Genomic DNA, 47,648 nt, shown 5'->3' on the forward strand with positions numbered 1-47,648 from the left:
ACCCCGCCAACGCCGCCAAACCAAACAATCAAAACCTAAATCTTAATCGCTTAACTCAACTCCAAGGACGAAGCATTCTGTCGCTTGCGACGATCGCCGCCCTCGGTGAGCGCCATATAGACCCCACTCAACAAATCTGTCAACGTTCATTCATAAAAAAATACAAAGTTTCTTTCCACAGACAAAACCAGGCAACTTTACCAAACATTAAGCAGCCACGCCATTCGATTCTGGCCGAGGGCTCTTCCGACCGCGTCGATACCGTTTTCATTCATTCTATCATCCGCCGTCACCGCGATCACGACATTGGATGCCGTGAGCCCGGTGACGGCTCTAGTTGGCCCTCTACCGACATCTCGCCCATTAGGGTTGTACGGGTTTTGGGCGGCAGAGAAGGCGTACTAGGGCCGCACTGGGTTCGGCACAGCGTTCCCGGCAAAAAATGCTGCAATATTCGACATTACCATGTGTTCCTGTGCAACCCTTGCTTCAACTGTAGCGCAAGCGATGTGCGGGGAAACAATAAGATTGGGCGCGCTCAATAGCCTTTCGTGCAAATAAGGTTCATTTTCGAAGACGTCGAGTGCGGCACCTGCAATGACATTCCTTTCAAGAGCATCACAAAGCGCATCCTGATCGATCAACGAGCCTCTTGCGATATTGATGACATGCCCTTGCGAACCAAGACGCGCGAGAATGTGGCTGGCGACGATGTGGCGATTGCCAGCATCAGCACGCGCGGCGACAACAAGAATATCTGCCCAATCCGCCAAACTCTGAAGGTCGTCGAAATAACTATACGTATTCCCAGGCTTTTGAGTACGACTGCAATAGCCTATTTCTGCGCCGAAAGCGACAGCACGCGCAGCAACCAAACTGCCGATGGCACCTAACCCGAATATTCCGATGCGAGAACTTCCCATGCCTGCAACAGCCGGCATGCTTACAACACTGTTCCCTGCCCAATTTCCTTTGCGCACCCAGCTATCGGCCGCGAGTATCTGCCGCCTGGACGCCAGAATTAACCCCATAGCGAAATCAGCGACACTTGCCGCATTGGCTCCGGGACTATGCGTGACAGTAATTTTCCGTTCGGATGCGCGGGCCAGATCGATCCCTTCAAAGCCCGTTCCAAAGAACGCTACCAGGCCTATTGTGGGTGAAGCATCGATGATGCTTTGATTGCCCTTTGCCCCTGCCTTGGTGACCAGTGCCTGAACCGGGTCCAACCTAGATTCTTCTAAAAGGCCCGCCTCCGCTGGAGGCACAACCACGTACTCCCTGGAAAGCATTTCCTTGAAGCGATCCGAAAAGTCGCAACCTAGTTGAATGATCGGTCGTTCCATTTTGAACCCTTCTCGTTTCTTTCTTCAATAGAGCATGCGAGATTGTCGGCATAAGGTGAGGACAATCCAGGATCATGCGATCAGTCATTTCCATCTTGACCCAGAAGCGCAGATTGTTGTGTTGAACATCGTGGTACGCGCATTAGTATTATAGAGTGCCTGCGCCGTCGAATGGGATTTTCTTATCCCATCCATTAGTGTTACTAATAGCAATGCGCCAGAGACATATTCCTCCCCTTCCTTCCCTCCGAGCTTTTGAAGCCACAGCGCGACTTGGCAGCTTTACGGCTGCTGCTGCGGAATTACACGTCACTCAATCTGCGATAAGTCAGGCCGTTCGGCAGCTCGAACAACAAGTTGGCCGAAGGCTTTTTGATCGCGTTGGCGGGATGGTCCAACTGACGCCGGAGGCTAGACGGTTCGGAAGCAGACTAGGATCATTGCTTGATGAGCTTCTTGAGGCCACAAACGCGGTGGCAACAGAAGAAACGCCGCTCATGGTCGCCTGTGCTCGATCCCATTTAAATTACTGGCTGCTACCGCGACTTTCAGATTTCCGGAAATTGCATCCAAATATCAGTCTGGAGGTCGTTGGAACGGACCGGGGGGAAGGCTACGCGACCGCAGATATCGCGATTGTAACTGCGCCGGTCGCAGCTCCCCCTTTCGATGCCGAGCTGTTGTGGAGAGATCGCCAGGTGATGGTTGCGTCTCCTCGAATTGCTCAAGAGGCAATCAACGCCGGTGCCTCTTTCGGCAATATCCCGAAAATCGGAACTTTTGGTACCGACTGGAGCAGATGGTTTGCTGACGAGCCAACCTTTGCCTCTTCCGACACCGCTGTGAGTCTGCGCCTTCGAGAGACATCGGCGATACTTCGTGCTGCGACCGAGGGTCTTGGTATCGCCCTGGTGAGCGAATTCCTGGCTTCGGGTGAACTTAAAGCAGGTCGTTTAATATTGCTGAGCGAAAAGCGACTACTACGCGATCACGGTGTTTGGTTGCAGATCCGATTGAAGACACTGAGTATGAACGCAACTGCTTTTGCGCAGTGGTTGAGAGAAGAAGCACGGCTGCATTCAAGCGCATTGCCTCAACTCTGACGCAGGTTGGTTCTCTGAGGCTGGTCACATTATACAAAAACACCTTGAGATTGACGATGCTTTTCAGTGATTGGCCATCACGAACTCACGCAGGATGGCGAATTGTTAATACATGTGCTAACCGCCCTCCATACAACATCAGGAGTAAAGCCGTGAGCGGGACTAACGTGGAAGACGCAATCAACAACGTCTACGAATCTCTTCAGAACGACAATGCTGACATCGATCTGCATATCGCCACTCTAAAATCGGCTTTGGCGCAGGCTGGCCTAAAAGAAGTCGAGCTGGACCCGGAGAAGCTCGCTCATAACAATCGCTCGGGGCGGAAGCTGCTGCAGGCTTACTTTCGTCAGCGCGGTGTAACTGTCAAACTTCGTACGGCTTAATTGCGGGCAAATTGTTTGGCAGTCCTTTGACAGGTCCACGGTCGTTGCAATATTTGTGCTATCGGCTAGAAGGGGATTTCTCACGGTGCTTTTTGGCGAGAGATCCCTTTGATCCTTCTTTAAATCAACGGATATTTGAATCATTGCCTCCAGATGAGCGAACCTGAAACAATGTTGCTCTCAATTCAATATGAAACCCTCCTTTATTGACCGATCGGCCAGTTGCTAAGGCATGTTTTTCATCATGTCGTGCGTGACCGGCATCATGTTCTCGTTGAGATGGTGCATAACCCACAGCGATCCGGCAAGCGCGATTCCTACAATGATCAGGGTGAAGATCAATGCCATCATTGTCCAACCACCTTCAGATCGTGGGCTCATATGCAGAAAATAGACCATATGGACAACAATCTGGACAGCACCAATCCCCATCACCAATATTACAGTGAGTTGTTTGCTGGTGAATACATCACCAATAACGAGCCAGAATGGGATGGCAGTCAAAATGACTGAAAGCACAAACCCGGTCATGTAGCCGCTGAAGGTTGAATGCACTTCATGCAAACCTGACGAGTCGTGGTCTCCTGACGGTGTATTGTGCGGCTGACTTCGAACGCTCATCCTACTACTCCTACGAGATAAACAAAGGAGAACACTCCAATCCAAATGACGTCGAGGAAGTGCCAGAACATGGAAAGGCACATAAGACGTCTGCGATTTTCTACTATGAGCCCGCGGCGCTGCACCTGTGCCATCAGGGTAATCAGCCAGATAATGCCGAAAGTCACATGGAGCCCATGTGTTCCGACCAACGTGAAAAACGATGAAAGAAATGCCGAACGACCAGGTCCGGCACCTTCACTGATGAGGTGGCTAAATTCATAGATTTCAATAGCAAGGAATAAAGCGCCGAAAACCCCGGTGATCGCCAACCAGAAGAGCGTTCCTGCTTTTTCATCGCGCTGCATCTTAAGCATGGCAAAGCCGTAGGTAATTGACGAAAGAAGCAGCATTGCCGTGTTTAGCGCAACGAGATTAAGATCGAAAAGATCCGCGGGCGAAGGTCCGGCTGCATAATTTCGCCCGAGCACACCGTAAGTGGCAAAGAGGACTGCAAAAATCAGGCAATCGCTCATTAAATAGAGCCAGAAACCCAGCAATGTGCTGTTTTCCGGATGATGATCTTCGGTCAGATAGAATTGCGGCTTCTCGTCTTCGGGCAGATAAGTGTCTGTCATTGTTATAGCCTTACCCTGCGAGAAGGTTTGAACGGGCGGCTTCCGTTTCAGCTACTGTTTCGGCAGCAATATAGAAGTCGCGATGATAATTGAAAGTATGGCCGATTGCAGCGACCACCAAAGCAACTAACGAAACCGCGGCCAACCACCAGATGTACCAAATCAGCGCAAAGGCGAGCACCACGCTTATGGCGGCGAGCACCACGCCTGCTCCGGTGTTTCGGGGCATGTGTATTGAACGAAATCCGGTAAGGGGACGTTCATAGCCGCGATTTTTCATGTCGTACCAACTGTCATGATCGTGAACGACTGGGGTAAAGGCGAAGTTATAGTCGGGTGGAGGCGACGATGTGGACCATTCTAGTGTTCGCCCTCCCCATGGGTCGCCGGTAAAGTCGCGGAGTTGATCACGTTTGAGGTAACTGACAACGAGTTGAATCAGAAAAGATGCGATTCCAAGTGCGATCAACCCGACACCGAGTGCCGCGATAACAAACCAAATTTGCAGTGACCCATCTTCGAACTGACTGACACGGCGGGTCACGCCTTTCAGGCCTAGAACGTAGAGCGGCATAAAGGCGACGAAGAAACCGATTTGCCAGAACCAGAAGCTCATTTTTCCCCAGAACGGGTCTAGTTTGTAGCCAAAAGCCTTTGGCCACCAATACACCAGACCTGCCATCAGACCAAAAACGACGCCGCCAATAATTACATTGTGAAAATGGGCTATAAGAAAGAGCGAGTTGTGAAGCACGAAATCCGCCGGCGGGATGGCTAGCATGACACCCGTCATGCCACCGATAACGAAGGTGAACATGAAGCCGATTGTCCATAACATCGGAACCTCAAAGCGAATTCGACCGCGGTACATTGTAAATAGCCAGTTGAACATTTTCGCCCCTGTCGGGATGGAAATGATCATCGTTGTGATACCGAAAAACGCGTTAACGGATGCGCCCGAGCCCATCGTGAAGAAGTGATGGAGCCAAACGAGATAAGAGAGGATCATGATAACGCATGTCGCATAGACCATTGAAGCGTAGCCAAACAAGCGCTTGCCGCAGAAGGTCGCAACGACTTCGGAGAAAATGCCAAAAGCGGGCAGTACCAGGATGTAGACTTCCGGATGGCCCCAGATCCAGATGAGATTGATATACATCATCGGATTGCCACCAAGGTCATTTGTGAAGAAATTCGTTCCCACATAACGATCCAGGGATAGCAATGCCAGCGTAGCGGTCAAAATGGGGAACGTCGCAACAATCAAGATGTTGGTGCATAGCGATGTCCAGGTAAATATCGGCATTTTCATAAAGGACATGCCAGGTGCACGCATCTTCACTATTGTGGCGATTAGATTGATCCCGGACAGCGTTGTTCCCACGCCAGCCACTTGTAGTCCCCATATATAGTAGTCGACCCCGACATCCGGACTGTAATCAATGCCTGAGAGAGGCGGATAGGCGAGCCATCCTGTGCGTGCGAATTCGCCGACAAAAAGCGACATCATGATGATAACGGCTCCACCCGTCGTCATCCAGAATGAGAAATTGTTGAGGAAAGGAAAGGAGACGTCACGGGCACCGATCTGAAGCGGAACAACGTAATTCATGAGTCCGGTCACAAATGGCATGGCCATGAAAAAAATCATAATCACGCCGTGGGCCGTGAAGATTTGATCATAATGATGAGGGGGGAGATAGCCTTCGTATCCGTTAAAGGCGATTGCTTGCTGTATTCGCATCATGACGGCATCAGCAAACCCACGCAGCAACATGACCAGCGCCAGAATAACGTACATTATGCCAATTTTTTTGTGGTCCACACTTGTAAGCCACTCGTTCCACAAATAGCTCCACAGCCTGAAATATGTAATCAGGCTCACGATTGCTAACCCGCCAATTGCGACCACAACAAAGGTCAGTAGGAGAATAGGCTCATGATAAGGGATAGCCTCAAGTGAAAGGCGCCCGAATATCGTACTCGTAGGACTGTTACCGCCGATCATGATAGAACATTCCCGAAGTTACCGTTATCAGATCCCGGCTCCCCAAATTTGAGAACCTAATTGTTTTAACGAGCCTGAACTTCCCAGCAATTAACCTTAACCGCAAGGCTTCTAAGGCGTGGTATGCATGTCATGACCCTGATCCTGCATAGAACCGGGTGATGTCTGAACATCCGTTGCGTCAACCGGCGTCACGTCTGTGGTATGACGATTGTCGTGTTCGAGCCGAGCCTTGTTCTGGCGACTCTCAAGACCACCCCCGCCCATTTTGTCGATATGCATCATTTCGCTCATGCACATCTGTCCGGGGCGCACACACATGTTGAGAACGGCTTCAAACAGGCCATTTTCTACGGCCCCGAAGTAACGGACAGGTTCACGACTGCTCGGCTTTTCCAGCTTAAGATACGTGTCCCGATTTAGCGGCGTACCATGTTGCTTCACGCGATTTATCCAGCTTTCGAAACCCTCAGCATCAACGCCATGGAAGACGAAACGCATATGGGAAAAACCTTCTCCGCTGAAATTTGAGGAAATACCCTCGTACTCACCGGGCCGATTGATGACAGCGTTTAACCGCGTCTGCATTCCAGGCATCGCGTAAATCATGCCAGCAAGTGCGGGAATATAAAACGAATTCATTACCGATGAAGCGGTAATCTTGAACTCGATGGGCATGTCGACCGGAGCTGCCAGCTCGTTGACAGTAGCAATGCCGTAATCGGGATAGAAGAATAGCCATTTCCAGTCGAGTGCCACAACCTCGATGGTTAGAGGTTTGGTTCCCGCCGCCACAGCGCGTCCGCTATCTATTCTGTCAAGAGACCGATAGGGATCAAGTTTGTGTGTGTTCACCCACGTGATCGCGCCTAGCGCTATAATAATCAGCAGTGGCGCGGTCCAAATCACGACTTCAAGAGCTGTTGAATGGTGCCATTCGGGATCATAATGGGCGGACCGATTGGACTCACGATAGCGCCAAGCAAAGAAAAAGGTGAGGAATATGACCGGTACGATAATGATCAACATCAATATCGTCGATATAACGATGAGATCACGCTGTTGAGCTGCAATGTCGCCCGAAGGTGACATGACGACCATATTGCACCCTGCGAGCGCTGAAAGAATGATCAGGCTCACGATCGACTTCTTCAATAAACTCGAGAATGCGTGCATGTCGTACCTGACCTACATTCCGTTGCCTCATCAATGATAAGGCACAATTGCAAATCGGAAAGCCCTAAAATTCGCCATTTTTTCAAATTCGTCGGCAAACCAGCTTTCATTGTGCTCAAAGCACTTTTTTTCGGACCTGCTTCTTGATATCGTTGGGTTGTGCGACATCCTAAAGCACATGATCCATTTCCATCGGAGAGTTTCATGAGTTCGTCCGCTACGCCTTCCTCTTCCGGTCTCGAAAGAGACGCGCGCCGTATCCATCGGGACGGCAAGCCCCTGTCACCAGGAAACGTCGCCATTGGCGTCGTCATAGGACGTACGTCGGAATTTTTCGATTTCTTCGTTTACGGACTTGGCTCAGTCCTCGTTTTTCCCAAACTGATTTTTCCCTTCGCGCCTGACGCGGTGACAGCGACCTTGATGTCTTTTGCCATCTTTTCACTGGCATTTATCGCCCGGCCAATCGGGTCTTTCGTCTTTATGTGGATCGATCGAGAATACGGACGAGGGACAAAGCTCACCCTTGCTCTACTCATCTTGGGCGGTTCAACGGCTTCGATTGCTTTTCTTCCAGGCTTCGAAACGATCGGATACTGGGCGGTCGCATTACTTGCCCTCTTTAGACTCGGTCAAGGTTTTGCGCTTGGGGGGGCGTGGGACGGCCTCGCTTCACTGCTAAGCCTGAGTTCTCCGCCCAATCGACGCGGTTGGTATGCGATGATACCTCAGCTTGGAGCACCTATCGGGTTTGCTCTTGCGAGTATTCTCTTTGCCTACTTCGTGCACAATCTCAGTGAAGCTGATTTTCTGGCGTGGGGATGGCGTTATCCGTTCTTTGTAGCATTTGCAATCAACGTGGTTGCGCTATTTGCGCGACTTCGCATTGTTGCTAGTAATGAGTTCGGTGCGGCGATGGAATCGCAAGAGCTACAGGCACGCCCTGTCTTCGAGATGCTTAGCAAGCATAGTATTGATGTGGTGCTCGGCGCTTTTGTGCCGCTGGCCAGTTTTGCAATGTTCCATCTCGTCACAATCTTTCCGCTGAGTTGGGTTCTTCTTTCTGGCGCCCAGCCAGTTGAACGTTTCTTGTGGGTGCAAGTCATCGGTGCACTAATCGGTATCATCGGTATCGTTTTGTCTGGATTCATTGCTGACCGGATTGGGCGCCGTAAAGAGCTGATGTTTGGTGCAATTCTCATAGCAATATTCAGCTTTTCAGCGCCGTTTTTGCTTGACGCCGGGAGTCGCGGGCAAGATGCTTACATTCTGATTGGTTTTGGCGTGCTGGGTTTGACATTTGGCCAGTCGTCCGGTGCAGTCTCTTCGCGTTTCACTCAGTATTATCGATACACAGGTGCCGCCTTAACATCAGATCTTGCATGGCTCGTTGGAGCGGCATTTGCGCCTTTGGTCGCGCTTGGTCTCGCAAGCAGTCTCGGTATCATTTTCATTGGTGGATACCTGATATCGGGCGCCATCTGTACTCTTACAGCGCTTAGCTTGTCGCGTGTTCTCGATCAGAATTGAACTGCGTCAGCCACTTAAACGCAACATCTGAAGGGATTTGGCATTAGGCTTTTGGGAAATTTTATACCCGATCATGAGAATGTTTCGAGCTAGAAACTTCTCATGACTTGGCCAAAAGCTTGCCTTTACCTGGGGGTGGATCGTTCAATATCGGCGGTGGGGCAATAATTCATATTCTGCTGTCGTTTGATTTCTTCATTTAGTGTTTCTAGGCATTTCCTGACACCAATGTTTGTTTGAACCGGCGGACGGTTTACAATTGGATTATTCCACGCCCTAAGCGAAACGAATTTGGCTCTCCTTTAGAAGCTACGATACGGTCTGCGGCCCTGTTTCCGAGAATCTAGCATCCCCGTGAAGGTAGAAGACTGCGACACTGTTGAGGGTTGAGCCACGACGTTTGTTCCAGCGGCGTAAGAACGCGTAAAAATGGGTGGTAAAAACATTTTCGAAAGCTACAGTCAGAACAAAACTAAAAGGAGACTGTTATGGCGGATGGCAACTTTTCTAGCGCTAAGCGCAGTATTGTGGTTGATGGTTTCACCAATAGTGTTCTGGACCCGCACGAGCCCATGCTTGGTCCTTTGCAAAGCGGCGGCACAATCATAGCCAACACCGCCCCGGGTTGCTGGGGACCAATGATAACTCCCCGGTTGCGTGGTGGTCATGAGGTGACAAAGCCTGTTTTCATTGATGGCGCCGAGGTCGGTGATGGCGTCATTATTCGTATTCGGGACATTTCTGTCACGTCGTTAGCGACAGCTTCCGGCCATGACACAGTGTCTAACCAGTTTTGCTTGGGCGACCCCTTCGTGGCCGCACGATGCCCCACCTGTGACGAAGTTTGGCCTGAAACACACATTGAAGGCGTTGGACAAGATTCTGTCCGCTGTAATAAATGTGGTGAAGCCATAAAGCCATTTACGATGGAGCATGGCTACACTGTTGTTTTTGATGACACCCAGTCGGTAGGCGTAACGCTGCCGCAAGATGCGGCCCGAAAAATCGCCGAAAATGCAGATCATTATGCATCGTTGCCGGACAACTCGGTACAGCATTCCATACTGAATTACGCTCCTTCTGACCTTATTGGCGCCATCGTTCGAATGCGGCCATTTTTGGGTCAGCTCGGCACGACCCCGTCGATCGCGATGCCCGATTCCCACAATGCAGGTGATTTCGGTTCATTCCTCGTCGGAGCTCCTCACAATTACGCGCTCACCCCAGCACAGCTTCTAGAACATAAAACAGACGGCCACATGGATATCGATGCTGTTCGTGCGGGTGCGGTGCTAGTCTGCCCGGTCAAAGTTAACGGCGCTGGCGTTTATATGGGTGACATGCACGCGTCGCAGGGCGATGGAGAAATTGCTGGTCACACGATGGACGTCGCAGGGAGTGTGACGCTTCAGGTCGAAGTCTTAAAAAAATATAATAATGATGGTCCCGTACTGTTTCCGCTGCTGGAAGACCTGCCCCCTTTGGCCCGTCCATTCACCGATGAAGAAAAGCTGAAGGCTTCCAAGCTGGCGAAACATTGGGGCGTGGAGCGAACTGAAGAGGTGGCGCCGATATCTGTCATTGGAACAGCGCAGAACATGAATGCCGCTATCGTCAATGGCTTGGAGCGAGCGTCCAACCTTCTTGACATGACGGTTGCCGAGGTGCGTAATCGCGCAACGGTAAATGGAGCGATCGAGATTGGACGTGACCCGGGTGTCATTCAGGTTACTTTTCTTGCACCCTTGAAGAAGCTGGATGCGGCTGGTCTCGGAGATATTGCTCGCAAGCAATATAGCCTCTGATGATCCGAACCTGATTAGAAAAGCGGCCGGAGGGCCGCTTTTTTTTACCTACTCTCGTACAAGATAACTTTGTTGAACCTGTTGGTTTGGCTTCTAATTAACAAAGTTGCTGCTGCATCTGCCGATTTTTACGATTTCCCATGGGGAATAGCGCAACACTTGAGCAAAGGCGGGCGGACTGGGGCCGCATGCGACTTCCACGTACTCGTGAAGTAAAGGCATCGGCCAAGTTCCACCCTCTCTCCCAACTGCCCGCAGATGGGGCGTGATCGAGATTGAGCTTCAAATGTAACAGCAAGACGGCACTCTCTGGTGTCTTAGTTCAACAGCGACTGTGTAGCCAGAACCCGATGCGCCGACCACTTTTGGCCAGACCTTGCAGTGCAAACAGATCGCCGAAACTTCCCTATTCAGATCCGCTTGCGATCAAATAGGCGATCAGATCATCAACTTCAGATGCCCAAAGCCCCCAAAACCTCATCTTGGTATTGGGAACCACGTCCCTTGGACTGCTCACAAATGCTCGCAAAGTCTGCTCGTCCCAGATTAAACCATTCGCTCCGGCCTCACGCATAGCGGAAGAATAGATAAAGTCCGGTACAATACCTGCTTTTCTGTTCAGAACAGACTTCAGATGGGGACCGATTAAATTTCTTTCGCCATCAAGAACATGGCATGATCGACATCGCGCCTGGAAAACCATTCTGCCATGATCAATGTCCTGCGCATTGGGCAGTGACGGCCATCCAACAGTGAAGGCAAACAGACCAGTTGTGAGGACGAACGTTTTCATGGGCACAATTTGTTCTGATTGAATGGTTAGCGTTTCTGACGCGCATCGCGCACCAATAGTTAACCGAGTGAAAGTTTCAGCATTTTGCTTAGCGTGAATCAACCTTACCATTGTGCTGAACGTTCGAAAGGCAACGGTCGGCGACAGAACGGCGACATCTCTGTAGCGAAAGTCTGAAGAAAAAGCTCCACGCGCCATTGCAGGCCAATCGGGATGGTTTGATCACTGGTGCGATGCGGACGGCTGCAAGGTGTGGAAAAGCTACGGTGATAACACAAAGTATGGTCCGCTCTGATTCAGTTATCAACACCCACAGCTTGGCGAAGACGCGTTAACTGGAGGTCGACAGATCTCAGCTATTCTAAGGCACGCCAAGAGGAGCGCATGTGCGATCTCTATAATATAACGACGGCTCATGAGGCCTTTCGCCATCGCTTTCCCCAGTTTGGTGACATGACAAACCGTGTTGATCCGCAGTTAGACGTCTATCCAGACTATCCAGCCCCGGCTTTGCGAAATCTATCAGGTAGTGAGCACGAGCTTGCACATCTTCGATGGGGAATGCAGACGCCGCCTATCTACGTCAAAGGTGAAGCTGCCAAGCCGCTGCATTGGTTTGCTCTCAACGAAGAAAGGCCGCTCTTTGCATTTGCCGGCATCTGGACAACTTGGGACGGTGCGAGGAGGAAAAAAGAAGGCCCGGTTGAGGACTATATCTTTGCCTTTTTGACCACAGAGCCTAACGCGGTGGTAATGCCGGTCCATCCCAAAGCAATGCCTGTAAGCCTGTGCACGGTCGAGGAAATCGATACATGGTCGCGAGCACCGTGGAATGAAGCCAAGCAAATGCAAAAGCCGTTGCCCGATGCTGACTTGATCGACCTGACGCCGAGTAATGACAATAAAGAAGTGCAAGCAAGCCTGTTATGATGGCTGGGCGCCACTCTATGGCGCACTACATCCTTAAGAAAAAAGGAGGAGGAGATGCGAAGTCCGAAACGCGAAGGTTTTTATCCAGATCGTGATGTCGATTGCCAAGATGCCGTATCGCAGAGCATCGCCGATCTGATCGAGCAAGCCACTCTGTCAAGTACATCGGAAGCCGATGCGGCCGCTGCTATTTCCGACACAGCTATTCCAGGTATTCGAGATTTGATTGACCACGCTGTTGCTGCGGGCTGGTCCGCTGAAGAGACCGCGAACGCGATCAAAGTTGTCTCTGACGGCATGTATGTCGGCCACACAAGCAAAGAGCCAGACGAATAGCATCGACACTTTCGGTGCGATCGACCTGCAACCTTACGATAATCTGGCTGTCGTGGAGAAAAAACTCCGAGCCGCCCTATCACGCGCGAACTAAGTCATTTACTCAGGCTCTCTATAGCTAATTGACTTCCAACCCAAATGAGAACATTATAAGAACATTAGCAGTGAAGGCGAATTAGAAAACACATGGCAATTAAGTTTACGAATACACCCGTCCGTCCAGTGGAACCTAAAATGGGCAAAGCCAAAGGTTCAAAAAAAACGGGCGGGGCTTCGACACCCGATAATTCCGACCTCGATAAAAACGCCAACGGAAAGTGATTTAAATGGCCAATGCGCGTCTCATCGTGGTTGCCGCCTTTGATAAGAATGATGATGGCGAACTCGTTCCCGCATTTGATCCAATGTCGTTTGAGACCGAAGGCCGCGCAATGAAAGCTGCGACAGGCCTTGAAGGAAAGCATTCTGGGATTGTCGCCTGGAGCCGGGAAGCGGATCCAGATATTGGTGAATATGGACCTCCAACCATAATTTTCCAGTTTGGTGATATTCCGGATATGGAATAACAATCACCTGAAATGAAAGACCAGCTTGGTGGCCGGCCATACAGTTATGAGTGGCTTCAACAAAAACTAGCGTTCAATGGGTTTTAAAACCGCCAAAAATTTCTTTCTTCTACTTAATCTAATAGCTATGCGATGTGTGTGCGGAAGTCTGATTGACGCGATCGGAGACCACGCATAACCTTGGTGTTCCGGGAAGAGCACCAGGGGTTTTTCATCAGCAGGTGAACAGTAACTCGCCCGAATATCCCGGATTGTCGCCTTTGCTTCACGAGATCGCTCGCCCTGCAAACACAGCTGACCGTTAACAGTGACACAGCAGTATTTCGGCCGTTGACAGGACGACTTACTCGCCAAAATAAGGCTTAATCGGTCTGCCAGACTTCGCCCACTTCATGGGCCGAACCTAACTGTGTCGAAGCCTGGGCAACTGATGGCTGGGCAGTCTTTCGCTTATTTAACCACTTGGCAGCCATATCTGTGCGATATCTAACCGACCTTATTCGAGGGCAAGAGCAATAAGTGCCTGCCAGTCGGCGCGTCAGGGGGAAGGAGCCACCCTGACCTTGGCATAGGCTTTGCCCTCGAAATGGAGTGACACGAATGGGTTTTATACCTGTGAGTGTCACACTTACGATAAAGAAAACCCGCACAGGCTGGCAAGCACATGTGCAGGTAACATACTTCAGCTAAGTGAACCGGCTGGCAGAGTTCGAGCTCTATCAGCCACGCCATGAACATAACGCTTTCAGCGCTGTAATTGAAGATGATGCAGATATCCTCGTTTATCGAAGTTGGCACACGCGAAATATACAAACCGTGATTATAGCCCGTTGCATCATAATATCAAAACCCCGCAAACTCCCACCCCTATGCAAGGAAACGCCTGCAGCGCCGATGTTTCGGCGCTCGGAGAGCATGATCTCCAAGGTCTGTCCATTTCCCTTCCTACCGAGAACACCCAAGGCTTCTCGCAATAGAGTCTTCGCTTAACTGAGAAAAATCGACCAACGCCTCTGCATTTTGGAGATCGCGCCAGCAGCGAATCCTGTTGGAAGCACAGGATAGAAGCCTGTGAGACAATACACGGCACAAGCGTGGATATACCGTCCCAACGATAAGAAATCAGCGATTCAGAAATCCTACTGTCTTCCGAGATATCCGAGAGCGGTTAGCCGCTAAAAGTTTCAGACAATTATCGCTCACGCAGAGTTGAACGAAGCCGCATACATCCTATCTGAAATCAATTGGATTTCAAAAAAGGGCTTAACGATGCAGTTTCTAGCCGAACATCTTGCATTCTTGTCGACGCCTGGAGGGTGGGCTGCACTTATTACCCTTGTCACCATGGAAGTTGTTCTGGGAATCGATAACCTCATTTTCATCTCTATTCTTACGAACAAGTTGCCGGCGCATCTTCAATCAAAAGCTCGACGGATAGGTATTGGGGCGGCACTAGTCTTGCGGCTCGCATTATTGTTTACAATTTCCGTCATTGTTCAGCTCACCCAGCCCGTTTTTGAGGCATTTGGGCACGGTTTTTCCTGGCGAGACATTATTCTGATCGCAGGTGGTTTGTTTTTGGTCTGGAAAGCGACCAAGGAAATCCACCACACGGTAGATCCGCACGACGGGAAGGAAGGCATCGGCGGGAAGGTCGTGCAGCTTACAATGGGTGCAGCGATCGTACAGATACTGATCTTGGATCTGGTATTCTCGGTCGACTCTATCATCACTGCTGTTGGCATGACCGACGAAATAGCGATCATGGTAATTGCTGTCCTCGCCGCAGTCACCGTAATGCTTCTTGCGGCCGACCCGCTATCGCGGTTCATAGCAGCTAATCCCACGATCGTGATGCTGGCGCTTGGTTTCTTGTTATTGATCGGCACGACCTTGATCGCAGATGGCTTTGGCTTCCATGTCCCGAAAGGCTACATCTATGCGGCTATGGGCTTCTCAGCTCTGGTGGAAGCACTGAACATGTTGGCGCGACGCAGAAAGAAGGTTCATTAACCTGTTCTAACCCTTATTCGTCTTGTCCGTTGCTGAAGGCTCTTGAGGAAGGGCCACAGCTGCATGGAGGCGAGATGGACCATGAGGAAGTTAGTGACGAACTTGTCGTAACGGGTAGCTCTCCGGCAGTATTTTGGGCGTTACGCATTGGTCGTTGACCAACTCACAAGCGCGGTTTGCTCTGCAGGCTCTATCGGACAGCACGATTGCGCGCGGGTCGAGATAGTATAGAGTATTTCCTGTTTTGATTGAGTCATTGGAAATGCTCTTTCTATTTTTTTGCGCGCATCTTTTTCCGAAGGCCGCTTCGCACTTTTCGGGATGCGCTCTACCAGCGTGTTAACGATCGGTCTGTCGTCCTTATGGCGTGTTGTCTCATGCCGAGCCGGATGCCATGGCGTCACGCGATATGGTTGTCCGCTGTCGTAGGACTGAGGACAGCGGACAACCAAGATGATCGCACCGACATCGTCGTTCTTTTGAGGCTGGTTAGTTTTCAAGATCAGGAAGACGAAGTTAGTGAAGTCCTTGCACGTCAGGCCGCAGATCGCGAAAAGCGATATGCGCGGGCGGATCGAATGTCAGCAAGCGTCGTGAGAGTGGTTTTCGAGATGTATATTTGTTCATTGCGGAGATCTTCTGTGGCACATCTCTCGTCCCAACGTTTTAAACTGATCGGCGAACCATTCCACTGATGCAGTCCACTGATAAGGTCGAGAACAGGGCAACTGCTGGACGAGTTAAATCGCATGAGAAATCATGTCGAAAAAATACACCTCTGAAACCGTCTAATATCCATCGACACTCGCATGCAAATCACCGACATCTAATAGGAAGAGTGAACACCCAAGAGAAGATCATGACGGCAGAAATCATCGATATCTGGAATGCAAAGACCTTTACTGAAGACATCCATGCGTTTCTCAGAGAGCATTCCGAGACGATTATCAGATTTCATCGATACGAACCGCAAACTGATAAAAATCTGGAATCACTCCAGCGATATGAGCGTCGAAATCGAAACCCGTTTGCGGACAACTACAATAGAATTCGAGACAAACTCGTAACCTTGATATCGACCAAGACAATTCGTGCATTCCATTACACCCGAATGGTCGACGACGAAGTGGCACACGTGTTGACCAACGGATTTTTTGCGCCCTCTTTGGATACCGCTTTTGCGCACCTTTCGGACCGTGTTCGTCGACTCGTTGAAACAGGAATTCTCTCGATCCAGGAGGGGGACCGCATCTTTTCCGCCTCGCCCTTGAACCAGTCCGATCAACTGAAATCTCGTCAGGGCTTCTGGATGACCACTATTCCAATCACTCCTGAAGACCATTCCATCAGTTTGCTGGTCAACAACTGGGGTGGGGAAGTGGGTTATTTCTGGCTAGACGAAAGCCAAGACCCTGAGTTGCTGGCACGCGTGCAGTCAATCGGTCGCGGCCGTATTTTCGAATTGGCCGTTCCTATGTCAGATAAGGATGGACGTCCATTGCCGGGGTGTTGGTCGGCAGCAAAAGATATAGTGAATGTTCTGGCCAGGAGCCATGGCTTCCATACAGACACTCCTGGCTTCGACTTGGCAGTGAAGAGCACCCTGCCTGCTTCCGCAGTCATCACTGTTCACACGGAGGGAGATGAAACCTATTTAGATTTTGGTCAAAGTTTCCAGAACCACGCGAGCGCGGATTAAGCCGTATATTATGAGCACTGGCAAAGGAGGTTGCCTATTGCAAGGTCGCGAATGGCACAAGGTCGATGGGACTTCGACAGATGTAATATCTAAGCTGAGATCCGTCGCTCCCCGCGCCCTTCCCGACAAGTAATATGCGCTGCATCTTTCAGTAATAGCGGTGAGGGGCTCTTAGCGCCATCGTGGTCGCGTCTTTGTCCCGCTGAGGGAGCGGCTAGATAGAATGGGACGGGATCTTCCGAGAATACTTCGAAGGTCTGTTCGTAATTGGAGGCAACGGCGACGAAGCTTTAGCATTCGACCTGCGCGAGACCGAACGTTATCCGTTGGTCAACCTTTGATATAACGAACGTCAACCTGCCCGAAAGCGCCCGGAGCATTGCGACGTCTTTTGACACCGCTATAAGTTAATCGGTCGTCGCAATCATCAATCTGCTCCCGTATTTTTGGGGCTCACGGCCTTGGACTTCAAGCAAATTGGTTTGGTAACACCCATAAGCATGTTTAGCGGGACTGTTGGTTGGCGTTTTCGCGGCGACCCTCACAAGGTGGCTAAACGAACGTGGCTATGCGAAAATCCTGATGACGACACGCGAAGCGCGAATTGGCTTACAGGGCATTCACAATCTTTTTGGTCTCGTTAGGCTAATGACGGTTGTCCTGCATGAAAACGCGGGTTCAAAAGCAGTCATTGGTCACCGAGTTTCAAATCATGGCGTGCACAAATGAGCCTACACCCAGATCCAATGGCGAGCGACCTGCTGGCCCGTAGCGACTTGATGTTCGAACTGCTGGACCCTGTCGTTGCATGGTTGTCTGTTTTCCATCACACTCTTCAGTCCAGACCTCAAATCTGTTGAGTTGATGCGGGCCGAAAGTTGAAAACAATGGGATATCGCTTGCGTCGCGACCACGCGCGACAACTATCCGGCCAATCCGTGGTTGATTATGGCGTGCATCAACGGTGAACCAACGTCCATCGAGGAAAACCTCAACCCAGGCGTTGTAATCCATCGGAGAAGGATCGGGTGCCACACCAATATCTCCCATGAAACCATTCACATACCGCGCCGGGATATTGAGCGCCCGACACAGCGTGATGGCGAGATGGGCGAAGTCTCGACAGACGCCTACACGCTCCTCATATGCTTCCAAGGCGGTACGGGTCGAGCGCGCATAGCCATATGAAAAAGTGAGGTAGCTGTTCACAAAATCACAGATGGCCCGCACTCGATGCGCACCTTTTGTTATATCGCCAAAGCGTTTCCAGGCGATCTGAGATAAACGGTCGGTTTCGCAATAGCGACTTCCTAAAAGATAAGGGAGACACTCCATCGGCAGGTCATTCGGATTTAACTGATCCGCATCATCGTCGAAGAAGTCGGGAGCACCACTAACTTTCACCACCGCATCGTATTTGAATACTGTTTCACCAGGTTCCATAAGAAGCCGTTGGCACTCGTTGCCGTGTATATCCTTGAAAGGTGAGGCGTTGGGCTGGGCAAAACTTGACCAAATCACATCTTGGCGATGCTCGGGGTGAACGTTGAGATATGAATAGACTGCAGTCGGGGCTGCAACTTCAACAGCAATTTCGTAACCAACGCGAATGAGCATGGCAATCTCCTCTGGCCAACGTAACTCGCGATGGTGGGGAAGGTTCCCCGAGTTAACACGCGTGTGGAGAGAACAATCGTCTGAAGCTTCAATCGTTATATTGCAAAGTGCCGTGATTCACTACGATGACGCATGGACAAGAAGCATTCCTCATTCATTCCTTGAGACTGTTTACCTGCAGGGCACTCACGCACCTGGTCGCCCGCGTGATCGACTAGCATCGGAGAAACGAAAGCAAAGATGGCGGTTGCTTTTTGCAAGCAATTGGTCGGTCTTGCGAGCCTTTCAAGCCAGGACATTTCGAGATTGACTTTCTCGGGAATAAAAATGAAGTGGGAAGAACGGTCCGACTGGGTCAAGAAAGCCTTGTATCCGCGATCGGCGTTTCCGATTTCGGCCACCTAGGCACACACGAGGCTTATATCGACGTACTGCGCCGAAATTCTGCCGATCCTTTCGCGGATATTGCTGAGTACGTGAAGCGCGATGTAGCCAACCTGGCGCTCGGCAATCCCGACAATCATGGCCGCAATTCAGCCTTGAGCAAGCATCAGGATGGGGCAATTCGCCTTTCTCCGCTCTTTGATTTCGCACCAATGCGGCTTGCCAAGGAGGGTATCGTTCGCTCCACGCGATGGGAAATGATGCGGGATCGTGGTCGCGACCATTTTCCCGATTGGAAGCAGGCTTATACTGAAATTTTGCCCGATCCTGCTGAGCAGAAAGCACTTGCGGCTGCGCTTTGCGAATTTTCGGAAAATCTGATCCAGGTGCCAGCTATGGCGAAAGAGATGGGAGCGTCTCCAGATATTCTGGATTGGGCGATGGGACGCTGCATCGCGATAGCAACCAGCGTTTTAGAGACGTGTCAATGATGGCAAAGGACCGCTAAATGGCTCGATGGAAGAAGCCGACGAAAGACGAGATTTTAGAAAACCGGCGAACCCTGGCAGAACGTGCTCGAACAGGTGATTTAAAGCTGCCTGAGGCGGTTGCAGACATCCGCAAAGGTTTCGGCATGACGCAAGAGGAATTCGCTAAAATGCTCACTCTAACGCGGCGACAAGTTGCCGAGATCGAAGCGGGCAGCGCAAACCCAACGCTCGAAACATTGGAAAAGATAGGCCGACTGTTCGGATTCAGTGTTGGTTTTGTGGCCAAGTAGCTCCGCGCGACATGGGAAGCGAGCCAAGCATAGACTGAGTATTCAGATTTTAATGCCATGTAAAAGTCTGGTGTTGATATTAGAGCTCTCCGAGCAAACGAAGCCGAAAATCATCGTGTAAGATTGAATTGATCAACAAAAAAGCTGCCCAGTCGAAGCTGAGCAGCTTTGAAATTCTGATCTGTCAGAATTAGAACTTGTAAGCGATGCCGAGACGAACTTCATTTGTCTTGAACTTATCGCGTACCGAAACCAGATCGTCCGTTCCGAAGTCGAAGTCCTTGTGCCCATAATCTGTGTAACGATACTCGAGACGGACAATCAAATTGTCTGTCGCTGCGTAGTCAACACCAGCGCCCGCAGTCCACCCAGTGAGTGTCTTGCTCTGAGAGGTGCTGATGGTATCAAATCCGTCGCTTGCCGAAAGCGTGTTCTTCACGCTCCCAAACGCAACACCACCAGCGATATATGGCAGGAACCGATCGAAGGCTACGCCGGCTCGGGCACGTACTGCACCTGACCAGCGCAGTTTACTTTCGACGTCCGCACCAAACTCGCCATCACCGACAGAATAACTGTCCTTCAGGTTGTTGTAGGTCACGTCTCCGTCAAGACCAAGAATAACGTTATTGCCAACGTCAAAATTGTAGCCTGCATAAAGACCACCGAGAAAGCCATCCGGCTTCACGCGCAGACTGTCAAAGCCATCACTGAATTCCGACTTGCCCCAGCCATATCCGATCTGGCCACCCAGATAACCGCCGGTCCACGAAAAGACCGGGGCCTCAATGACCGGGCCGGGCTCTTGGTATTGAATTGCGTCAGCGGCTTGAGCGCCGGATACGCCGAGAAAAAGAACCGTCGTGGCAAATAGTGCAGATTTCATCGCATTTCCTCCCTGTCAGCAAAAGCGCCTGAATGACACTCAGTGTCAAATTAGGGCGCTTGCCCAGAAAGACTGTAGTAATTTCGCAACAGTAACCCTGTCATCTCGACGGTGGCTGTGCGCCCAACGCAGAGATCTCGGGAAGGAAAAGAGATGGATCGGTATTGGGACAAACCCATTCAAGCGCGCGTGTTCGATGGAGCTTTTACACAAATTCGTAGTGTTGAGGAGGCAGCGGCATTCATTTTCGATCGTCGACCTCAGGCGATGAACGGGCGCATGCTCTTACCACTTGCAACATAAAATGACGTTCTGACGCTCGGATCCGTTGATTGGGATGCGAGTCTTTCAGCTCGCGCAATCCCGGATGTGAACTCTGCCAGGCTATGCCCGGGATACTTGCTTCGCTCGTCCATAGAAAACAGCAGGCTCTGGCGATGGACAAATGATGCTTGGCTCCGAATTCAACTACAGGGCCATTGTCTTGAGCGGAACAGGTTTTCTACCATCTGGGAGAATTTTTTGGAGATGATCGTAAACGACCTTTGCACTGAACGGTTTTTGTACAAACACGGCGCCGTCAGGCATTTCGCCGGCCTCTCGCTGCATCATCCCGGAGCAGACAAGAATACCAATATGCGGCCAGTTGGCTGCACACTCCCGCGCGAGGTCGAAACCAGTACGTTCACTAGGGGGCATTTGCACATCGGTGAAGAGGAGTTGGAAGCGCTCAGCATCAGCGTCGAGCAGCGCCAACGCCTCTTCGACATCGCCCGCTTCTTTGACCCGAAAACCGGCCGTCTCAAGGATCTCTACCGCGTGGAGACGGATGATCACGTCGTCGTCAGCAACCAGCGCATACGGCGTATAATTATCACTCATCGAACTTCCTAAATGTGAATTGGTCTTATTAAACAGTCCGCATCACAAAACGATCCCTCGGGAGAAGTTTTTTTCTCAATTTTAAAACCGCGTAGATTGAACCATCCGCCACTTTTTGACCAGGCAGACGAGCGTTGCAGTTAAAGAGAAACAAATAAGCAGGAAGCAGGTCGGCACAGAAGCCGCCCACTTTTGTTGCAATGCGGCTTTTCGCGGGGAAAATGCCGAACCTGCATTGAAACGGTTCGGCTAGAAGGCACCAATGCAACTTTGCATGTCCGAATAAAGCAAAGCCAACTGAACGTATTCACAACACAGTTGGCCTTCCCTGGATGGATTAGACCTAGAGAGAGCTACGCTATTCTAGCTCCGAGGTTTTTAGGAAGCCTCAAGCATCGATTTTATGCGGCGACCCAAATCGACCATATCAAACGGTTTGGTCATCACTTCCATGCCAGCCTCCATTTGACCTGCACCCAAGATCGAATTCTCAGCATAACCGGTGACAAAAAGAACTTTCAGGCCGGCGCGAAGTTCGCGAGCTGCATCCGCCACTTGACGCCCATTCATCCCATTGGGAAGGCCCACATCCGTTATCATCAAGTCAATCTGCACGTCAGATTGCAATATGCTCAAAGCGCTGGGTCCATCACCTGCTTCGAGCGGCTCAAGGCCCAATTCTTCCACTGCATCAACGATGAGCATGCGGACCAATGGTTCATCGTCGATAACCAAGACCTGCTGACGTGTTGCCATCATTGGCATTGTTTCCCGATTGAGTTCAATTTGTTGCTCCTCCTTTTCCGAGTGCCTTGGCAAAAAAACGCTAACTTGCGTCCCCTGCCCTAGCTGTGAATCTATTTTGGCGTAACCGCCCGATTGCCGCGCGAAACCATAGATCATCGAGAGGCCGAGCCCAGTACCGACGCCAATGGGTTTTGTTGTAAAGAACGGATCAAAAGCCTTTTCCACGACATCGGCAGTCATCCCGACGCCCGTGTCAGACACCTGCATGACGACGTATTCGCCGCCCCGCACTTTGTGCTGCCGAGCTAGATCATCATTAATCTGTTGGTTGAATGTCCGAATTGAGATCCGCCCACCGCCCGGCATTGCGTCGCGGGCATTCAAGCACAGATTAAGAACTACATTCTCAAGCTGATTGGGATCAACGAGCGTTGACCAAAGGCTTTCGTCGCTCGAAGTTTCCACAATGATTTGTGGGCCAACCGTGCGCTGAACCAGCTCCTGCAAATCCAAGGTAAGGCGGTCGATATTTGTCGGTTTAGGATCAAGGGTCTGGCGGCGCGAAAACGCCAAAAGTCTGTGCGTCAGTGCAGCCGCTCGCTTCACTGCGCCCTGCGCCCCCTCCAGGTATCGTCCCAGTTCAGCGGTGCGCCCTTGCGCAATACGTGTTCTGATCATTTCCAATGATCCCGAAATACCCGCAAGCAGATTGTTGAAATCGTGCGCGAGCCCACCTGTCAACTGACCTACGGCTTCCATTTTCTGGGACTGGCGGAGCTCTTCTTCCCTTGCCATGAGTTCGGCCGTCTGTTGAGAAACGCGATGTTCAAGCGTCTCGTTGAGATCGCGCAACATTGACGTGACCCGGTCGCGCTCTTCTTCGATCGCGCGACGTCCCTCCAAATCAATCAGCACACCGGAAAAGTTCAGCTCTGTACCCTCCGCGTCACGATCAACGCGCCCATTGGCCTCCAGCCAGTAATAGTTTCCGTCAGCACGTCGAACGCGATATTGATGTGAAAAGCTGCCGCCCACTTCGATGGTCTTGTCAATCGCAACCGCCAGCTTCATTCGATCTTCTGCGTGGACTGACTCTAGCAGCTCTTTGAGGTGCGGGCCGCCCTCCACTCCGTTGCGATCAAGTCCAAAGGCTATCGTGAACGGTTCATCGATCGTCACCCGATCGTTGCGTACATCCCAAGACCACGTCCCGATAATAGCCCCTGCTGACAACGCCAATTGGACACGTGTCGCATCGTCGCGTGCTCTTGTCTCACTCGCCTTGAGCTCGGCTTCTGCCGTCTTGCGCGCTGTTACATCACGAAAAAGCACTGAAACCTGATTGAGTGTTGCAGGTTCTACCCGCGATGCCGAGACTTCGATGTGCCTGCCAGCATCCCTGAACTCACGCTCAAAACGGATACGTTCGCCTGTCCGAAGCACATTTCCGTAGAGATCTATCCACTCTTTGGCATCACTGGCTGCGACCTCGTGAACTGATTTACCAACGATGTTCGGAATGCCTGTATGACGCTCATAGCCTGCATTGGCTTCAACATGAATATAGTCGCAAAATTCGCCTGAATTATCCGTGCGAAATTCTATGATGCAAAAACCATCATCGATCGCTTCGAACAGGGCTCGATACCGCGCCTCATTGACCTCGCCAGCAACGCTGGAAGAAGCTGCTGATGCGGTAGGTTCTAGTTTGTTCATTTGTGCCCTAAGTTCGGAGAAAGCGCTCGTTCACGTGCCCTTGAACGCGTGGTTAAGTCTTTAGTTCCGAAAAATAACAGCAATCAAAGGATAAGTGCGGTTTCGCCAGGATTTGACGGCCAAGGAATTTGTAAATCGTCTGCTCCGAACCGTATAAGGATTCTTGTCAATCCACTGCTTCGTTTTGGCCGGGATCAAGAAGGATAGCGTGCAAAAAAAGCGGTTCTTGGCTTCAAGGTTGACGAACAAATCGTGAACATATAATGTTGTCCCATGGCTCCTACAACTTTGCAGAAAAAATTAGAAATCTTATCAGATGCTGCAAAATACGATGCGTCTTGCGCCTCGAGCGGCGGAGAAAAGCGCAATTCGTTGCAGGGTGGGATTGGCTCATCGGGCGGCAGCGGAATATGCCATGCTTATGCACCTGACGGTCGCTGCATCTCCTTGCTCAAAATTCTGATGACTAATTTTTGCATGTTTGACTGCGCTTACTGTATCAATCGTGTGTCGAGTAATGTCGAACGCGCTCGGTTTTCGGTGGAAGAGGTCGTCTCCTTGACGCTCGAATTTTACCGCCGAAACTACATCGAAGGTCTCTTTCTCTCCTCTGGCATCATTCGCTCTCCTGACAAAACCATGGCAGAGATGGCGCAGATTGCACGAACTTTGCGGACTGTTCACGGTTTCAAAGGCTACATACATCTGAAAACCATCCCTGATGCTGCGCCGGAACTCATTCGCGAAGCGGGACTTTACGCCGATCGTTTGTCGATCAACGTTGAACTTCCTCAAGATGAAAGCGTGCGCCAATTGGCACCCGAAAAACGTCCGGAGACAATCCGGGCAACAATGGCGCAGGTGCGCGTGGAGGGCGAAGCCGCTTCAGATAAGACGTTAAGCGGGAAGAAGCCTCCGCGTTTTGCGCCAGCAGGACAAAGCACACAGATGATTATTGGCGCGGATAGCAGTAATGATAGCGTTATTTTAAACACTGCCGTGCGACTTTACAACGGATACAAATTGCGCCGGGTCTATTATTCGGCGTTCAGCCCGATCCCCGATTCAACTTCCGCGCTTCCACTTATCAAACCACCGCTTGAGCGCGAGCACCGGCTTTACCAGGCTGACTGGCTGATGCGTTTTTATGGCTATGACGCAAACGAGATTACGGCTGGCGCAAAAGACGGTTTTCTCGATCTCGACATTGATCCGAAACTCGCTTGGGCCCTAAAGAACCGAGGAAACTTCCCCCTCGACGTCAATCGAGCAACAAGGGAGATGTTGCTAAGAGTGCCTGGTTTCGGGGTGCGTACTGTCGATCGTATTATCGATGCGAGACGAAACCATGCTCTGCGCATGGGCGATTTGATCCGAATAGGTGCGTTAACTCGCAAGGCAAAACCTTTCATAACGCTTCCCGACTGGACGCCACGCGCGCTGTTAGACAGTAGCAATTTACGGCAACAGTTTATGCCGCCACCCAAACAGCTCAGTTTACTCTAGCGAAATTGAGGGAGCGCTGTAATCCAAGCAGCGACGCCGTATGTCCTTTTCTATTACGATAGCAGATATCGGTGCTTTCGATGCTTGGCGGCATGCCGCTCGCAGAGCCATCTCTCACCAAATAGAACCCAAAGAGCTCGATTGGGCATCGCAGAAGAGTTTATTTGTTGGTCAGCCCCTGCCTGAAACTGATGGCGTACATAAAGCAGTCGTGACGCGCAATTTTCTCGATTTAGCGCGCAATGTCGTATGGCACTCAGATGCAGAACGGTTTCATCTGCTTTACGAAGCTTTGTGGAGAATAAGCATGGATGAAGGAGATCCGCTCTCCTCCGTTGACCCGCTTGGCAATCGACTTATGCGCATGGCCAAGAACATCGGGCGCGATCTTCACAAGATGCACGCTTTTCTACGTTTTCGCGAAGTGACATCAGGAGCCACCCGCAGACGTTTCATGGCGTGGTTTGAACCAGATCACCATATTGTCGAACCTGCTTCGGATTTCTTCGTGTCGCGGTTTTCGGACATGGATTGGACAATTCTCACTCCAAACTGCACTGCAGTTTTTGAAGACGGGAGGCTCAATTTTCAACCTGGCGCTCAAAAGCCAGATCTTCCGTCAGATGCCAGCGAGACGCTGTGGCAAACCTATTTCACCAATATATACAACCCTGCGCGCACGAATGTGCGTGCCATGCTCTCCGAAATGCCAAAGAAGTACTGGCGCAATCTTCCAGAGACCCAACTCATTCCAGAAATGCTCAAGGAAGCTGAGGCACGCGTCAATGCAATGGCAACAGCCCAAGCCACTCAACCGCGCAAAGGTTCAGATCGGATTTCGCAACGCTATCGCAGCATTATCGAGAAGCCGGTTGGCGAAATTCAATCCATGGTCGATCTGAATAAGGCGGTTCGCAGTTGTCAGCGCTGCAATTTGTGTGAGCAGGCATCGCAGGCAGTTTGCGGCGAAGGACCTGAGAATGTTGATTTGATGATTGTCGGCGAGCAGCCAGGAGACCGCGAAGACCTCAGCGGCCGCCCCTTTGTCGGCCCCGCAGGTCAACTCCTTCGAAAAATTATGCATGAAGTCCAAATTGAACCGGAAAAAGTTTGGCTAACCAATGCCGTGAAGCATTTTAAGTTCGTTCCCCGCGGCAAGCGACGCTTGCATCAAAGTCCCAACCGCCATGAAATTGATCATTGCCGCTGGTGGCTGCAACAAGAAATATCACTTGTGAAGCCTCGTATTATCTTAGCGCTGGGCGCATCGGCCGCTTATGCTTTGACACTTTCAAATGAACCCATTTCAAAACGAAGGGGCCGGGTCGGGCGTTCGCCAGATGGCGCTCCGCCCATTTTGTTTTCCTGGCATCCATCCCACATTCTTCGTCTTCCAGAGAAAGAGCATCAAACCAAAGCCGAACGCGAGCTCGCATGCGATCTCAAGAAGGCTGGAAATCTCATTGCAACGTCGCAGGAACAGAGTGGTGAAGAAAGCTTCAGGCGCTAGTATGTTGATTAATTGGGCACCAGTTGGCATTGCGTCTTTGTATGTTTAAACATTGAAGATGCAATGGCCTTAGTTATTGCCCTAGATCAATCCAAAAGGTGCCATTTAGTGGCACCGCGAGAAAGCGCTGGTTGATTTCCGCAAGTGTTTGATTTGGATCGATGTGTGAGAACCGTTCTGGATGAAGCCATTTGGCGAAGCACTCGACGATCAGAATATTGAGCGCCGATATCGAAGCCTGATGAGAAATGCCATATGCTCTTTTGTCGTGAACAGCCGTGAGATCACGGCGCACGGTTTCAGAGACGACTTTCCGCAAGGACGCACGCGCGAGATCTTCAGAGATACCGCCTCCTACGATCAATGCAGTCTCCGAAGTGGCTTTCGGTGTCCCTGTCGCAATATAGACCTTTGGATTGGCTTTGAGCACATATTCAGGATTAAGTTTACCCTCGTAGCCAGGAACCGCCTCCGCACCAATGCTCACACCGCCCGCCAGCGCTATATTCTGTGTCATACGGTTGTTACGTCCAGGCGTAGAGCAGCAGGTCGAGTTTGCGAATCCGTCAACGAGCACGGTGGTAGGCCTGTTAATATCTTCTAACGACCGCGTGATGACCCCGTAGTGATCCCGGACGAATTGTGTGTATTCGGCAGCTTGGGCGTCACGTCCAATCGCCTTCCCAAGGAGATCGATGGAAAACGTAGTTGCCTCCACCACGTTGCGCTCGTCGTTTCTGGGACCATCAAGAAAAATGACGGGAATTCCCGCAGCTTCCAGTAGACGTGTCGTGTCTTCCCATCCTACCTGCCACTGGTTAACGACGAACAGATCCGGCTTTACACCGATAATGGTTTCAGCCGACGCCTGACCAGGTTGCAGTGCACCCACAGTCGGCACTTGATCAATCGACGGGAATTTCTGGCGAAATGCATCATAGATGCCTTGATCGATGCGTTGTGGACTGGCCCAGCCGGCAATCCGAGCGACCGGATCGCGATCGATTAACGCCAACGAAAGCAATAGCAGGCTTTCGTTGAGTACAATACGTTTTGCTGGCGATTGAAGGCGCACCGAACGACCTGCGGCGTCTTCAATGAGAATCTCGGCTTCCGCATGCATTGCAGCGGCAAAGAAAATCAACCAGGACGCAACTAAAGTGAAAACCATTGCCGTGAATGATCGGCGGTGCGTTAGCTTCAGCATATTGGTATCACCAACTATATTTCAGGCTTGCGTTGACTGCTCGGCCTGCACCGTAATTGCAGCTCCCGCCGGTGTCATTAAGACAATGCGAAACATATTTTCGGTCAAAAAGATTGCTCGCGTTAACGCGTAGCTTCATCCCATCAAGGTCGTTCCTGATTGCACCGAAATCGAACTCCGCGCCCACATCAACAAGGGTTTGGCCCGGAATTCTGAGCTTTTCGAGATATTTGGCGTCCGTTTGGTAAGAAGACCAGCCACGAACACCTGCGCTAAGCGAAAGGCCGGGGAGGAAATCGGGGCTGTATCTGACCCAGACGCTGGCTTGATGTTCTGGTAAGCGAAGAATTTCTCGTCCGCGTTCAACCGCAAGATTGGATTCCAGGATTTCGGAATTTGAGTACGCATAGGACCCAATCACCTCGATCTCCCGGCTTAGCTCGTACTTTCCTTCCAACTCGATGCCGCGTACGCGCTGTTTCCCAGACTGAACATAACCGGTCTGAATCCCGGTCGTAAGGTAAGGCGTGAGCGCGTTCTCAATATTGAGATTAAACACCGAGATTGCGAACATAGCGTTCGTTCCCACGGGCTCGTATTTGAGTCCAATCTCAAACTGACCTGCACGCTGCGCTTTATAAGGAGTGTCGAACACATCCACACCCAAAAGTGGTGTGAATGTCGTCGAGTAGCTCACATAGGGTGCAAAACCGCTATCGAAGAGATAGGTTAGACCCGCACGCCCCGATATCTGGCCTTCAACGTTTTCAACCAGCGCTTTGGCTGCAGCAGCGCGTCGGTTGTATGTTGAGATTTCCGAGTGGTCATATCGAAGCCCAAGTGTTGCGACCCATCGGTCATAGCGGATCTGATCCTGTAAATATGCACCGAGCTGCTCTTGCTTTTGAAGCGCAGATGCTGAGTAGACAGGATAAGGAATGGACACTCCACCATAGACCGGATTGAGATAATCAATCGATGGGACGCCGGCAGTAGCGTTACCGAAATTGCGATCCGAGGTTGAGCGCAAATATTCCAATCCCAGGAGCACTGTGTGATCCAAGGCTCCTGTTTCAAATCTCGCTTCGGCTTGCGTATCGACGCTGAACGACGTGAGCGTGTCTTCCGAAGCGCCTGACGCACGATTGAGCGTATGTCCGTCAGAGCCATAGGCGAAAGCTGGATTGACAAGCACAAGGAACATGTCCTGCTCCGACCGGCTGTATCGGAGATTTTGCCTCACACTCCAGGTTTCATTGAAATCATGCGAGAACTCATAACCCAGAGTGTAGAAATCACGGTTGAACTCATTAGCCGCCGGATCACCTAGGTAAAGATCGCGCGGGATCTGACCAAACGAATTGGGAAGCAAGGTCCCAACAGCCGGATAGAATCTGGGATTAAAAATTGCCCGATCGCGCTGATAATAGCCTGATAATGTCAAAGACGTGTCCGTCGAGGGCGCCCAGGTCAGGCTCGGCGCAAACATAAGCGCGCGATCTTTCTCCTGATCAATTTGCGTGTTCATGTTGCGCCATTGTCCGACAAATCGGTATAACCAGTTTCCGTCCTTCGTGATGGGACCCGTTGTATCGACAGATGTCTGTATTCCACCAAAGGCAGACGTGCCCACCACGATCTCGTTTGCGGGAGACGTTTGCGGACGCTTGCTCACATAGTTCACGAGCCCCCCGGGCATTGTACGTCCATAGAGAACTGAAGATGGACCTTTGATGACATCGATACGCTCAAGGGCGTATGGATTGACGCTGGGCGTCGCATAGCTGCTGGGATCCCCGGGCAGCGCGAGGCCGTCCATCCAAATAGTACCATAGGTGTTATAGCCGCGAATATGAATCCAGTCGTAGCGAATGTCATAACCATTAGCCTCTGAAAGGACCCCAGGTGTATAACGCAGGGCTTGTGGCACCGTGTCCGCACCTTGTTCTTCCATTTGGCGACGCGTCACCACGCTTACGGCCTGCGGCGTTTCTAACAAGGCCGTATTGGTTTTGGAGGCTGCCTTGCTCTGTTTAGCAACAATGGAATTGTCGATATCTTTATTGCTTCCATTAGCGTCAATCGTTATCGTGCCTAAAACTGTTGGCGCGGCCGTCTCTTGTTGAGAAAACGCGTTTTGCACCTGTAGAGCAATTGCCAAGGCTGTTGTGAGCAAAAGAACCGTCTTCCGCTTCAAACGAAGGGCGTTTTCTTCAAACGCATCTACTTTAGTGCGCAACATTTTATATTCCACGACAACCCCATCACTCTTTTCATCGACGTTTATTCGAAATCCGAATTAAACTTGACCTTTAAAATCATATTAAGATACGAATACGGATTGCAGGGCCTAGCTTGCAAGACTTCAACCTTTGGCAAAGGCAGAAAAAACTTTGTCAAAAGCAGAAAGTACAAATTCGGACTTAAATGACCGGCGGTGCTGAAGGGATGAGTTTGGAACAGGGTTGTTATTACCGTCACCGCACAACATCTGAAAGTGACAGCAGATGAATTCCGCTGAAAAATTGCTGCATCGACCACCTGGGTCAGAGAAGTTATCGGTCGGTGATTTTTTGCGGCGTGACGGTGTCAAACTTGATAGCCCGGATGATAATTTGACGGCCGCTGACACCTTGATTGAAGGTCGATTTTTCCAGCAGGAACTGCGCGAAGGTCTATTTTTACATGTCAGTGACGCCGTCGAAGAACGCCCCTTCACAGCAACGTCGTCTCTTGCTGCAGGTCTCTCGTGTATTTTTTTCCTCGACGGCTGCGTCGATCTGAGAATGGGAGACAGGGATTTCCATTTCCAAGGAGCAAAGGGCGGTAGTGTTGAAGGGACGGCAATAATGAACGCGCGTTCCGAACTCTTCCAACGAAAATCTTTGGGTAGTCAGCGTCTGCGCCATTTAGTTGTTTCAGCATCACCCGAATGGCTCGATATTGACGGTCTTGAGGAAAGCGGCCTTGAAGGCGCTAATAAGAGAAGCTTCAGCGACCACCTGGCGAATCTCCGGTGGACGGTAACACCGCGAACGGTTGAACTCCTCCATCAAATTGTTGCGCCCTCTTCTCTTGGTCCTGCCTTACGAAAGCTTTATCTCGAAAGCCGGACTGTGGAACTCATATCTGAAACGCTTGCAGCATTCACGAAATCCAACACCATCATTTCGGCCGGCTCTATTCTCACACAGCAGGATAAAATACGCCTTGAACGGGCAAAGGAATTCATCGCGGCGAACCTTAATGCTTCAATTAACATGCAGATGATTTCGCGAGCCGCGGGGATTAATCCCAGCGGCCTTCAAAGGATTTTTCAGCTTTGTGAGGGGATGAGTGTTTTTGAGTATATTCGACAAAATCGCCTTCAACGCGCTTTTGCCTTGCTCGTCTCTGGCGAAGCAAACATTTTAACAGCGAGCCTCGTCGCCGGTTATTCGCGGCCCGAGAATTTCACCACCGCTTTTCGACGCCAGTTTAATATCACGCCGAAACAAGCCCTGAGAAGGCAACTGTCTTAAATACCATCATATTGTGTGGTCAAACAGTGCAGGCTGCGACCATCGCGTTTGTTTGGAAAAGCACATCCCGATCGAGTGTTTCAGTTTGTTGGCACAGCCGGTTAGAAAAGCCGGAGTTAAGCGGTGAGAATACCGCTCTTGAGAATGCCTTTATTGACCAGACGGGATGCGTGATTTAGCTCAAGCCATGCGCCGCAAATTGAACTTATAAAAAGACCGCGTGAAGAGATCACGCGGTCGGGACTTTAGGCTTTATATTGCGATCAAAATCTCTGTTCGCTGTACCATTTATCGATATCTTTTCGAACCTGGTCCTTTTCGATACCGTAACGCTCTTGGATTTTTCCTTCCAGCTGGTCACGCTTTCCGGCGATCTTGTCGAGATCGTCATCGGTCAAGTCGCCCCACTTTTCCTTGACCTTACCCTTAAACTGTTTCCAGTTACCTTCAACGCGATCCCAATCCATTTGCTTTCTCCTTTAATATTTATCGGGTAAGTATTCGCAAATCTTCGGTGATTAACAGCCCAATTTTCGTATTCAAAACAATATTATTGACTGCGCCACGTTATGACTGTCACCCTGCTTTAATAACGAATTAGATAAACTGAAGTTCCACAAAAATTTATTTCCGTTCACTTGCCTTAACCGAAATATGAAAAAAGCGGCCTGAAAGCCGCTTTTCTCACTCAATGGTGATGAGTTACTTGGCCCAACGGCCCTCGTACTTAAATTCGGGAGCCTTTTCGAGGTCTTCCTTTGTCGTGTCCATCTTGGCTGACCACTTTTTTTCGTTCTCGGAATAGAGAATTTCGACGTTGGTTGGTGCAACCACCACGTATTTCTCGCCCACTCCAAGGAAACCGCCTACGGAAACAATATAACCGGTTAGAGCGCCTTCCTCGATGACCAGATCCTGAACCTTGCCAATGGTTTCATCCTTGGCATTTACAATGTCCAAACCGAGGATGTTGTTGGTAATGACGTCCGTTGGCTTCGCTGTCACGAAGACTTCCGTCTCGGTTGTCGTAGCCGTTTGCGCGTTTGCAAATGAAGCAAGAGCAACAGTGGCGACAGCAGCTAACAGAATACGGCGCATTTAAATTCTCCTAATGAATTCCTGACGTTAATGTCGGTATAGAAATGCGAAGGCCCTTAAATTGGTTCCGAGGATAAATGAAAATCTTTGCGTGTGAATGAAAATGGCTACGAACGTCTACTGAGGAAACGATCAGCGCGACCGCGTTTTGACGATACCAAACGACATTCCTTTAACAACTGCTGGCAATGCAATAAGACCTCGCGTTAGGCCTGCTGTTCCCCACTTTTTTGACAGCGCCGCTGGTCGTGATCCCGTTGAAGAACGGCAAAGGTTGAACGGGCCGTTTCTTCGGTCAAAGCGATCTGCATCCTCCCCTTGAATGTTATCGCGCGGCGTGTCCCTTTTTCCAGAACAGACCAGTGTCCGTCACCATTTCGCTGGAGTTTGTATCCGCTCATTTCCCCTCCGCCTTAAGCAAGACGCTTCTTGAAACTTAACCTGTCGGCTGGATCACCGTTTGCGATAGCTTCAGAAAAAACACAGCACGCAGCATATCCAACTTCTTGCTCGCCCAACTCCGCTGACGTTGATTTGTTTCCAAGAGGCTAAATGGTGAATTGTTGCGGCTTTCGCTCGTTGCCCTCATCAAAATCGACGCTCAAGCCACAGTGGAAATGCAATGCCGGTTTTCAGAAAAACGAAAACGTTTGAGCCGACCACTAAGACTTTCGAAATCGCAACAGATCGGTGTTGAAATTCCCTTGGAGTCCTCTACTTCCGACCAGGTTAAGAGAGTAGGTGAACCATGAAATATAAGGTCTTAGCGTTGGCTTCGCTGTTAGCACTCGTTGGCTGTGCGGGATATAATAAATCCGTTGCAAGCCAAGCAGGCGTAGTGCCTGTACGTGATTTCGACGCAAAGCGTTATCTTGGCAAATGGTACGAGTTGGGACGGATCGAAAATCGCTTTGAACGCGGCATGACACAAACCACTGCGCAATATTCGCAGAATGGTGACGGCACGATCAAGGTCGTTAATGCTGGGTTTGATCCTGCGAAAGGACGCTTCCGAAGCGCTGTGGGCAAAGCAAAATTCGTTGAAGGTGAGGACGTCGGTGCACTCAAAGTTTCGTTCTTCGGACCATTTTATGGCGGTTACAACGTGGTGGCCCTTGATGCCGATTACCAATGGGCGATTGTTGTGGGACCTAATCCAGATAAATATTTCTGGGTTCTCTCGCGGAAGCCCCGCCTGACAAGGCAACTGAAAAACAAGGCATTAGCGGTTGCACAAGGTCTCAACGTTAATCAAGACAAGATCCTTTGGGTTGATCAAAAATAGCTTTGTTCAAATTCTAGATATTATGCATTTGTTAACCCTAAAGACTGCGAAATGTATGAAAAGGTCCAATGGAACTTGGTGTTGCAGTAATACTACAGACATTTTTCGCGAGAGGTTTATGTTGATCTCCAGAACAGATTTTAGCTGCTGAAGCAGCCTTGGAGAAATAGAGATGAATATTAAATCCGCTTTACTTGCATCAACAGTAGCATTCTTTGGCTTTTCTGCAGCACAGGCGGCAGACGCCATTGTTTATGAAGAGCCAGCGCCTGTCGTTACAGCGCCTGTATTCTCCTGGACCGGCGGCTATGTTGGCGGCCAGATTGGGTACGGCTGGGGTAAGTCACGTTTCAGCAATGAATTCACAGCGATCAACGTGAAGCCTGACGGCTTTCTTGGTGGCCTTTATGCGGGCTATAACTTCGATCTTGGCAATAGTTTCGTTCTAGGCGTCGATGGCGACGTCACCTACAACAACCTTAAAGACAGCTACTCAGAAACAGATCTCGATGGGACCGAAAGTTTGGAAAGCAAACTGCGCTGGTCGGGTGCTGTACGGGCTCGTGCGGGCGTGGCGATGGATCGCTTTCTGCCATACATTGCCGGTGGTGTAGCATTCGGTAGCGTCAAGAATACATTGTCTGCCAATAACGCCGTTGAAGACGTCAGTATCTCACAAAGCAAAACGCTCACTGGCTGGACCGCAGGCGCTGGTGTCGACTATGCCGCGACTGACAATGTTATCGTTCGCCTCGAATATCGTTACACCGACTATGGTCACAAGAATTTTGACTTTGGTGTTCCAGAAGCGGGCGTCCGCGACAAGTTCAAGACCAACGATGTCCGCCTTGGTGTAGCATACAAGTTCTGATCTGCTCGCATACATATAAAGCCGCCCAGTCAAGCTGGGCGGTTTTTCTTCGTAATGCGTATGCCAAATGATATCGGCTGAATTTGAACCGGGGACATCTCAATCAAGGACGGCGGGCGTCCGTCTTCATTCAGGCCTTTGTTACGACGCAGTGGTTGTAGAGCCGAGACAGAACGCCAATTTTTCCGTCAATCTGCGGCTCTAAAAATAAACGGGACGCGCACCCTGCCTCTTATGGAGGTTTTATATGGCTGGCACCTTTTGACCCCATTAATAGCCACAAGCCCGACTAGATAATTGGCCAGTCCGCCTGCTTTTACCACTTCTATATCAGTGACATTGCCTTCGTCTCGCAAGGTAAACTCAATGATTGCGTCACCCGATAGGTTAAATGGCATCTTAATGCAGCTTCTCACCTGCTCTGCCAACGATCTTGGTTCTTCCTGGCTGGAAAGCTCTTTTGTAAAGCCGTTATCAATACCCTGCGCAAATATCAGCGCCGCGCAACCTATCAAGAACTTCATAATCGCCCCAGTATCGTTATTAAGCGGAATTCTAGCCAATTGCTTGATGGATCGTTGATAAAATGCGTGCCTTTAACTGCTGTCTGCTAAGAGCGGTAACGTGCGTGAGTACGGGACAGATAAATCAACGAACTAACTGAGGAATCTGCGCGTTCGACGGATCACCTTCTTCACCGAGACATTATATCAATCTTCCATAACGAGCCTGTGATTAATTGGGATCGATATCCAACTTTTTCTCGCTGAAGGGCACAGCTAAGATGTTTCAAACACAGACTATGCAGCTCCGATGGGCCTAGTCTTTAGACCTGTCTGGATATGGCTCGGTTGGAACCTGCTTTTTCGGGTTACCGGGAGCGTTGGTTTGTTCATGCGTCGGTGTTTCGTTTTGGTCTTTGGGCTCAATTGGTGCCGGGTCAACGACCTTAGTTTCTCTATTGAGATCTGGATCAGACCAGGGACTCTTTTTCCGGTTCATTGTTGGCTCCTATTTTCCGCTTCTTCGATATTGAAAGTGCTAATCAAGCCTTGAGCGACAATAGCAATAGCTGCAGCTGTCTCCGCCTCTTCCCATCCAGCGTTTCTTGCCGAAGCGATCAGGCCCATGATTTCGTTGGCGACGGCTTCCTGGCAATCAAGCTCTCGTTCGGGGTATTTTCCAGGATGTCTTGGCTTGAGCATTGGCGTTCTCCTGATTTCCCATAGTCACAACGCGTGAAACGGAAAAAAGGTTCTGACGTTAACTCGGTTTCTCAGCGCAGACTTGGGCTCAAGCGACGAACTGACAGCAAGCTTCGCCAACTCTACCATGGCGGCTGCACAAAAAGCTGCGCCTTCGAAAAGGTGAAATATCATGGTCACCATCATGTTCATCAGCGCGATGAAATCTTATGATGCCAATTCGCCCCCCCTGTGATGTCTTGATGATTTAAACGTTAATTTCCGTTCCCACTCATTCGTATAAAGCTCCAAGTGAGCGACATCTCTCATCTCATTCCATACTAGGCTCACAAAATTGCGATTTTGGTCAACAGCGGCCGCAGGATGTCCCGAATGGGATGATTTCACCAAGCCCATGAGATGCTTCCCCCTCGCTAAGTTTTCAAAGACTATTACCAACCCTTTCTGCACGGTAAGCAAAAGGAGAGCCGTTATGATCCGCTCAGCGGCAGAATTCGGCGGGCTTATGAGAGCACAGCAAGAGGCAGGGATGGACGCAAGTCTTGCTCTCGGAGCGCGCGAAAGGGAAAAGCTTCATCGTCGACCTAGAGAATAGCAACCCCAACTGCCGGCTCAAGAAATCCCTGGCCGCGTGAAAACTTTGCCGACGATCTATTACGAGAACTAGACTTTCGCCCACCTGTCGGATCATAATCGCCTGTCGCCGCATCCGTCCGCGAGCTTATCGAAAAGCGGCGCCTATTCCTTATTTGGCACTATGGGCAGTTCAGACTAGCTTGGCACAGACCGGGTTGTTTCTAAATGAAGTCTCGATACACAGCTCAGTCTTTATGAGGCAGGTGTGCATGCCTGTACTAACGCCGTATTGGATAGTGGCGCGGTGCCGTATCAACCCCAATTAAGGCATCGTTCATTTCAAAGGGATGGTTGAAGCTTGCAGGACTGATGAGAGCAAGCTTCACCTCTTCGATGTTGGATGCCTTGCTTGCTTTGATTAGGTATTGCGTAACTACGATTCCGGGGCATCAAGCGCACCTTCGCCGAACAGTTCGAAAAAAGCGAGACGGTAAAGATTTAAGCCAAGCCGCCCCGCTGGTTCAAAGTTTCGACGCCGCGTGGCACGTACGATCCCGGTTGGGCGGTTCTGGCGCAGGTGGACGGCGAGAAACTGCTGAGGAAGAATTGAAGGCGTACAAGGATTGGTATGCTGTCTCATACCGTATCAGCTTAAGTATTTCGGCAGCCAGACTTATACTTACGAATTGAGGAAAGCAGCCGCCAATGGGCAACAATGGTACATAGCTTGCCCAAACTTTTTTTGGTCGCAAGTTATCGATATTGCAGTATGATGGCATCTATGTAGGCAGAAAAAGCTTCAAATGCTCTGCTAGCAAATCTTAAGTACAACTCGATAATTCAGACTATTACAGCATGACCGCGGATTGGAATGTTTTAGACTAACCGTGACGGCCCGATTTCCTACAATCTTCTTGATGTGAGCAAGGTTAATTGGGAGATGACCGTCTTTGAGGATCATCGCCTTTTCGAGTTCAACAGATCCCATGGCGTAATCCATATCGAAGGTCGGCTTTACAGTCTCTTTGACGTTCTCAGGCCTGGGGCGCACCATTGCAGGAACGTCAGCAGCTACAGGCCCGATGCCGGGCATTCGCAGGAATGTACGTCGTTTCATATCCGTCCCTCTGATTGATTTACCGGTCTTGCCCACTTGAATCGCATTATGAGGGGAAATCTGAACCCGGAGCGGACAGACGGTTTCAACCACCTCGAATGTGGCCTTGTTCCAAGCGACCGGCTGCCTCTGTAGGAGATGCCCGCGTCCCGATTTGATGTGTATTTTATTACACATTATTGTTGATCGTAAATGTCTTCTTGTGTATCTATATACACATTCAATAGCACGGAGAGCCGATGCTACGAGACAGCAGAAAGATTGTGAAACTCCTTGAAAGTGAAGGGTTCGAAATAATCTCGGTGAAGGGTTCTCACCACAAGTTCAGAAAAGGGGAACAAACCGTAATAATCCCCACCCTAAGAAAGACCTTCCGCTAGGAACGGCGAAGGCGATAGCGAAACAGGCCGGCTGGGATTAACCAGCCTGCCAAACCGCAAATCAATCTCTACAGTCCGAGCACAGCTCACGACCGAAAGGAAAACTCTTATGAAGCACTTTTTTGCATTGGTGCATAAGGATGCAGATAGCGCGTTTGGTATTCAGTTCCCTGATCTACCAAGCGTTTTTTCTGCTTCCGACGAGGCTAACGATATCATCAAGAATGCGATTGAAGCCCTTCAGCTTTATGCAGAGGATGAAGCCCTTCCGGAAGCATCCAGTCATGCCGATATTTTGGCTCGTGATGAAGTCCGGTCAGAATTGGCTCAAGGTGCCTATTTGGTCTCTGTACCCTTCATTGAAGATGATAGCGCGGTTGTGCGCGTGAATGTCACCTTTGAACGAGGCGTTTTGAAAGCTATCGACACAATAGCAAAGGATCGCGGCTTAACGCGCTCATCTTTCTTAGCTCAAGCTGCCAGACATGAAATTGAGGTCGGCGTTTAAGCGCCTGCCTTTTTTCCCAAATGAAAAAGCCCCACGAGAGCGAGGCTGTAGATGTTTGGTATAGATCAGAAACGGAGAAAGCGGACCATAGCTGGATGTCAGACGACCTTCGGAAATCTGACGCTGACGCCGCGCAACTTCACGAGTACCGTTCGGAGTATACCAGCGTCCGCGAATGCGCTTGCTGACATCACGCTTACGGTGATGTGGGACAGGGTCACTCAATACGTTTGAGACTGAACCCGAAAGACATTCGCGACGCCTTTAGCTCCCAAATCTACGGCTTATTCTTCTGGCTGCTGGCGCGATGGCGCGTGCCGCGGCAGCTTTGACCGCCTGCCACCGCTCCAGTCGGGACTCTCCAAGCAGACAAGGACGGATTGAGGGCGCATAGCGCTCTCCATCGCGGAATGGAAAGAGGCCGCGCGGCTGGATATGTCTCTTGATAAATACGGCATATTGCCGTATATTATTCGAATGAAGGAGGCCGTCATGTCCAAACCGTTTGCAGAGCCTGATACCGCCCGACTGGAGGCGCGTATTCCGATCCATGTCTATGACCAGATGCAGCGCGCCGCGCGCCTGCGTGGAATGACCCTAACGGGCTATCTGATCGCCACTGCTGGCGAAGATGCCCGGCGCGTTGTTGAAGATGCCGAGATCATGCGGCTGGCGCGCGCCGATCAGATTCGTTTTGCTGAAGCGTTGATCGATCCGCCCAAGCCGAATGAGCGGCTGGCTCGTGCCGCCAAACGTCATGCCGAATTGATCGAACGCCGGTGAGTGCCCGCTTTGTCATCGAGCCGCTGGCGAAGTCAAACAAACGAGGTGACTTTGCCAGCGGCAACGAACGGATCGACAGCTATTTCCGCGAGACGGTCTCACAGGACGTGAAGCGCAAATATGCGACCTGCTTCGTCGCAGCGGAGGTCGCCACGGGCCGTATAGCGGGGTTCTACACCCTGTCGTCCAGCAATGTGCCCCTCAACGCCGTTCCCGAGCCGTTGGCGAAGAAGCTGCCGCGTTACCCGTCCATTCCAGCCGTGCTGATAGGCTGGCTTGGTCGGCACAACGACTATGCCGGTCAGGGGCTTGGCGAAGCCTTGCTGTTCGACGCCATCAAGACGGTCGCGACGTCGCCCATTGGGGCACATGCCATCTTCGCGGATGCCATCGATGACAAGGCTGCGTCGTTTTACGCCGCGTTCGGCTTCTCGGCCCTGATTGAAAAGCCGCGCACCCTCTATCTGCCGGTTGCGACTGCGTTGAGTCTGGTGTCGTCATGAGGCTGATCGGGCAAGCGAGCGGCAAAAGACGGCGATCGGCGGCACATAGGCTATTCGTGATCGGGGATGCGCATCCGATCCTTGGCCATGTCCAAGACGCGCGCCCATCGCAGCCCGAAACGTCGCGGGCGCGCCAAGCGCGGCGCGCTCCCGCAAGACCTTTACGCCTATGCCGAGACCCGGCCTTTGCCGCGTGTCGGGCGTCCGCCGAGACATTCCCCCGAGACTTGGACCGTTACCGACGACGGGTCCGTCCCGGCTGGAGACAATTCTGTCCGCCGTTCGCGACCGCACCCAGGAACGCGGCGAGCACATCGCCGAACTGAACAAACGCAGCGCTGAGACGGACCTGCACCTGAAACGGCTCTACGACGCCATAGTGGCCGGTGTGACCGATCTCGACGATCCGGCGCTGAAAGACCGTATCGAGGGCCTGCGCGCCCTCAGGGACCCCAAAGCTGATTCCGAGCGGGCGCAGGCCACGCTCTACTGTTCATCGCAGCAGGCGATCACGCCGCAGATGGAGCAGCGATTCGCGGCCGCCGCCCGCAAGCGGATGCGGATCGAGGGGGGCGGCTATCGGCGCGATCACCTGCGCGCCTTCGCGCCGCGCGTCGAGGTCGCCGAGCGCGACGTGTTCATCAAGGGATCGAAAGACGAGCTATTGTGGACGCTTGTCGCCGTAGGTAGCGGAAAATCGGCGGATTCAGGGGTGCCAGTTCTGTACCGAAATGGCGGGCCATGCGGGATAGCGATGAGAACTATATCTACTCCATAGCCCTCTATACCCCTCCTAAATAGGGACGTCGATGCAGTGGGTGCGGTTATGCTGATGGCAATAAGCAACGTCGTCGATGCCCGTTGACGACGCTGCGTTGAGGAATTGCCTTAGCGCTGGAGGAGTTTCAGCAATTCGGAATTGAGATGAGCGAACCCGTCGATGATGCCATCGAACACGTGATCCAACGCTCGACCATAGCCCTGATTCACCGCCGCAGTGTCGAACCCGAGAGCTTCCAGCCCGCTCAGGACGCCACCGGCATCATGCGCATCTGCAATTCGCAGATCGTTATTGACGAACAGGGCAGCGAGAGCCGAATTGCGATCCGTCAGGTCATCGGGTTCGGGATTCGCCCCGAAAGCATCAACCCGCTCGCCGTCAGAGTTTAGTCGTTCCACGACGTTGGACAAAGCCTGCATCAACTTCAAGCTGCCCAGATCCTTGACGTCCTTGCGAGCGTGACCGGCCTTCACGAGTAGGTCACGCAGAAGTCCATTCGGTATCCGCTGCCAGAGTTCATGGATGCTCTTGCACCTGGAGAGGAACGCCTGCTCAGTCATGGACAAGGGCGCCACCTGGGCGAGACGCGAGAGTGCAGGATAGTGCAACCAACCGTTCTTCCCAAGCTCTATGCGGGAAAGCCCAACGATTGCTTCCGCTGTAGACTGGATGCCCAGAGCATCGCCAAGGGCGGATAGACCATCTCCCAGGTCTAGAAGCTGAGTCACGAACCTGTCCGTCTTAGCGACGATGTTCTCCTCGTTCTGATCGAATGCGGCGACCTGTGACGGATCCAATGCGAATGCGTGTGCGTGGACGATCTCGCGATCGGGCTTGGGCTTGTACAATTCGCGTGTGGGTATCCTGATCAGGTTGCGGCCAGCACGAACGCAGTCGGTAAAGCTCCACTGCCCAAGATACGATGGGCTGCAATGCCACCGCCCATGGATGTTGACCGGTGTTGTATCGAAGAAGCTGCTCTGCTCGTACCTTTCGAGAAATCGATCATCCAAATAGACAGGATCTAAGCTCACCAAAGCGTCCGCTTTTCTGTGAGTCATAGGCTCATTCGCGCCGGGCCACATCAGCCCATCGGCAGTCCGTTCTGGGCACAATTCAGGCGTAACAGCAGCCACTGAGGCCCAAACCTGAACGAGCAAGCCACCATTGAATTCTCTGATGTCCAGCCGATACCACCCACCATTCGGCGCAAGTAAGACATGGGATTGATCTGCCATAAGCGCACGCAGCCCCTGGCTGTCGGGCAGCAGCGCTTCGTAGAAGAAGACCCGGACGCCGTACGCTCCCCTCATCCAGAGATATCGTCTCAGATATTCGTTGGACATCGTCCACTGAACATCTCGCTGAGCTGAGAAGTAGTACTGGGTCGTGATTTCTCCCTCGACAACGCCGAACTCGGGCAGGGACAGATCGTCGTAAATGATCCGTTGCTGCGTTCCACCTAGGGTTCGAGACGATAGACCCAGTGCCATCCAGACTTTCTCGGCCAAAGCATAGCTGTAGAAGGAGCCGCTCCCCCACGATGCGACGATGTAGTCATGACCCGATATGGAGGGAGAGAACGTCGGCAGGCCACCTTGATGTTCTATGTCTGGCACCGAGAAGGACACGACGCCATCGCTCGCCTCATGGACGACGCCCAAGGAGGCGAGTGCGTCCTCAGGCATCACTGCCATGATCATGTGGACGTATTCGCGGTTGGGCCCGTGTTGATCCCTATCCGAACGTGTCGTCACCTCAACCCTTAGCGCAGGGTTGTCGCCGACCTGTTCCAGCAGTGCCCGGAGCCTCGGAGGCAGGATCGCCGTCGGGATTGGGAACTGGTCCAGACAATCAATCAGCACGTCACTATTTCCAATGTCACTGATTTGCTCCTGCTATTCGCGGATTTGCGGATCTCGTCAAAGACCTTACATCGTTTTAGTTGAACCTTAGTTTGCGGCAAGCTTCTCACATGAACAACCGATAAGGATAAACATTTCGTGGCAAATCGGGGACGTTCGCAATTGTGCGCGCTAGTTTTTGGGAATAACGAATGCTGACCGGCACCGGGTCATAGAGCGCGTCGTTATTCCAATCCATCTTAGTCAATGCCAACGCCTCGTGAGCGGTCAATTCCAGCGGACCGCTGCCAGCATGACGGATCAGCTGCAGTGGCCGGGGGATGCTCTTCTTGCCCTGATAGTAATCGCCTTTGGTTGAGACCTCGGGGGCATTGCCCGCCACCCATACCAAGGCAGAATTGCCCGTGCGGATCACCATCGTCCCGCGCGGCACGGGAAACCCCGAAGGTTTTGACGGCGGTTTCTCCACGCCCGACTTGATGAGCCAGACGCCGCGCCAGCACGATGCCGAACTGACCTCGACGCACTCTATTTCCGCTACGCCAGTAAGCGCATCGAACGCGCCCTCGATTTCGGCTTCCTTGAACGCGGTCGTTTTGTGAATGACCATGCGTTTTGGCAGGTTGCCGCCATTGCGCCCCTGATAGAGTTCCAGGCTACGGGCAAGGACCGCGCGCATGTCGTCGCGACTGAGAAACGGGTTCCGGCGGGCTTCGGCCACGTCGGCCACCGGGTCTCGCGCCTCGAACGCGACGAACTGCATGCCGCCACCGTCCATGTCGAAGACCTGCGAGCAGCAAGTCACATAATGCGCGTCTTGCTGGTCACCGCGCAGGGCATACGCCAACCCGATGTAGGCGGTATCGGCTGGCACGCCTTTCAGCGGCGCCAGCTTCCACGGCGTCCCCGCAGCCTTCACATACAGCGCGGTCGAAAGACGCCACGCGAGCGAGGCCTTGTAGTTGAAGGTGAAGACGCGGTCGTTCAGGACCTGGGTCGGAATATTATACTTGGCACCCAGAGCCTTCAGTACGTCGTGTGCATCAAAGAATTTTCCACGTGTCGCCGTGTCCCAGTTGTCGGGAAAGTGGACCAGCGCAACGTCGAACTCATTGCGGACGGCGTCGAGGCGGCGGAGCGCGGCATCCATGGCAAGGTAGAGGCGATGTTGCGCGTCGCCGTCACCCGGTAGCTGGTCGAGACGCTCAGGCCACTTGATGTGCGCACTTGCGGGCGCTGCCTCGAGCGCCACGCGGAACAAACTCTCGAAACCGGGATATTCCGGCACATATTCCGATCGGTCGGAAGGCCGATGCACATTGCGCAACAGCTTCATCAGATCGCCACGACGGTGGAAAGCGCTCTCCGGGCCAACCGTCGCGATTCGAATGCGGGGAGTGTATCCGCTAAACGATCCTTTCGAGTACGGCCCGAAGTTCAGGAGGCCGCGCAGTGGATGGACATCTACCTGAGTGGCGTCGGATGGCGAAAACGACAGGTCCGGCTCATCCAAGAGTGTGAATGGCGGCAGCTCGGTGAGGGCTGGGTTCGCCATCATTTGCTCCTGTCGAAGTAGGTGTGGTGATGCGACGGTCGGCTAAACCCGGTGACGGGTGACACCTTGAACACGGCATCAATGCCAGTGCCATCTTCGAGTCCGAAAGCGCTTCGAAGCGTGCCGCCCGTCTCGGTCAGAAGCTGTGCCCAAGCCCCAATAATGCTGGCCCAATTCCTATTATAGCGCGGAGCCCATCGTTCGCGGCGCCAGTCACCGGAAGGATCACCTCGTCGCTCGGCTTGCATGCCCATTTCAGCTGCAGCTTCTTGCGCGACCAGATCCTCCGCACCTTCCGTTTGTGGAGTGTCTTGTCGGGGCAACTGGACGAACGTGTAAGGCTCGAAGCCGCACCACCACTTTCCATCGACCTGTTCCAGCTTGAGCTGGACACCCTCCTGAAACGGGAAGCCTAGCTTGGGCACTTTGCCAAACAGACTGGTGCCGTAGGCATCGCGCAGCCGGGATAGGGTTTGTTGCTGACGCCGCGTTCGATCAGGATCATCGCCGTCGCGCGGTGTTGCAACGACGAGCGAATGGCCCGAACGCCTGTAGCGTGGGATGAGCGGGCGCTGTCGGGCGAGAGATCGCACGAGCGTGTCGTAGAGCAATCCCATCGCCCAGCTATCGGCGACCGGATCTAGGTCGATCGTTCCAGCGAGCGATGGGCCGAGCGGAGCCAAGGCATCCAGGATTTCCTGGTCACGCCCGAACACCGCTAGCTCACGCCCCAAAGCGGCCGCCGTCGCCCGACATCCCTTCGCCTTGAAGATCTCGCGCACATCTGCCGATGTTGTCGGTTGGCTCAACCTGATGCGCCTGGCCGCGGTCGGCATCGATTGGAGCAGAATTGCCGAATAGCGCAGCACCGGGAATGCGCGGGCTTTGGCATTTGGAATCTGAACGGGTACGAGACGCGGCGTAGGTCGCCCTTCCATCACCCGATCAAGAAGCGGCTTGGGTAAATCGGTTACCTTGATGATATCGGCAGCCAGTTCGTCGAAGGTCGCGCACTCAACGACGGCCACGTCCACGCCAGCCGCTCCGGCGCGCTCTAGAAATTCGATCACTGCGGGCAGTAAACGCGAAACTGACGAGGTGAGCCAGTACAGCCCGTTCGGAAATGGCGAAGGCGCATCGAGAACCGTGTTCAGCGCCTCCATGATCGAAGCGTCGCGTCCGCTATAGCCGACGAAGATCATTCCAAAGCGCTTGCCGGATTCCACCAGCACATGCCGCATCCGGGCGTCTTGTTCCTCTAGTTCCGATCCCGTGTTCTTAATCGCGATCGACTGATAATCACCGTGGAGCTTAGCGACCAGCGGCCAGTCCGATTCATTGAGGCACCGCATGGCACGGTCCGCGGAATCGATCGCCGCCACGGTCGGGCGTTTCTGGCCGTCTATCGGGAGGATCGCATTTGCCAAATGCGCCGACTCCTCGATGAGCGGATCGAAGTTCGTGGTGAAAACGCTATCGACCTTGCCAGCAGCCATCAGACTGCCAAGCACCTTATGTCCAAAACAGGGAGTGCCCTTGGAGATCGCATCATCTATATACTGTCGGCGATGCCGAGCCTCTGGATAAACCGCCTCGAAGGCCTTGGCGTATTCCGTAGGATCACCGTCAGGCGGCAACAGCGAGTTTTGGCGGAAAAAGGCATCGATCCTGTCGATCCAGATCGGGTCAGCGGTATCGATCTCGCGCTTTGACAGGTTTGTTTCGCGGCAAAAGATTTGCGCCTTGAAATCGCGGATCATGGCATAGCCAGTCGGAATGCCGGACGCGGCCGATGCACCAGCACCGAGAAACCATGCCACGAGGGTTGGCCTGAGATCGAAAGCGGTTGCGAATTGTGCGGCGGATATAGTTTTTATCGGCACGGACTCCCCCTTTTAAGCCGTTGTGGGGAGCGGGTCGGTTCCCTCGCTCAAGATGGCGAGATATCGCCGGTAACTGAACACGCGCCCTCGTTTACGGCCGGTGATTTCTTCGACGATGCCGAACCGTTCCAGATCAGCGAGCGCGGCATTGACCGTGGGGGCTGAGAGACCTGTTTGCTGAACGAGTTGGTTGGCCGTCAGGAACGGGTTTTGCTGAAACAGATCGTGGATACGCAACGCGGAGCCTGACCGGTCGCTCTCTGTCGTAATCCGCTCGCGGTCTTCCTTGAACAGATCGACAATCCGGGTGGCGGCCTCGAACGCCTGATTGGCAGTGTCCGCCACACCGGCAAGGAAGAAATCGAGCCAGGCTTCCCATGCCCCGTGCTCGCGCACCTCCTGAAGCAGGCGGTAATAGTCGGCGCGATGCGTTTTGAGGTAAAGGCTCAGATAGAGCAGCGGCTTGCGCAGCACACCGTTGACGCACAGGTACAACGTCACCAACAAGCGGCCGATCCTGCCGTTTCCATCCAGGAACGGGTGGATGGTCTCGAATTGGACATGTAGCAGCCCGGCCTTGATGAGGGCGGGCAGACGCGAGCAGTCCTCGTGCATGAAGCGCTCAAGCGCATTGAGACAAGCATCCATCTCGGTCGGCGGTGGCGGCACGAAAAGCGCGTTGCCTGGACGTGAGCCACCGATCCAGTTCTGAGACCGCCGAAACTCGCCGGGATTTTTCGTCCCGCCGCGTCCGCTTTGCAGCAAGCGTTCGTGCATCTCGCGGATCAGACGCAGTGACAGCGGTAGCTCTTCCAGCCGTTCCAGCCCATACATCATCGCATCGACGTAGTTCGAGACTTCGCGGATGTCGTCGATCGGCTGGCCGGCCTGCGCTTCGGTCTCGAAGCGGAGCAGGTCCGAAAGGGTCGATTGCGTTCCTTCTATCTGGGACGAAAGGACGGCTTCCTTCCGCACGTACATGTAGAGGAACAGTTCTTGGCGCGGCAGCAGCATAGTGATACCGTCGAGGCGCCCCAAGGCACGTTCCGCCAAACTTAGCCGCTCCAGAAGGGTCAGCACGTCGATCGGCGGTTCTGGCGGCAGTGGCGGCGGTACGAAGGCACGCACGATTTCGCCCGCAACAGGGGTCTCGACAAAGCGGCCTAGCCGGAGGTTGGAATCTGATTCGGACATGCCTTCACTATGCGAAAGCAGTCTTAATTAAGCAATTGGCTTTTGGCTTAAATAGTGGGTGAGCTAAGATAAGCGCTCTTAAATAAGGGTCGACACCATCATCGGTAGGCATACGCAAACGATTCTTGGCAGTCTTTTTCCGCTTTTAGTGGCGGAAGTGCCGCCGATTGCGTCCTCTAAATAGTCCATCCTCGACAACACCGACGATAGCGAGTCATCCGAAAGATCATTGTAAGCGCGCATTTCTCTGCGCCTGTGATTGAATAGATTGATGCTGCAATTTGCGTCACGCCCGAAGGAGGGGCGCGACGCGATGGATGGAAACGAGAGAAACAGCATTCAGTTGAAGCCGATAGGC

General features: G+C 52.0%; 41 protein-coding genes and 2 pseudogenes. 22 read left to right on the top strand and 21 right to left on the bottom strand.

The features are described from left to right. Nucleotides 1–401: 401 nt before the first annotated feature. Nucleotides 402–1,346 (bottom strand): NAD(P)-dependent oxidoreductase, encoded by a 945-nt coding sequence (locus QSJ70_RS26025; RefSeq protein WP_285540948.1) that lies wholly within the window; start codon nt 1,344–1,346, stop codon nt 402–404. A 212-nt stretch (nt 1,347–1,558) separates the two neighbouring features. Between QSJ70_RS26025 and QSJ70_RS26030 the strand changes: the two genes are divergently transcribed. Together QSJ70_RS26030 and QSJ70_RS26035 are read left to right on the top strand one after the other, a co-directional pair. Then, nucleotides 1,559–2,449 (top strand): LysR family transcriptional regulator, encoded by an 891-nt coding sequence (locus tag QSJ70_RS26030; protein ID WP_285540950.1) that lies wholly within the window; start codon nt 1,559–1,561, stop codon nt 2,447–2,449. A gap of 152 nt (nt 2,450–2,601) precedes the next feature. Next, entirely contained in the window at nt 2,602–2,835 is a 234-nt protein-coding gene (locus tag QSJ70_RS26035) for a hypothetical protein (RefSeq protein ID WP_285540952.1), read from the top strand. A 225-nt stretch (nt 2,836–3,060) separates the two neighbouring features. Here QSJ70_RS26035 and cyoD read toward each other — a convergent pair whose 3' ends face one another. From cyoD to cyoA, 4 genes are all read right to left on the bottom strand, one after another. Next, entirely contained in the window at nt 3,061–3,456 is a 396-nt protein-coding gene (cyoD, locus tag QSJ70_RS26040) for a cytochrome o ubiquinol oxidase subunit IV (protein WP_285540954.1), read from the bottom strand. Next, nucleotides 3,453–4,073: a cytochrome o ubiquinol oxidase subunit III gene (gene cyoC / locus QSJ70_RS26045; RefSeq protein WP_285540956.1), complete on the bottom strand. Its 621-nt coding sequence runs from the start codon at nt 4,071–4,073 to the stop codon at nt 3,453–3,455. Before cyoC ends, cyoD begins: the two co-directional genes overlap by 4 nt. 10 nt (nt 4,074–4,083) lie before the next feature. Next, nucleotides 4,084–6,081: a cytochrome o ubiquinol oxidase subunit I gene (cyoB, locus tag QSJ70_RS26050; protein WP_285540958.1), complete on the bottom strand. Its 1,998-nt coding sequence runs from the start codon at nt 6,079–6,081 to the stop codon at nt 4,084–4,086. Between the two features lie 111 nt (nt 6,082–6,192). Then, nucleotides 6,193–7,257 carry a ubiquinol oxidase subunit II gene (cyoA, locus tag QSJ70_RS26055; RefSeq protein WP_215781090.1) on the bottom strand — a complete coding sequence of 355 codons (1,065 nt, stop codon included), beginning with the start codon at nt 7,255–7,257 and terminating at the stop codon, nt 6,193–6,195. 204 nt (nt 7,258–7,461) lie between these two features. Between cyoA and QSJ70_RS26060 the strand changes: the two genes are divergently transcribed. Continuing rightward, on the top strand, nt 7,462–8,787 hold the full coding sequence (locus QSJ70_RS26060; RefSeq protein WP_215781092.1) for an MFS transporter: 1,326 nt from the start codon (nt 7,462–7,464) through the stop codon (nt 8,785–8,787). Between the two features lie 488 nt (nt 8,788–9,275). Further along, nucleotides 9,276–10,592 (top strand): acetamidase/formamidase family protein, encoded by a 1,317-nt coding sequence (locus QSJ70_RS26065; protein ID WP_215781094.1) that lies wholly within the window; start codon nt 9,276–9,278, stop codon nt 10,590–10,592. A gap of 406 nt (nt 10,593–10,998) precedes the next feature. Here QSJ70_RS26065 and QSJ70_RS26070 read toward each other — a convergent pair whose 3' ends face one another. Then, a complete protein-coding gene (locus QSJ70_RS26070; RefSeq protein WP_285540964.1) occupies nt 10,999–11,583 on the bottom strand; it encodes a c-type cytochrome in 585 nt (194 codons plus the stop codon). A gap of 186 nt (nt 11,584–11,769) precedes the next feature. On the opposite strand from QSJ70_RS26070, the gene QSJ70_RS26075 reads away from it, so the two are divergent. From QSJ70_RS26075 to QSJ70_RS26095, 5 genes are all read left to right on the top strand, one after another. After that, entirely contained in the window at nt 11,770–12,315 is a 546-nt protein-coding gene (locus QSJ70_RS26075) for an SOS response-associated peptidase family protein (protein ID WP_285540967.1), read from the top strand. A 54-nt stretch (nt 12,316–12,369) separates the two neighbouring features. Continuing rightward, nucleotides 12,370–12,651, top strand: coding sequence for a hypothetical protein (locus QSJ70_RS26080; RefSeq protein ID WP_285540969.1), 282 nt, complete (start codon nt 12,370–12,372; stop codon nt 12,649–12,651). Nucleotides 12,652–12,977: 326 nt separating this feature from the next. Continuing rightward, nucleotides 12,978–13,217 (top strand): hypothetical protein, encoded by a 240-nt coding sequence (locus QSJ70_RS26085; RefSeq protein WP_215781101.1) that lies wholly within the window; start codon nt 12,978–12,980, stop codon nt 13,215–13,217. A gap of 1,269 nt (nt 13,218–14,486) precedes the next feature. Next, nucleotides 14,487–15,230 carry a TerC family protein gene (locus QSJ70_RS26090; RefSeq protein WP_215781103.1) on the top strand — a complete coding sequence of 248 codons (744 nt, stop codon included), beginning with the start codon at nt 14,487–14,489 and terminating at the stop codon, nt 15,228–15,230. A gap of 859 nt (nt 15,231–16,089) precedes the next feature. Further along, nucleotides 16,090–16,929, top strand: a complete 840-nt coding sequence (locus QSJ70_RS26095; RefSeq protein ID WP_285540971.1) for a hypothetical protein — start codon at nt 16,090–16,092, stop codon at nt 16,927–16,929. A gap of 705 nt (nt 16,930–17,634) precedes the next feature. Here QSJ70_RS26095 and QSJ70_RS26100 read toward each other — a convergent pair. Beyond that, nucleotides 17,635–18,546 carry a transglutaminase-like domain-containing protein gene (locus QSJ70_RS26100; RefSeq protein WP_285540973.1) on the bottom strand — a complete coding sequence of 304 codons (912 nt, stop codon included), beginning with the start codon at nt 18,544–18,546 and terminating at the stop codon, nt 17,635–17,637. Between the two features lie 332 nt (nt 18,547–18,878). Here QSJ70_RS26100 and QSJ70_RS26105 point away from each other — a divergent pair, with 332 nt between their 5' ends. Both QSJ70_RS26105 and QSJ70_RS26110 read left to right on the top strand, forming a co-directional pair. Next, complete coding sequence (locus tag QSJ70_RS26105) at nt 18,879–19,421, top strand: HipA domain-containing protein (protein ID WP_285540976.1); 543 nt, start codon at nt 18,879–18,881, stop codon at nt 19,419–19,421. A 17-nt stretch (nt 19,422–19,438) separates the two neighbouring features. Then, nucleotides 19,439–19,711 carry a helix-turn-helix transcriptional regulator gene (locus QSJ70_RS26110; RefSeq protein ID WP_285540978.1) on the top strand — a complete coding sequence of 91 codons (273 nt, stop codon included), beginning with the start codon at nt 19,439–19,441 and terminating at the stop codon, nt 19,709–19,711. Between the two features lie 190 nt (nt 19,712–19,901). On the opposite strand, the gene QSJ70_RS26115 is transcribed toward QSJ70_RS26110, so the two are convergent. The 3 genes from QSJ70_RS26115 to QSJ70_RS26125 form a co-directional block, all read right to left on the bottom strand. Further along, nucleotides 19,902–20,597, bottom strand: a complete 696-nt coding sequence (locus tag QSJ70_RS26115) for an outer membrane protein (RefSeq protein ID WP_285540980.1) — start codon at nt 20,595–20,597, stop codon at nt 19,902–19,904. 468 nt (nt 20,598–21,065) lie between these two features. Continuing rightward, nucleotides 21,066–21,479: a response regulator gene (locus QSJ70_RS26120; RefSeq protein WP_285540982.1), complete on the bottom strand. Its 414-nt coding sequence runs from the start codon at nt 21,477–21,479 to the stop codon at nt 21,066–21,068. A gap of 378 nt (nt 21,480–21,857) precedes the next feature. Further along, nucleotides 21,858–23,942 (bottom strand): ATP-binding protein, encoded by a 2,085-nt coding sequence (locus tag QSJ70_RS26125; protein WP_285540984.1) that lies wholly within the window; start codon nt 23,940–23,942, stop codon nt 21,858–21,860. 273 nt (nt 23,943–24,215) lie between these two features. Between QSJ70_RS26125 and QSJ70_RS26130 the strand changes: the two genes are divergently transcribed. Both QSJ70_RS26130 and QSJ70_RS26135 read left to right on the top strand, forming a co-directional pair. Next, nucleotides 24,216–25,448, top strand: coding sequence for a putative DNA modification/repair radical SAM protein (locus QSJ70_RS26130; RefSeq protein ID WP_285540985.1), 1,233 nt, complete (start codon nt 24,216–24,218; stop codon nt 25,446–25,448). A gap of 40 nt (nt 25,449–25,488) precedes the next feature. Continuing rightward, nucleotides 25,489–26,958, top strand: a complete 1,470-nt coding sequence (locus QSJ70_RS26135; RefSeq protein WP_285540986.1) for a UdgX family uracil-DNA binding protein — start codon at nt 25,489–25,491, stop codon at nt 26,956–26,958. 73 nt (nt 26,959–27,031) lie between these two features. Here the strand turns inward: QSJ70_RS26135 and QSJ70_RS26140 are convergent, their stop codons facing one another. After that, the gene (locus QSJ70_RS26140) at nt 27,032–28,165 is read right to left on the bottom strand and encodes an ABC transporter substrate-binding protein (RefSeq protein WP_285540989.1); all 1,134 of its coding nucleotides are present in this window, start codon (nt 28,163–28,165) and stop codon (nt 27,032–27,034) included. Nucleotides 28,166–28,172: 7 nt separating this feature from the next. Then, nucleotides 28,173–30,407 (bottom strand): TonB-dependent siderophore receptor, encoded by a 2,235-nt coding sequence (locus QSJ70_RS26145; protein WP_285540991.1) that lies wholly within the window; start codon nt 30,405–30,407, stop codon nt 28,173–28,175. Nucleotides 30,408–30,672: 265 nt separating this feature from the next. On the opposite strand from QSJ70_RS26145, the gene QSJ70_RS26150 reads away from it, so the two are divergent. Further along, complete coding sequence (locus tag QSJ70_RS26150; protein ID WP_285540994.1) at nt 30,673–31,686, top strand: helix-turn-helix transcriptional regulator; 1,014 nt, start codon at nt 30,673–30,675, stop codon at nt 31,684–31,686. A 263-nt stretch (nt 31,687–31,949) separates the two neighbouring features. On the opposite strand, the gene QSJ70_RS26155 is transcribed toward QSJ70_RS26150, so the two are convergent. Both QSJ70_RS26155 and QSJ70_RS26160 read right to left on the bottom strand, forming a co-directional pair. Continuing rightward, nucleotides 31,950–32,153: a CsbD family protein gene (locus QSJ70_RS26155; protein WP_285540997.1), complete on the bottom strand. Its 204-nt coding sequence runs from the start codon at nt 32,151–32,153 to the stop codon at nt 31,950–31,952. 235 nt (nt 32,154–32,388) lie between these two features. Then, on the bottom strand, nt 32,389–32,784 hold the full coding sequence (locus tag QSJ70_RS26160) for a PRC-barrel domain-containing protein (protein ID WP_285540998.1): 396 nt from the start codon (nt 32,782–32,784) through the stop codon (nt 32,389–32,391). Nucleotides 32,785–33,532: 748 nt separating this feature from the next. On the opposite strand from QSJ70_RS26160, the gene QSJ70_RS26165 reads away from it, so the two are divergent. Beyond that, a complete protein-coding gene (locus QSJ70_RS26165; protein WP_285541002.1) occupies nt 33,533–34,069 on the top strand; it encodes a lipocalin family protein in 537 nt (178 codons plus the stop codon). 172 nt (nt 34,070–34,241) lie between these two features. Then, nucleotides 34,242–34,940 carry an outer membrane protein gene (locus tag QSJ70_RS26170; RefSeq protein ID WP_285541004.1) on the top strand — a complete coding sequence of 233 codons (699 nt, stop codon included), beginning with the start codon at nt 34,242–34,244 and terminating at the stop codon, nt 34,938–34,940. Between the two features lie 188 nt (nt 34,941–35,128). Here QSJ70_RS26170 and QSJ70_RS26175 read toward each other — a convergent pair whose 3' ends face one another. Then, the gene (locus QSJ70_RS26175; protein WP_285541006.1) at nt 35,129–35,464 is read right to left on the bottom strand and encodes an energy transducer TonB family protein; all 336 of its coding nucleotides are present in this window, start codon (nt 35,462–35,464) and stop codon (nt 35,129–35,131) included. Between the two features lie 474 nt (nt 35,465–35,938). Then, complete coding sequence (locus QSJ70_RS26180; protein WP_215781137.1) at nt 35,939–36,145, bottom strand: hypothetical protein; 207 nt, start codon at nt 36,143–36,145, stop codon at nt 35,939–35,941. 1,093 nt (nt 36,146–37,238) lie between these two features. Between QSJ70_RS26180 and QSJ70_RS26185 the strand changes: the two are divergent. Beyond that, nucleotides 37,239–37,331, top strand: a pseudogene (locus QSJ70_RS26185) (hypothetical protein); the annotation flags it as partial. A gap of 201 nt (nt 37,332–37,532) precedes the next feature. On the opposite strand, the gene QSJ70_RS26190 reads toward QSJ70_RS26185, so the two are convergent. Beyond that, nucleotides 37,533–37,838: a hypothetical protein gene (locus QSJ70_RS26190; protein WP_285541007.1), complete on the bottom strand. Its 306-nt coding sequence runs from the start codon at nt 37,836–37,838 to the stop codon at nt 37,533–37,535. A 239-nt stretch (nt 37,839–38,077) separates the two neighbouring features. On the opposite strand from QSJ70_RS26190, the pseudogene QSJ70_RS26195 reads away from it, so the two are divergent. The 5 genes and pseudogenes from QSJ70_RS26195 to QSJ70_RS26215 form a co-directional block, all read left to right on the top strand. Next, nucleotides 38,078–38,241 (top strand): annotated as a pseudogene (locus tag QSJ70_RS26195) (type II toxin-antitoxin system HicA family toxin); the annotation flags it as partial. A gap of 86 nt (nt 38,242–38,327) precedes the next feature. Next, nucleotides 38,328–38,726 (top strand): type II toxin-antitoxin system HicB family antitoxin, encoded by a 399-nt coding sequence (locus QSJ70_RS26200; RefSeq protein ID WP_285541010.1) that lies wholly within the window; start codon nt 38,328–38,330, stop codon nt 38,724–38,726. Nucleotides 38,727–39,218: 492 nt separating this feature from the next. Next, nucleotides 39,219–39,509: a type II toxin-antitoxin system TacA family antitoxin gene (locus QSJ70_RS26205; protein ID WP_285541012.1), complete on the top strand. Its 291-nt coding sequence runs from the start codon at nt 39,219–39,221 to the stop codon at nt 39,507–39,509. Next, nucleotides 39,506–40,012 (top strand): GNAT family N-acetyltransferase, encoded by a 507-nt coding sequence (locus QSJ70_RS26210; RefSeq protein ID WP_285541014.1) that lies wholly within the window; start codon nt 39,506–39,508, stop codon nt 40,010–40,012. Before QSJ70_RS26205 ends, QSJ70_RS26210 begins: the two co-directional genes overlap by 4 nt. 193 nt (nt 40,013–40,205) lie before the next feature. Beyond that, nucleotides 40,206–40,790, top strand: coding sequence for a hypothetical protein (locus QSJ70_RS26215; RefSeq protein WP_285541016.1), 585 nt, complete (start codon nt 40,206–40,208; stop codon nt 40,788–40,790). 110 nt (nt 40,791–40,900) lie between these two features. On the opposite strand, the gene QSJ70_RS26220 is transcribed toward QSJ70_RS26215, so the two are convergent. The 4 genes from QSJ70_RS26220 to QSJ70_RS26235 all read right to left on the bottom strand — a co-directional run bounded on the left by QSJ70_RS26220 (nt 40,901) and on the right by QSJ70_RS26235 (nt 47,290). Continuing rightward, a complete protein-coding gene (locus QSJ70_RS26220; protein WP_285541018.1) occupies nt 40,901–42,658 on the bottom strand; it encodes a hypothetical protein in 1,758 nt (585 codons plus the stop codon). A gap of 106 nt (nt 42,659–42,764) precedes the next feature. Next, entirely contained in the window at nt 42,765–44,213 is a 1,449-nt protein-coding gene (locus QSJ70_RS26225; RefSeq protein ID WP_285541020.1) for an argonaute/piwi family protein, read from the bottom strand. After that, a complete protein-coding gene (locus tag QSJ70_RS26230; protein ID WP_285541022.1) occupies nt 44,213–46,096 on the bottom strand; it encodes an SIR2 family protein in 1,884 nt (627 codons plus the stop codon). Before QSJ70_RS26230 ends, QSJ70_RS26225 begins: the two co-directional genes overlap by 1 nt. A gap of 12 nt (nt 46,097–46,108) precedes the next feature. Further along, complete coding sequence (locus tag QSJ70_RS26235) at nt 46,109–47,290, bottom strand: Fic family protein (protein ID WP_285541024.1); 1,182 nt, start codon at nt 47,288–47,290, stop codon at nt 46,109–46,111. Nucleotides 47,291–47,648: the final 358 nt, after the last annotated feature.

Source organism: Brucella sp. NBRC 12950, assembly GCF_030268145.1.
Classification (GTDB): Bacteria; Pseudomonadota; Alphaproteobacteria; order Rhizobiales; family Rhizobiaceae; genus Brucella.

Bases quoted from the DNA above. Each gene is read 5' to 3' on its own strand.
- QSJ70_RS26175 (WP_285541006.1), bottom strand. From the start codon at position 35,464: ATGAAGTTCTTGATAGGTTGCGCGGCGCTGATATTTGCGCAGGGTATT.
- QSJ70_RS26025 (WP_285540948.1), bottom strand. From the start codon at position 1,346: ATGGAACGACCGATCATTCAACTAGGTTGCGACTTTTCGGATCGCTTC.
- QSJ70_RS26060 (WP_215781092.1), top strand. From the start codon at position 7,462: ATGAGTTCGTCCGCTACGCCTTCCTCTTCCGGTCTCGAAAGAGACGCG.
- QSJ70_RS26065 (WP_215781094.1), top strand. From the start codon at position 9,276: ATGGCGGATGGCAACTTTTCTAGCGCTAAGCGCAGTATTGTGGTTGAT.
- QSJ70_RS26160 (WP_285540998.1), bottom strand. From the start codon at position 32,784: ATGCGCCGTATTCTGTTAGCTGCTGTCGCCACTGTTGCTCTTGCTTCA.
- cyoB (WP_285540958.1), bottom strand. From the start codon at position 6,081: ATGATCGGCGGTAACAGTCCTACGAGTACGATATTCGGGCGCCTTTCA.
- QSJ70_RS26135 (WP_285540986.1), top strand. From the start codon at position 25,489: ATGTCCTTTTCTATTACGATAGCAGATATCGGTGCTTTCGATGCTTGG.
- cyoD (WP_285540954.1), bottom strand. From the start codon at position 3,456: ATGAGCGTTCGAAGTCAGCCGCACAATACACCGTCAGGAGACCACGAC.
- QSJ70_RS26190 (WP_285541007.1), bottom strand. From the start codon at position 37,838: ATGAAACGACGTACATTCCTGCGAATGCCCGGCATCGGGCCTGTAGCT.
- QSJ70_RS26110 (WP_285540978.1), top strand. From the start codon at position 19,439: ATGGCTCGATGGAAGAAGCCGACGAAAGACGAGATTTTAGAAAACCGG.
- cyoA (WP_215781090.1), bottom strand. From the start codon at position 7,257: ATGCACGCATTCTCGAGTTTATTGAAGAAGTCGATCGTGAGCCTGATC.
- QSJ70_RS26085 (WP_215781101.1), top strand. From the start codon at position 12,978: ATGGCCAATGCGCGTCTCATCGTGGTTGCCGCCTTTGATAAGAATGAT.
- QSJ70_RS26155 (WP_285540997.1), bottom strand. From the start codon at position 32,153: ATGGATTGGGATCGCGTTGAAGGTAACTGGAAACAGTTTAAGGGTAAG.
- QSJ70_RS26170 (WP_285541004.1), top strand. From the start codon at position 34,242: ATGAATATTAAATCCGCTTTACTTGCATCAACAGTAGCATTCTTTGGC.
- QSJ70_RS26205 (WP_285541012.1), top strand. From the start codon at position 39,219: ATGTCCAAACCGTTTGCAGAGCCTGATACCGCCCGACTGGAGGCGCGT.
- QSJ70_RS26090 (WP_215781103.1), top strand. From the start codon at position 14,487: ATGCAGTTTCTAGCCGAACATCTTGCATTCTTGTCGACGCCTGGAGGG.
- QSJ70_RS26030 (WP_285540950.1), top strand. From the start codon at position 1,559: ATGCGCCAGAGACATATTCCTCCCCTTCCTTCCCTCCGAGCTTTTGAA.
- QSJ70_RS26070 (WP_285540964.1), bottom strand. From the start codon at position 11,583: ATGGCGCGTGGAGCTTTTTCTTCAGACTTTCGCTACAGAGATGTCGCC.
- QSJ70_RS26180 (WP_215781137.1), bottom strand. From the start codon at position 36,145: ATGCTCAAGCCAAGACATCCTGGAAAATACCCCGAACGAGAGCTTGAT.
- QSJ70_RS26235 (WP_285541024.1), bottom strand. From the start codon at position 47,290: ATGTCCGAATCAGATTCCAACCTCCGGCTAGGCCGCTTTGTCGAGACC.
- QSJ70_RS26140 (WP_285540989.1), bottom strand. From the start codon at position 28,165: ATGCTGAAGCTAACGCACCGCCGATCATTCACGGCAATGGTTTTCACT.
- QSJ70_RS26095 (WP_285540971.1), top strand. From the start codon at position 16,090: ATGACGGCAGAAATCATCGATATCTGGAATGCAAAGACCTTTACTGAA.
- QSJ70_RS26225 (WP_285541020.1), bottom strand. From the start codon at position 44,213: ATGGCGAACCCAGCCCTCACCGAGCTGCCGCCATTCACACTCTTGGAT.
- QSJ70_RS26145 (WP_285540991.1), bottom strand. From the start codon at position 30,407: ATGTTGCGCACTAAAGTAGATGCGTTTGAAGAAAACGCCCTTCGTTTG.
- QSJ70_RS26120 (WP_285540982.1), bottom strand. From the start codon at position 21,479: ATGAGTGATAATTATACGCCGTATGCGCTGGTTGCTGACGACGACGTG.
- cyoC (WP_285540956.1), bottom strand. From the start codon at position 4,073: ATGACAGACACTTATCTGCCCGAAGACGAGAAGCCGCAATTCTATCTG.
- QSJ70_RS26165 (WP_285541002.1), top strand. From the start codon at position 33,533: ATGAAATATAAGGTCTTAGCGTTGGCTTCGCTGTTAGCACTCGTTGGC.
- QSJ70_RS26130 (WP_285540985.1), top strand. From the start codon at position 24,216: ATGGCTCCTACAACTTTGCAGAAAAAATTAGAAATCTTATCAGATGCT.
- QSJ70_RS26125 (WP_285540984.1), bottom strand. From the start codon at position 23,942: ATGAACAAACTAGAACCTACCGCATCAGCAGCTTCTTCCAGCGTTGCT.
- QSJ70_RS26200 (WP_285541010.1), top strand. From the start codon at position 38,328: ATGAAGCACTTTTTTGCATTGGTGCATAAGGATGCAGATAGCGCGTTT.
- QSJ70_RS26115 (WP_285540980.1), bottom strand. From the start codon at position 20,597: ATGAAATCTGCACTATTTGCCACGACGGTTCTTTTTCTCGGCGTATCC.
- QSJ70_RS26080 (WP_285540969.1), top strand. From the start codon at position 12,370: ATGCGAAGTCCGAAACGCGAAGGTTTTTATCCAGATCGTGATGTCGAT.
- QSJ70_RS26150 (WP_285540994.1), top strand. From the start codon at position 30,673: ATGAATTCCGCTGAAAAATTGCTGCATCGACCACCTGGGTCAGAGAAG.
- QSJ70_RS26075 (WP_285540967.1), top strand. From the start codon at position 11,770: ATGTGCGATCTCTATAATATAACGACGGCTCATGAGGCCTTTCGCCAT.
- QSJ70_RS26100 (WP_285540973.1), bottom strand. From the start codon at position 18,546: ATGCTCATTCGCGTTGGTTACGAAATTGCTGTTGAAGTTGCAGCCCCG.